General features: G+C 67.7%; 49 protein-coding genes, 3 pseudogenes and 2 riboswitches (2 of these 54 cut by a window edge). Of the genes and pseudogenes, 22 read left to right on the plus strand and 30 right to left on the minus strand.

Annotated features, from left to right (window positions below; all coding sequences use genetic code 11):
* Nucleotides 1-745 carry the 5' portion of a DMT family transporter gene (locus ACQCSY_RS02990; protein ID WP_427133060.1) on the minus strand. Its footprint begins 224 nt before the window's first position, so only the first 745 of its 969 coding nucleotides appear in the window; it begins with the start codon at nt 743-745; the stop codon falls past the left edge of the window.
* A gap of 33 nt (nt 746-778) precedes the next feature.
* On the opposite strand from ACQCSY_RS02990, the gene ACQCSY_RS02995 reads away from it, so the two are divergent.
* Entirely contained in the window at nt 779-1015 is a 237-nt protein-coding gene (locus ACQCSY_RS02995; RefSeq protein ID WP_427133062.1) for an RNA-binding S4 domain-containing protein, read from the plus strand.
* Here the strand turns inward: ACQCSY_RS02995 and ACQCSY_RS03000 are convergent.
* Nucleotides 1012-1668, minus strand: coding sequence for an alpha/beta hydrolase (locus tag ACQCSY_RS03000; RefSeq protein ID WP_427133064.1), 657 nt, complete (start codon nt 1666-1668; stop codon nt 1012-1014). The genes ACQCSY_RS02995 and ACQCSY_RS03000 overlap by 4 nt on opposite strands.
* Nucleotides 1669-1738: 70 nt before the next feature.
* Between ACQCSY_RS03000 and ACQCSY_RS03005 the strand changes: the two genes are divergently transcribed.
* The 3 genes from ACQCSY_RS03005 (at nt 1739) to ACQCSY_RS03015 (ending at nt 4233) form a co-directional block, all read left to right on the plus strand.
* Nucleotides 1739-2614, plus strand: a complete 876-nt coding sequence (locus ACQCSY_RS03005; RefSeq protein ID WP_427133066.1) for an SGNH/GDSL hydrolase family protein — start codon at nt 1739-1741, stop codon at nt 2612-2614.
* 219 nt (nt 2615-2833) lie between these two features.
* Nucleotides 2834-3634: a DNA glycosylase AlkZ-like family protein gene (locus ACQCSY_RS03010; protein WP_427133068.1), complete on the plus strand. Its 801-nt coding sequence runs from the start codon at nt 2834-2836 to the stop codon at nt 3632-3634.
* A gap of 59 nt (nt 3635-3693) precedes the next feature.
* Nucleotides 3694-4233 (plus strand): hypothetical protein, encoded by a 540-nt coding sequence (locus ACQCSY_RS03015; protein ID WP_427133070.1) that lies wholly within the window; start codon nt 3694-3696, stop codon nt 4231-4233.
* Nucleotides 4234-4244: 11 nt separating this feature from the next.
* Here the strand turns inward: ACQCSY_RS03015 and ACQCSY_RS03020 are convergent, their stop codons facing one another.
* A complete protein-coding gene (locus ACQCSY_RS03020; protein WP_427133072.1) occupies nt 4245-5729 on the minus strand; it encodes a CoA-acylating methylmalonate-semialdehyde dehydrogenase in 1485 nt (494 codons plus the stop codon).
* An 83-nt stretch (nt 5730-5812) separates the two neighbouring features.
* A complete protein-coding gene (mmsB, locus tag ACQCSY_RS03025) occupies nt 5813-6715 on the minus strand; it encodes a 3-hydroxyisobutyrate dehydrogenase (RefSeq protein ID WP_427133074.1) in 903 nt (300 codons plus the stop codon).
* 215 nt (nt 6716-6930) lie between these two features.
* Here mmsB and ACQCSY_RS03030 point away from each other — a divergent pair, with 215 nt between their 5' ends.
* A complete protein-coding gene (locus tag ACQCSY_RS03030; RefSeq protein ID WP_427135639.1) occupies nt 6931-7830 on the plus strand; it encodes a LysR family transcriptional regulator in 900 nt (299 codons plus the stop codon).
* Nucleotides 7831-7878: 48 nt separating this feature from the next.
* Here the strand turns inward: ACQCSY_RS03030 and ACQCSY_RS03035 are convergent.
* The 3 genes and pseudogenes from ACQCSY_RS03035 to ACQCSY_RS03045 form a co-directional block, all read right to left on the minus strand.
* Nucleotides 7879-9044, minus strand: a pseudogene (locus ACQCSY_RS03035) (MFS transporter); the annotation flags it as partial.
* 4 nt (nt 9045-9048) lie between these two features.
* Nucleotides 9049-10230, minus strand: a complete 1182-nt coding sequence (metX, locus tag ACQCSY_RS03040; protein WP_427133076.1) for a homoserine O-acetyltransferase MetX — start codon at nt 10228-10230, stop codon at nt 9049-9051.
* Between the two features lie 11 nt (nt 10231-10241).
* Nucleotides 10242-10357: riboswitch (SAM riboswitch) on the minus strand.
* Between the two features lie 117 nt (nt 10358-10474).
* Nucleotides 10475-11369: pseudogene (locus tag ACQCSY_RS03045) on the minus strand (O-acetylhomoserine aminocarboxypropyltransferase/cysteine synthase family protein); the annotation flags it as partial.
* Nucleotide 11370: 1 nt separating this feature from the next.
* Nucleotides 11371-11486, minus strand: a riboswitch (SAM riboswitch).
* 207 nt (nt 11487-11693) lie between these two features.
* Here ACQCSY_RS03045 and ACQCSY_RS03050 point away from each other — a divergent pair.
* Nucleotides 11694-12332: a VOC family protein gene (locus tag ACQCSY_RS03050; protein WP_427133078.1), complete on the plus strand. Its 639-nt coding sequence runs from the start codon at nt 11694-11696 to the stop codon at nt 12330-12332.
* A gap of 178 nt (nt 12333-12510) precedes the next feature.
* On the opposite strand, the gene ACQCSY_RS03055 is transcribed toward ACQCSY_RS03050, so the two are convergent.
* The gene (locus ACQCSY_RS03055; RefSeq protein ID WP_427133080.1) at nt 12511-13278 is read right to left on the minus strand and encodes a CPBP family intramembrane glutamic endopeptidase; all 768 of its coding nucleotides are present in this window, start codon (nt 13276-13278) and stop codon (nt 12511-12513) included.
* An 88-nt stretch (nt 13279-13366) separates the two neighbouring features.
* Between ACQCSY_RS03055 and ACQCSY_RS03060 the strand changes: the two genes are divergently transcribed.
* On the plus strand, nt 13367-14047 hold the full coding sequence (locus ACQCSY_RS03060; protein WP_427133082.1) for a histidine phosphatase family protein: 681 nt from the start codon (nt 13367-13369) through the stop codon (nt 14045-14047).
* Between the two features lie 36 nt (nt 14048-14083).
* On the opposite strand, the gene ACQCSY_RS03065 is transcribed toward ACQCSY_RS03060, so the two are convergent.
* The 4 genes from ACQCSY_RS03065 to tdh form a co-directional block, all read right to left on the minus strand.
* The gene (locus tag ACQCSY_RS03065; protein WP_427133084.1) at nt 14084-15316 is read right to left on the minus strand and encodes an amidohydrolase family protein; all 1233 of its coding nucleotides are present in this window, start codon (nt 15314-15316) and stop codon (nt 14084-14086) included.
* Nucleotides 15317-15327: 11 nt separating this feature from the next.
* On the minus strand, nt 15328-16437 hold the full coding sequence (locus ACQCSY_RS03070) for an NAD(P)/FAD-dependent oxidoreductase (protein ID WP_427133086.1): 1110 nt from the start codon (nt 16435-16437) through the stop codon (nt 15328-15330).
* 2 nt (nt 16438-16439) lie between these two features.
* A complete protein-coding gene (locus ACQCSY_RS03075; RefSeq protein ID WP_427133088.1) occupies nt 16440-17657 on the minus strand; it encodes a glycine C-acetyltransferase in 1218 nt (405 codons plus the stop codon).
* Between the two features lie 85 nt (nt 17658-17742).
* Nucleotides 17743-18789, minus strand: coding sequence for an L-threonine 3-dehydrogenase (tdh, locus tag ACQCSY_RS03080; protein ID WP_427133089.1), 1047 nt, complete (start codon nt 18787-18789; stop codon nt 17743-17745).
* A gap of 145 nt (nt 18790-18934) precedes the next feature.
* Between tdh and ACQCSY_RS03085 the strand changes: the two genes are divergently transcribed.
* Nucleotides 18935-19840, plus strand: coding sequence for a LysR family transcriptional regulator (locus ACQCSY_RS03085; protein ID WP_427133091.1), 906 nt, complete (start codon nt 18935-18937; stop codon nt 19838-19840).
* A 22-nt stretch (nt 19841-19862) separates the two neighbouring features.
* Here the strand turns inward: ACQCSY_RS03085 and gatB are convergent, their stop codons facing one another.
* From gatB to ACQCSY_RS03105, 4 genes are all read right to left on the minus strand, one after another.
* Nucleotides 19863-21368, minus strand: a complete 1506-nt coding sequence (gene gatB / locus ACQCSY_RS03090) for an Asp-tRNA(Asn)/Glu-tRNA(Gln) amidotransferase subunit GatB (protein ID WP_427133093.1) — start codon at nt 21366-21368, stop codon at nt 19863-19865.
* Complete coding sequence (gene gatA, locus ACQCSY_RS03095) at nt 21368-22966, minus strand: Asp-tRNA(Asn)/Glu-tRNA(Gln) amidotransferase subunit GatA (RefSeq protein WP_427133094.1); 1599 nt, start codon at nt 22964-22966, stop codon at nt 21368-21370. Before gatA ends, gatB begins: the two co-directional genes overlap by 1 nt.
* Nucleotides 22967-22970: 4 nt before the next feature.
* Nucleotides 22971-23267 carry an Asp-tRNA(Asn)/Glu-tRNA(Gln) amidotransferase subunit GatC gene (gene gatC, locus ACQCSY_RS03100; RefSeq protein WP_011691167.1) on the minus strand — a complete coding sequence of 99 codons (297 nt, stop codon included), beginning with the start codon at nt 23265-23267 and terminating at the stop codon, nt 22971-22973.
* 139 nt (nt 23268-23406) lie between these two features.
* On the minus strand, nt 23407-24870 hold the full coding sequence (locus tag ACQCSY_RS03105; protein ID WP_427133097.1) for a CitMHS family transporter: 1464 nt from the start codon (nt 24868-24870) through the stop codon (nt 23407-23409).
* A 192-nt stretch (nt 24871-25062) separates the two neighbouring features.
* On the opposite strand from ACQCSY_RS03105, the gene ACQCSY_RS03110 reads away from it, so the two are divergent.
* Both ACQCSY_RS03110 and ACQCSY_RS03115 read left to right on the plus strand, forming a co-directional pair.
* Complete coding sequence (locus tag ACQCSY_RS03110; RefSeq protein ID WP_427133098.1) at nt 25063-26793, plus strand: ATP-binding protein; 1731 nt, start codon at nt 25063-25065, stop codon at nt 26791-26793.
* Nucleotides 26786-27457 (plus strand): response regulator, encoded by a 672-nt coding sequence (locus ACQCSY_RS03115; protein WP_427133100.1) that lies wholly within the window; start codon nt 26786-26788, stop codon nt 27455-27457. The genes ACQCSY_RS03110 and ACQCSY_RS03115 overlap by 8 nt, the downstream gene beginning before the upstream one ends.
* Nucleotides 27458-27473: 16 nt before the next feature.
* Here the strand turns inward: ACQCSY_RS03115 and ACQCSY_RS03120 are convergent, their stop codons facing one another.
* From ACQCSY_RS03120 to ACQCSY_RS03160, 9 genes are all read right to left on the minus strand, one after another.
* Nucleotides 27474-27857 (minus strand): RidA family protein, encoded by a 384-nt coding sequence (locus tag ACQCSY_RS03120; protein ID WP_427133101.1) that lies wholly within the window; start codon nt 27855-27857, stop codon nt 27474-27476.
* A 47-nt stretch (nt 27858-27904) separates the two neighbouring features.
* A complete protein-coding gene (locus ACQCSY_RS03125) occupies nt 27905-28408 on the minus strand; it encodes a GNAT family N-acetyltransferase (RefSeq protein WP_427133103.1) in 504 nt (167 codons plus the stop codon).
* A 102-nt stretch (nt 28409-28510) separates the two neighbouring features.
* The gene (locus ACQCSY_RS03130; protein WP_427133105.1) at nt 28511-29335 is read right to left on the minus strand and encodes an inositol monophosphatase family protein; all 825 of its coding nucleotides are present in this window, start codon (nt 29333-29335) and stop codon (nt 28511-28513) included.
* On the minus strand, nt 29332-31698 hold the full coding sequence (gene ligA / locus ACQCSY_RS03135) for an NAD-dependent DNA ligase LigA (RefSeq protein WP_427133106.1): 2367 nt from the start codon (nt 31696-31698) through the stop codon (nt 29332-29334). The genes ACQCSY_RS03130 and ligA overlap by 4 nt, the downstream gene beginning before the upstream one ends.
* 36 nt (nt 31699-31734) lie before the next feature.
* Nucleotides 31735-32496: a PP2C family protein-serine/threonine phosphatase gene (locus ACQCSY_RS03140; protein ID WP_427133108.1), complete on the minus strand. Its 762-nt coding sequence runs from the start codon at nt 32494-32496 to the stop codon at nt 31735-31737.
* A 107-nt stretch (nt 32497-32603) separates the two neighbouring features.
* Nucleotides 32604-33761: an adenylate/guanylate cyclase domain-containing protein gene (locus ACQCSY_RS03145; RefSeq protein ID WP_427133110.1), complete on the minus strand. Its 1158-nt coding sequence runs from the start codon at nt 33759-33761 to the stop codon at nt 32604-32606.
* Nucleotides 33751-34350: a PH domain-containing protein gene (locus ACQCSY_RS03150; protein WP_427133111.1), complete on the minus strand. Its 600-nt coding sequence runs from the start codon at nt 34348-34350 to the stop codon at nt 33751-33753. Before ACQCSY_RS03150 ends, ACQCSY_RS03145 begins: the two co-directional genes overlap by 11 nt.
* Nucleotides 34343-35275: a biotin--[acetyl-CoA-carboxylase] ligase gene (locus ACQCSY_RS03155; RefSeq protein ID WP_427133113.1), complete on the minus strand. Its 933-nt coding sequence runs from the start codon at nt 35273-35275 to the stop codon at nt 34343-34345. Before ACQCSY_RS03155 ends, ACQCSY_RS03150 begins: the two co-directional genes overlap by 8 nt.
* A gap of 72 nt (nt 35276-35347) precedes the next feature.
* Nucleotides 35348-36238 (minus strand): SDR family oxidoreductase, encoded by an 891-nt coding sequence (locus ACQCSY_RS03160; RefSeq protein ID WP_427133115.1) that lies wholly within the window; start codon nt 36236-36238, stop codon nt 35348-35350.
* A 247-nt stretch (nt 36239-36485) separates the two neighbouring features.
* Here ACQCSY_RS03160 and ACQCSY_RS03165 point away from each other — a divergent pair, with 247 nt between their 5' ends.
* The 5 genes from ACQCSY_RS03165 to ACQCSY_RS03185 all read left to right on the plus strand — a co-directional run bounded on the left by ACQCSY_RS03165 (nt 36486) and on the right by ACQCSY_RS03185 (nt 43479).
* Nucleotides 36486-38069, plus strand: a complete 1584-nt coding sequence (locus tag ACQCSY_RS03165; RefSeq protein WP_427133117.1) for an acyl-CoA carboxylase subunit beta — start codon at nt 36486-36488, stop codon at nt 38067-38069.
* A 5-nt stretch (nt 38070-38074) separates the two neighbouring features.
* Nucleotides 38075-38320: an acyl-CoA carboxylase subunit epsilon gene (locus tag ACQCSY_RS03170; protein ID WP_427135641.1), complete on the plus strand. Its 246-nt coding sequence runs from the start codon at nt 38075-38077 to the stop codon at nt 38318-38320.
* Between the two features lie 83 nt (nt 38321-38403).
* Entirely contained in the window at nt 38404-40119 is a 1716-nt protein-coding gene (locus tag ACQCSY_RS03175; RefSeq protein ID WP_427133119.1) for a DUF885 domain-containing protein, read from the plus strand.
* 363 nt (nt 40120-40482) lie between these two features.
* Nucleotides 40483-41841, plus strand: coding sequence for a glycoside hydrolase family 71 protein (locus ACQCSY_RS03180; RefSeq protein ID WP_427133120.1), 1359 nt, complete (start codon nt 40483-40485; stop codon nt 41839-41841).
* A 183-nt stretch (nt 41842-42024) separates the two neighbouring features.
* Complete coding sequence (locus ACQCSY_RS03185) at nt 42025-43479, plus strand: dicarboxylate/amino acid:cation symporter (protein ID WP_427133122.1); 1455 nt, start codon at nt 42025-42027, stop codon at nt 43477-43479.
* A 111-nt stretch (nt 43480-43590) separates the two neighbouring features.
* On the opposite strand, the gene ACQCSY_RS03190 is transcribed toward ACQCSY_RS03185, so the two are convergent.
* On the minus strand, nt 43591-44142 hold the full coding sequence (locus tag ACQCSY_RS03190; protein ID WP_427133124.1) for a hypothetical protein: 552 nt from the start codon (nt 44140-44142) through the stop codon (nt 43591-43593).
* 206 nt (nt 44143-44348) lie between these two features.
* Here ACQCSY_RS03190 and ACQCSY_RS03195 point away from each other — a divergent pair.
* The 3 genes and pseudogenes from ACQCSY_RS03195 (at nt 44349) to ACQCSY_RS03205 (ending at nt 48191) form a co-directional block, all read left to right on the plus strand.
* Nucleotides 44349-44749, plus strand: a pseudogene (locus tag ACQCSY_RS03195) (YbjQ family protein).
* Nucleotides 44750-44842: 93 nt separating this feature from the next.
* On the plus strand, nt 44843-45601 hold the full coding sequence (locus ACQCSY_RS03200) for a TetR/AcrR family transcriptional regulator (protein WP_427133125.1): 759 nt from the start codon (nt 44843-44845) through the stop codon (nt 45599-45601).
* 1 nt (nt 45602) lies between these two features.
* Nucleotides 45603-48191 carry an MMPL family transporter gene (locus tag ACQCSY_RS03205; protein ID WP_427133127.1) on the plus strand — a complete coding sequence of 863 codons (2589 nt, stop codon included), beginning with the start codon at nt 45603-45605 and terminating at the stop codon, nt 48189-48191.
* On the opposite strand, the gene ACQCSY_RS03210 is transcribed toward ACQCSY_RS03205, so the two are convergent.
* The 3 genes from ACQCSY_RS03210 to ACQCSY_RS03220 are packed head-to-tail and all read right to left on the minus strand — an operon-like array spanning nt 48115 to nt 49954.
* Nucleotides 48115-49068, minus strand: coding sequence for a hypothetical protein (locus ACQCSY_RS03210; protein WP_427133129.1), 954 nt, complete (start codon nt 49066-49068; stop codon nt 48115-48117). The two genes, ACQCSY_RS03205 and ACQCSY_RS03210, sit on opposite strands and share 77 nt — an antisense overlap.
* The gene (locus tag ACQCSY_RS03215) at nt 49065-49790 is read right to left on the minus strand and encodes a cytochrome b N-terminal domain-containing protein (protein WP_427133130.1); all 726 of its coding nucleotides are present in this window, start codon (nt 49788-49790) and stop codon (nt 49065-49067) included. The genes ACQCSY_RS03210 and ACQCSY_RS03215 overlap by 4 nt, the downstream gene beginning before the upstream one ends.
* On the minus strand, nt 49787-49954 hold the full coding sequence (locus ACQCSY_RS03220) for a hypothetical protein (protein WP_427133132.1): 168 nt from the start codon (nt 49952-49954) through the stop codon (nt 49787-49789). Before ACQCSY_RS03220 ends, ACQCSY_RS03215 begins: the two co-directional genes overlap by 4 nt.
* A 131-nt stretch (nt 49955-50085) precedes the next feature.
* Here ACQCSY_RS03220 and ACQCSY_RS03225 point away from each other — a divergent pair, with 131 nt between their 5' ends.
* From ACQCSY_RS03225 to ACQCSY_RS03235, 3 genes are all read left to right on the plus strand, one after another.
* On the plus strand, nt 50086-50754 hold the full coding sequence (locus tag ACQCSY_RS03225) for a Maf family protein (protein WP_427133134.1): 669 nt from the start codon (nt 50086-50088) through the stop codon (nt 50752-50754).
* A gap of 124 nt (nt 50755-50878) precedes the next feature.
* Nucleotides 50879-52720, plus strand: a complete 1842-nt coding sequence (locus ACQCSY_RS03230) for an acetyl/propionyl/methylcrotonyl-CoA carboxylase subunit alpha (protein WP_427133136.1) — start codon at nt 50879-50881, stop codon at nt 52718-52720.
* Between the two features lie 80 nt (nt 52721-52800).
* Nucleotides 52801-53532, plus strand: a complete 732-nt coding sequence (locus tag ACQCSY_RS03235; RefSeq protein ID WP_427133138.1) for a glutamine amidotransferase — start codon at nt 52801-52803, stop codon at nt 53530-53532.
* A 119-nt stretch (nt 53533-53651) separates the two neighbouring features.
* On the opposite strand, the gene ACQCSY_RS03240 is transcribed toward ACQCSY_RS03235, so the two are convergent.
* Nucleotides 53652-55064, minus strand: coding sequence for an MFS transporter (locus tag ACQCSY_RS03240; protein WP_427133139.1), 1413 nt, complete (start codon nt 55062-55064; stop codon nt 53652-53654).
* Between the two features lie 293 nt (nt 55065-55357).
* Between ACQCSY_RS03240 and ACQCSY_RS03245 the strand changes: the two genes are divergently transcribed.
* Nucleotides 55358-56620, plus strand: the 5' portion of a protein-coding gene (locus ACQCSY_RS03245) for an MFS transporter (protein WP_427133141.1). 138 nt of this gene lie beyond the right edge of the window; 1263 of the gene's 1401 nt are visible here — the first part of the coding sequence; its start codon is at nt 55358-55360; its stop codon lies off the right edge, out of view.

The following is a 56620-nucleotide window of genomic DNA, read 5'->3' on the forward strand; positions in this document are numbered from 1 at the left end:
AGCCCATCGGGCCGCCGAGGTAGTACCACCACTGGTCCGGGAGTGCGTTGCCGGCACCCGCGACGGCGAGCTTGACCAGCCAGGGGGTCCACAGTACGGCCGCACCCGCGATGAAATTCACCAGTGTGGCGGCGACGGGAGTGCCGTAGTGGACGGTGGCGGTGCCGTTCATGGCCTGCTGGAAACTCATCAGGAAGCCGGCCAGCACCGGAAGCAGCAGGGGCACCAGCAGTGGCAGGAACCCGGACCCTCCGCCGCCGAATCGCGGCGACACCGCCCAGGCGACGGCGGCGACGGTGAGCACGCTCCCGAGCACCCGGATGCCGGTGATGGGCCTTCTGCCGGCGGGCCCGATTCCTATCCGGTCCACCAGGAGTCCGCTGAGGGTCTGGCCGGTGACGGCCGCGACGGTGAACAGGGCGACGCCGAGCAGGCCCACCGCGAAGGACTGCGCAAAGACGAACAACGCCCCGATGCCGCCCGCCAGGACATAGTACGGCGGGAAAGCGCGGTCCCGGACGGCGGGCAGGATCCGCGCCAGCCCGGCCCGGCCCTTCGGCAGCGCCAGGGAGATGACGATCATCAGGATGAGTCCGGTGCTGAAGCTGACGACGGCGGCGGCGATTCCGTCCGCCAGGGCCGCGCCGAGCGCGCCGTTGATCCTGCCCTGGACGGGGATGAACAGGCCTGCCGCCACCGCCAGCGGCAGGCCGGCAAGGAGCGGAATCCGGGGTGTGTGGGTCATTCATGTCACCTTACGTCAGGCATCATTGCTTGTATGAGCAACCCGGAAATTGAAGAGATCCCCATCCGCGACGACATGATCCGGCTGGGGCAGCTGCTGAAACTCGCCAATCTTGTCGAGGACGGCGTGGAGGCCGCGGAGCTGATCAAGAGCGGGCTGGTGAAGGTCAACGGCGAGATCGATGACCGCCGCGGCCGGCAGCTCCACGACGGCGACACCGTGACCGTCAACGGCCGGACCGTGCGGATCAGTACGCCCGCCGGTTCCTAGTTCTTGCTGTTGAGCACCTCGTGCGCGAGGAACTCCGAGACATGGCCGATTTCCTGCTGGTTGATGCCATGCCACATCCCGGTGTAGAGCACCTTGGTGAGCTTCACGTGCTTGCGCACCCAGCCGATCGTGTAGTCGATCTTGTCGGGGGTGATCACCGGGTCCTGCTGGTCCCGGCCCCAGAACAGCGGCAAAGTGCCGTCCAGTTCGCCGTCGCGGAAGCTGGGATCGCCACCGGCATCGATGACAAACCCTGACAGCCCGACGACGGCGGCGAAGTCCGCCGGACGCTGCCTCAGCAGCGTGGTAGCCATGGCCATGCCCATGGAGAAGCCGAGCAGTGTGACCGACGGGTGGTTGGCCCTGACGGAGTCGATCCAGTCCAGCACATACGCGGCGGCGTCCTTAACGGCGTCGAGCGAGTAGTCGACCGTGCCTGTCAGCGGGAACCAAGTGAAGCCCGGGCCGGAGACGAGGGGGGCACGCACCGAGGCCACCGCGAACTCGCCGGGGAGCATGTCCGCCAGGCTGAGAAGGTCCTGTTCGTTGGCGCCGTAGCCGTGCAGCAGGACCAGGAGCGGCTTGCTGGCCACGGCTTCCTCGGGCGTGGACCACAGGACGACGGGGGCAGGGAAGGCATCAGCGTGAGTCATGGATCCATTCTTACAGTTACCCGGCGGTAACAACTTACGGTGGCGTAGCTTTGCAGGAAGAGTGCAGGATATGAAGGTGAGCGAAACCGAAGCCATGGAGAATTCACCAGACAGCGCCGTAACCCACCCCTGGACCCGCTATGTGGCCCTGGGCGATTCCTTCACGGAAGGAATCGGCGATCCCGAACCGGCCAGCCCGGGCGGGCACCGGGGCTGGGCGGACCGGGTTGCCGAGGAACTGAGCCGCGGCCACAATGACTTCGCCTACGCCAACCTGGCCGTCCGCGGCCGCCTGCTGCAGCAGGTCGTCGACCAGCAGCTGGCACACTGCCTGTCCCTCAAGCCGGACCTGATCACCCTTTCGGCCGGCGGAAACGATCTCATCCGCCCCGGCGGCGACCCCGATGCGCTGGCGGAAAAGCTGGACTCGGTGGTACAGATCCTGAGCCTGGGCGGCGCCACGGTGGTCCTTTTCAACGGCCCCGACACCGGCTCCTCCGTGCTCGGCCGGATCCGCAGCAAGGTGGCCATCTACAACGAGAACCTCCGCACCATCGCGGCCCGCCATGACGCCGTGATTGCGGACATGTGGTCCCTGCGGCAGCTCAATGATCCGCAGATGTGGAATGTGGACCGCCTGCACTTCTCGCCGCTGGGCCACCACACGATCGCCGCCATGGTGCTGGACTCGCTGAACGTCCAGCACACCCTGGAACCGCTCTCCCCCAAGCCCCTGCCGCAGCGCAGCTGGCGGGAGGCCCGTTCCGGCGATCTCGTGTGGGCGAAGGAGTACTTTGTGCCCTGGGTGGTCCGCCGGCTGCGGCACCGCTCCACCGGGGACGGGATCACGGCCAAGCGCCCCCTGCCGGGTCCGGTGTTCGGCCCCGGAGTCCCGCTGGGTTCCGGCGAGGGACCTCCCGGCGCCGAGGAACCCGTGCGGTCCTAGCGGCCCTGGCAGCTCCTGAGGAAATGCTGGACGCCGACGACGTCGTGAGGCTGCGGCTCCGCCGGCAGCAGCTGCGCGAGCCCTTCGCCGCGGGCCCGGAACAGGCGCTGAAGAACCTCCTGGCGGTCCAGCCCCAGGAGTTCCCGTACGGGCGGTGGACGCTGGCCCAGCGCACCGTGGCACCTCGGCCGCCGAGGTTGAACAAGCCGTATCCGACGGATGTACCGCCGGACCGGGATCGACGCAGCCGGGGCCGCGAAAAGCAACCGTGTGCTGGCCCGGGCCGTGGCCGGGGGCGCCCACAGGACCCGGGAGCAACTTGCGGCCGAACTGCTCAAGGCCGGATTCGCCGCCGGCGGCCTTGAGCTTGCCTACCGGATCATGTTCGCCGAAGCCAGCGGCGTGCTGGTCAGCGGTTCCCCCGTGCGCAGCGCCGGCGGGGCGCTGAAGCAGACGTACGCCCTCTTTGACGAGCGCGTACCCCCTGCACCGGCAGGCCTGCTGGACCGTCCGGCGGCGCTGGCCGAGCTGGCCCGCCGCTATTTCACCAGCCGCGGCCCGGCGACCGAAAAGGACTGCGCCGACTGGTCGGGGCTGACGGTGGCGGATGTCCGGTCGGGGCTGCGGCTCGCTCTGGAATCGGACCCCGGATCGCTCGGCTCAGCGAGGATCGACGGCGTCGCCTACTACTTCAGTCGGACGCCGGACACCGCGGGCGGCGGCAGCGGTTCAGGGCGCATTGACCTGATCCAGTGCTACGACGAATACGTCATGGGGTACTCCAGATCGCGGCACTTTCTGGGCGGCGCCGCACCTTTCGCGCCCATGGCCGGCGAACCCGTGCACTTGGTCCTGCGTGATGGCCGGTTGGCCGGGGTATGGCGGCACAGCTTCGTCCGCGGCCGCTGCGAACTCGATATCCGCATAGGTCCCCCGGCTGATCCCGAGGTAGAGAGTGCCATTGACCGTGCCGCGGCGGCGTGCGGCAGCTACCTCGGGATGCCTGCGGTCCGGCTCTGACCGCGGATCCTCTGGGTGGGGTTAAGCTGAAAGGACACTTTCTGAAAGGCGCGGTACCCGTGAACAGTCTGTTCTTTTGGATCATCGTTTTGTCATTCCTGGTCCCGACGGCGTTGCGCCTGTACAAGAAATCCGTCCGCGGCCGCAACCAGGGCATGCCCGGCGGCTTTCCGAACCAGCCGGACGGCCGGTTCCCCGGGCAGTTCCCCGGCGAACTTCCCGGCCGGTTCCCCGGGAAGCCGAACAACCAGCCGCGGGACGGCTACACCCAGCAGGACTACTTCGGCGGCGGCTTCCGGCAGCCCGGCGGCCCGGGCCAGCCGGGCTACCAGAACCCCGTCCCCTACGAGGACAGCCCGGAGTACCTGAACAACCCGTCCCAGTCCGGACAGCAACCGTCCGGACAGCAGCCGACCGGACAGCAACCGGAGTGGCAGCAGCCGGCCGGCGAGCCCTCGGGCCCTTCGGTCCCCACGCCTCCGTCGGCCCCGCAGGGCTTCCGCGCGCGCAAGCTCGCGGAACTGGACCAGCGGTACAGCAACGGCGAGCTCGCCATGGAGGACTACATGGCCCAGCGTGCGGAGATCATGAAGGGCTAGACCCGAAATCCTCAGTCGACCTGCGGGAACCCGAGGTCGATCACCGAGGTCGAGGGGTCCGGCCAGCGCGTCGTGACAACCTTGCCGCGGGTGTAGAAGCGGATGCTCTCCGGGCCGTACATGTGGGTGTCGCCGAAGAGCGAGTTCTTCCAGCCGCCGAAGGAGAAGGTTCCCACCGGCACTGGGATGGGCACGTTGACGCCCACCATGCCGGCCTCGACGTCGAACTCGAACTGGCGCGCCGCGCCGCCGTCGCGGGTGAAGATCGCCACGCCGTTGCCGAATTCGTTGTCGTTGACGAGCTGGACGGCGTCGCTGTAGCTCTCCACACGCACCACCGAGAGCACCGGGCCGAAGATCTCGTCGTCGTAGACCTTCATGCCCGGCTTCACGTGGTCGATCAGGCTGACGCCGAGGAAGAAGCCCTTGGAATCGAACTCCTGCTCCCGGCCGTCCACCACCACGGTGGCGCCTTCGTCGGCGGCGCCGGCCACGTAGGAGGCAACCTTGTCGCGGTGCTCGGCGGTGATGAGCGGGCCCATCTGGGAAGCGGGGTCCGTGCCGGGGCCGATCTTCAGGGTGGCCATCCGCGTGGTGATCGCCTCCACGAGTTGATCCGCGATGTTGCCGACGGCGACGAGGACGCTGACCGCCATGCACCGCTCCCCTGCCGAACCGTAGGCGGCGGAGACGGCGGCGTCGGCGGCCATGTCCAGGTCCGCATCCGGCAGGACCACCATGTGGTTCTTGGCGCCGCCGAGGGCCTGGACGCGCTTGCCGCGGTCGGCGGCACGCTTGTAGATCGACTGGGCGATCGGCGTCGACCCGACAAAACTGACGGCCTTCACGGCGGGGTGTTCCAGCAGCACATCCACGGCCTCCTTGTCGCCATGCACTACGTTGAGCACACCGGCGGGCAGGCCGGCTTCGGCGAAGACCTGCGCGATGAACACGGCGGAGGACGGGTCCTTTTCGCTGGGCTTGAGCAGCACGGTGTTGCCGCAGGCCAGCGCACTGCCGATCATCCAGAGCGGCACCATCGCGGGGAAGTTGAACGGCGTGATGCACGCGACAACGCCCACCGGCTGCCGCACAGAGTGGACGTCGACGCCGCCGGAGACCTGTTCGGAGCGCTCTCCCTTGAGCATGTGGGACAGCCCGGTGGCGAATTCGATGTTCTCCAGGCCGCGGGTGATCTCGCCCTCCGCGTCGGAGAGGACCTTGCCGTGCTCGCTGGTCAGGAGGGCTGCCAGTTCGGGCCTGCGCTGCATCAGCAGTTCGCGGACGCGGAAGAAGATGCCGGTGCGCTTGGCCAGGCTCGTGGCCCGCCAGCCGGGCAGGGCGGCGCGGGCTGCCTCGATGGCCTCCTCGACGCGGTCGGCGGAGGCCAGGGCGACCTCTTTTTCCTGCTCGCCGGTGGCCGGGTTGAAGACCGGGCCGTAGCGCTCGGCGTCGGAAATCAGGGCGCCGTTGATGAAGTGCGGAATGCGTTCCATGGGGTGGGTCTCTTTCGTGTAGTGCGGAAGGGTGGGGGGGGGCGGTGTGCGGCGCCGCTGATCGGCGCCGCTGTTCTGCGGCCTTAGTGGGCGGCGTCCAGGGACCCGTCGACGAGCCTGATGATCATGGAGCAGTCCTTGGCGGACTGGCCGGAGTCGATGAGCCGCTGGAAGAGCTGCTGGACGTGCTCCCCGATTTCCAGCGGGGTGCCGGTGTCGCGGGCGGCACTGATGGCGAGCCCGATGTCCTTGTTGGCCAGCTCGGTGGTGAAGGTCGGCGCGAAGTCGTTGTTCGAGGCGGCGGTGGGGACGACGCCGGGCACCGGGTACCAGGTGCGCAGCGCCCAGCTGTCGCCGGAGGAGACAGAGGCGATGTCCCAGAACACCTGCTTGTCCAGGCCCAGGCGTTCGGCAAGCACGGCGCCCTCGGCGGTGGAGGCCAGGTTGATGAACAGCATGAGGTTGTTGCAGATCTTGGCGGCCTGGCCGGTGGTGGCTCCGCCTGTGGGGATGATGTTGGCCGCCATCGGCCGGATGTATTCGGTGGCGTCGGCCACGGCGCCGGCCTCGCCGCCGACCATGAACGTCAGGGTTGCGGCCTTCGCCCCGCTCATGCCGCCCGAGACGGGGGCGTCGACGAAACGGAAGCCGGCGTCAGCGGCGGCGTCGTGCAGGGCCTGCGCGGACGCGATGTCGATCGTGGAGGAATCCACCAGCAGCGTCCGGGTGTCGGCGTGGGCCAGGACGCCGTCCTCGCCAAGGTACACGGCACGGGCGTGTTCGCCCTTGGGGAGCATGGTGAAGACGACGTCCGCGCCGTCGACGGCTTCGGCGATGCTCCCGGCGGGCTTCACTCCCCCGGCTTCGACGGCGGCCACGGCCTCGGCGTCGAGGTCGAAGCCGCGGACCTCGTGCCCGGCGTTTGCCAGGTTCGTTGACATGGATCCGCCCATGTTCCCCAGTCCGATCCAAGCGATTACTGCCATGGCATAAGCTCCTTTGCTTTGTGTCCGGTGCCCCATCCGGCGCATCCTGCGCTATTCCTGAGGCGCACCTTCCGGCCTGTCCCCGGCCCAGTCTGCCGGACGTTCCGTGTCAACGATCGCACCCTGTTAGAGTGCAATCAAGGAAAAAAACTACAGGTGGCATGTGTAAAAATGCACATACTGCGATACTCGTTGGGAGAGGGGCCATGGTGGACCTGCGGCGGCTTCCGAGCCCCGATGACCTGCTGATCCTGCTGACCGTTGCCCGGCTGGGCCGGTTCAACGCCGTGGCGGAGACGCTCGGCACCACCCACACCACCATCTCCCGCCGGATCCTGGCCCTGGACAAACAGCTCGGCGGACGGACCTTGGAACGCAGCCCGCAGGGCTGGGAACTGACCGAGCTCGGCGGTCAGGCGGTCGCCGCGGCCGAGGCCATCGAAGGGACCCTTGGCGCGCTGTCCAGCAGCATCGCCCGGACCGGGGATGTAATCTCCGGGCTGGTCCGGATCAGCACGCCGGACGGCTTCGGGGCCGAGTTCCTCGCTCCTGCGCTCGTGCGGCTGCAGCAAGAGAATCCGCGGCTTAGCGTCGAGCTGCTCAGCGCCACCCGTAAAGTGAGCCAGAACCGCTCCGGCGTGGACCTCGAGGTGGTGGTGGGCAACCTGGATGTCAGCAATGCCCAGGCCATCTTCCTCAGCAACTACTTCCTGCGGCTCTACGCCAGCCCCCGGTACGCGCAGGAACACGGGCTTCCGGCAACGCTCGACGACGTCCGGCAGCACGGCTTTGTGTCCTACGTGGAATCGGCGCTGCAGGTCGCCGAGCTGGGGCACCGCTCCACCCAGCTGCCCGTGCCGCGGTCAAGCTTCCAGGCCACCAGCGTCTTCGCCCAGCTGGAGGCCGTACGCCGGGGCGCCGGGATCGGCCTGCTGCCCAACTTCCTGGTTGCCGGAAAACCCGGCTTCCTGCCCGTCCTGCCGGATGACTTCCAGCGGCAGCTCCCCATCTGGGCGGTGGCGCGGCCCGAATCGCTGCGCTCGGCGCCGGTCCGGGCCGCGCTCGAGGCGATCCGGACCGAAGTCCACGAGCGCCAGGCCACCCTCGCCGGCTGAACGCGACTACCGCTTGCCGGCTGCTTCTTGCCGGTTACTTCTTGCCTGTTACTGTTTGCCTGCGGCCAGCAGGTCGGCGGTGCCCCGCGCGGCCGCGTCGACGTCGTGGAGCGAGATGCCGCGGGTCTCCTTGAGGAAGAACACCGCAACAGCCGTGACGACACAGGCGGCCAGGAGGTACAGGGCCACCGGGGTGGACGACTTGAACTGGCTCAGCAGTGACGCGGCGATAATCGGCGCCAGTGAACCGGCCACGATCGAGGTCACCTGGTAGCCCAGCGAGACACCCGAGTACCGCATCCGGGTCGGGAACATCTCGGCCATGATGGCAGGCTGGCCGGCATACATGAGCGAGTGGAACAGCAGGCCGATCGTGATGGCAGCCAGGATTGTGAGGTCGTTCTTGGTGTCCATCATCGGGAAGGCGAAGAAGCCCCACGTGCCGCCGAGGATGGCGCCGGCCATGTACACGGGCTTGCCGCCGAAGTTGCCGGAGAGCTTGCCCACCAGCGGCACCGCACAGAAGTGGACGACGTGCGCCACGAGCAGGAGCAGCAGGATTCGTGCGGTGTCGGTCTGGACGATGACCTTGAGGTACGTGATGGAGAAGGTCACCGCGAGGTAGTACAGGATGTTTCCGCGAAGCGCAGGCCCATGGCGGTGAAGACGCCCCGCGGGTAGCGGCGGAACACTTCGGCGACACCGTAGCCCTTCTTCTCGACGGTGACCTCCCTGCGTGCTTCCAGGAAGATGGGGGCGTCACTGACCTTGGTGCGGATGTAGTAGCCGATGATCACGATCACGGCGGAGAGCCAGAAGGCCACACGCCAGCCCCAGCCGAGGAAGTCCGCGGAGGAAAGTGTGGAGGAGAGGGTGAACAGCACGCCGGTGGCGAGCAGGTTGCGCAGGGGAACGGCGGACTGCGGCCAGCTGGCCCAGAATCCGCGGGACTTGCTGGGGCTGTGCTCGGCGACGAGGAGGACGGCGCCGCCCCATTCACCGCCGGCGGCGAAGCCCTGGGCGAAGCGCAGGAAGACCAGCAGGGCCGGGGCCCAGTAGCCGATCTGCGCAAAGCTGGGGAGGCAGCCCATCAGGAAAGTGGAGACGCCCACCAGGATGATGCTGAGCTCGAGGAGCTGCTTGCGGCCGAACCTGTCACCGAAGTGGCCGAACACGACGCCGCCGATCGGGCGGGCCACGAAGCCGACGGCATAGGCGCTAGGCGAAGAAGATCCGGCGCAGCTGGCCGCTGAGCTGGCCGATTTCGGTCAGGAAGCCGTCGTGGCCGATCGGCGCCTCGATCATGTGCAGGGCCGCCCCGCCCGGAAGGGCCTCGGCGAGCTCACGGGACTGGGCCGGGAAATACAGCCGGTCCGAGTCCACCGCCGCGACGAGGAACTCGGCCGTGGCCGGCGCCAGGGACTCCTCGAGGGGTCCGCGTCCGCGGCAGATGTCGTGGCTCATGAGCGCCTCGGTGATGGCGATGTAGCTGTTGGCGTCGAAGCGCCGGACGAGCTTGTTGCCCTGGTGGTCCAGGTAGCTTTCAACCTGGTAGCGTCCGCGCCCGGCGAGCGATCCCGCTTCCAGCGGCGCCTCGGCTTCCTGGGCGTTGCGGCCGAACCGACCGTGCAGTTCGGCGGCGGAGCGGTAGGTGATGTGCGCGATGCGGCGGGCCAGGGCGAGGCCGGCCTCCGGTTCCGGGCCGCCGTAGTAGTCCCCGCCGTTGAAGTTGGGGTCCTGGCGGATGGCCAGGGTCTGGGCCTGCGCGAAGGCAATCTGTTCGGCGGTGCTGCTGGCCCCCACGGAAATCACGGCGCAGCGCTTGACCCGCTCAGGGTAGCTGACGGCCCACTCCAGCGCACGTGCCCCGCCCAGGGAGCCGCCGAGCACGGCATACCAGCTCCCGATGCCCAGGGCGTCGGCCAGCCGGGCTTCGGCCGCGGTGGTGTCCCGCAGGGTGACCAGCGGGAACCTGGAGCCCCACGGCCGTCCGTCGGGGGCCGGCGTCGAGGGGCCGGTGGAGCCGTAGCAGCCGCCCAGGATGTTGATCGAGACGACGAAGTACCTGTCCGTGTCCACGGGGGCGCCGGGTCCCGCGAGCTGCTCCCACCAGCCGGGCTCCTCGCTGGCGCCGCGGGTCACATGGGTGTCTCCGGTCAGGGCGTGTTCGATCAGGACCGCGTTGGAACCGTCCGCATTGAGGGTCCCCCACGTCTCGTAGGCGAGGACGACGTCCGGCAGGTGGAATCCTGATTCGAGGTCGAGGCCGCCGACCCGGAGGTACCGGACGGTCCCGTCGGGTACGGCTTGGGCGGTTCCGATCTCGGAGTTTTCGGGGTCGTCTGAGTCGTTGGAGGTTTTCGTTCCGGGTGCACCGCTGCGGGTGACGGCAATCGTCATGTGAGGACCTAACTTCGCGCTTGCCCGCCGTCAGCTGACCGGCAGGCCAGGTCTTCACCCGGGGCACCCCGCCGCAAAAGGAGGGTTGCCGGCCAGCAAGCCGGGGCTGTCACTGGCACTCATGACCTCCTATGAGTCTACGAACTGAGGCACCGTTGTGGCGAAGATTGTGACGGCTATGTGACTCACGGAGCATGACTCCCGGCGTCGCGGCCGCTGCCGGGACGCCGGGAGGCGGCGGTTCTCAGGCGCCCTTGGCCGCGCGGAATCCGGCGTCGAGGTCCGCGATGATGTCGTCGATGTGCTCCAGGCCCACCGAGAGCCGCACCAGGCCCGGGGTGACGCCGGCGATCTCCTGCTGCTCCGGCGTCAGCTGGCTGTGGGTGGTCGACGCCGGGTGGAACACCAGGGAGCGGACGTCGCCGATGTTCGCCACGCGCGAGTGCAGCTCGGGGGCGTCGACGAAGCGCTTGCCGGCCTCCGCTCCGCCGGCGATGTTGAACGCCACGACGGCGCCGGTCCCCTTGGGCCCGTACTTTGCGGCCCCGCTCGTACCAGGGGCTGGACGGCAGCCCGGCATAGGCGACGGATTCGACGTCGTCCCTGGCCTCGAGCCATTCGGCCACCTTGCTGGCGTTGGCCACGTGGCGTTCGACGCGCAGGCTCAGGGTCTCGATGCCCTGGGCGATGAGGAAGGCGTTGAACGGAGAGACCGCCGAGCCGCGGTCGCGCAGGAGCTGGACCCGGGCCTTGAGGATGAAGGAGAGGCTGGCGCCCAGCGCGCCGTCCTTGCCGAGGTCGCGGGCGTAGACCAGGCCGTTGTAGGTGGGGTCCGGGGTGTTGAAGCCGGGGAACCGCTCCGGGTCCTTGCCGAAGTCGAAATTACCGGAGTCCACGATCACGCCGGCGATCGCGGCGCCATGTCCGCCGAGGTACTTGGTGGCGGAGTGGACCACGATGTCCGCACCCCACTCGATCGGCCGGATCAGGTACGGGGTGGACAGCGTGTTGTCCACGATCAGCGGCACCCCGGCCTCGTGCGCAACCCGGGAGACGCCTTCGATGTGGAGCACGTCCTGGGGGTTGGACACGACCTCGCCGAAGAACAGCTTGGTGTTGGGCTGCACGGCGTCCCGCCAGGCGCCGCGCTTGCCCTCCGGCGGGCGCCGGGCAGCCAGGCCCTCACCCGGGGCACCCCACCGCGATACGAGGGTTGCCGGCCAGCAAGCCCGGGCTGTGTGCTGGCACTCATGACCTGGCCTCAGTGTAGGAACGCCAATCCGGCGCTGGATAGCTTTGTGACGAAAAAGAAGATGGCGGAAGCTGTGTGGGTGCGTCAGGAACCCGAAACCTGCGCAAAGACGGCGGTTGCCCGTGTGCCACAGGCGGCAGCCGGATGACATCCCATCACGGTTAGGGGAACCTAAGCTGAGAGCTCCATCACAAAGTGCCAAGATGAGGTCATGCGCATGGATCACGTCTCTTACGCCTGTGAACACGATGGCTTGGCAGCCACCACCGAACGTATTGCGTCCGCCCTCGGCGTCGAAGCCGTGAAGGGCGGAGTGCACCCCCGATTCGGGACACGCAACATGATTATTCCGCTCGCCGGACACAAGTACCTGGAAGTCGTGGAGGTCCTCAACCACCCGGCCTCGGACAAGGCCCCCTTCGGCCAGGCAGTCCGGGCCCGCTCCGAAGCGGGCGGCGGCTGGATGGGATGGTGCGTCGAGGTTGACGACCTCGCGCCCTTCGAGGACCGGCTCGGCCGCGCCGCCGTCAACGGCAACCGGAAGTTCCCCGACGGCCGAGAGCTGGTCTGGAAACAGATCGGCATCCTCGGACTCATGGCCGACCCCCAGGTCCCCTACATGCTCAAGTGGGAGGGCGATCCGGAGCTTCACCCCTCCAACGCCTACGACAGCAACGTCAAGATGTCCGCGCTGACCATTGCCGGCTCGGCAGAGCGCGTCACGGAATGGCTGGGCGAGCCGGTGGAGAAGCCGCTGGAAGACGTTGCCGTGAACTGGATCGCGCCGCATGGCACGCCGGGCATCCTCTCCGTCACCTTCGAAACAGCATCCGGGGCCGTCACGATCTGACGCCCGGACTGCCCTACACTTCGGCCGCCATCAGCGGGTGCCAATGACGTCACCCATCAGATGGCGGCCGATATCATTTAGGCCCCATCAGTTAAGCCCCGGCTGCTAATGCCGTTCGGTGCCCCACATTCGGGCCAGACGTCCAGGGCCAGACGTCCAGGGCCAGACGTCCGGGGCCTCAGCCCAGGCCGACGGCCTTGCCGAATAGGCTGAATCCGACGAATGCCACGGTGTCCAGCACGGCATGGGCGATCACCAGCGGCATCACTCTCCGGGTCCGGGTGTAGATCAGGGCGAAGACCACGCCCATGACTGCATTGCCGATGAACGGCCCGAAGCCCTGGTACAGGTGGTAGCTGCCGCGCAGCATCGAACTGGCGAAGACCGCCAGTGGCATGCTCCAGCCGAACTTCCCGAGCCTGTCCAGCAGGTAGCCCACCACGATCACTTCCTCCACGATCCCGTGCCGGATCGCGGACAGGATCAGCACCGGCACAGTCCACCAGTAGGAGTCGAGCGCGCTGGGGATGATCGCCGTCGTGATTCCCAACTGCCGCCCGGCGGCGTAGAGGCCCAGGGACGGAATACCGATCAGGGCGGCAAGCCCCAGCCCCTGCAGCAGGTCTTTGCCGGGCCGGGCGAAGTTGAAGCCGAGTTGCCGGAACGCCGAAGCGCCGTGCCCGCCGGCCGGCCGGTGCTCGGTGAGGAAGTAGATCACCAGGACCACCGGGACCAGGGCGAAGACGATGTCCAGCAACTGGTAGGTGAGGTCGAAATATTCGCGGGTGCTCTGCGAACGGTTCAGCGTTGACGTCCCCTGCGCCAGGGGCGCCTTGGTCATCTTGTCCAGCAACTGGACCACGGAGTACACCGCGGACTGCCCCAGCGACAGCCCAAGGACTATCCACACTTCTAGCCGCAGCCGACGGCGGGAGGGAACCAACATGTTCCTATCTTGCCTGCAGTTGCCGGTAGTTGCCTGATCCCGGCCGGCGGCCCGGTTGCCTGCCCGGCCGGGCCTATGCTTGGAGTTTATGAGTGCGCCCGGGAAAATCATCATGATCCGGCACGGCCAGTCCGCCGCCAACGCCGACACCTCGATCTACAACCGGGTGCCTGACTACCGGATCCCGCTGACTCCGCTGGGCCTGGAGCAGGCCAGGGCGGCCGGCGAGGAGGTCCGGCGCCAGCTGGACGGGCGCCAGGTGTGCGTCTACGTCTCCCCGTACCTGCGGGCCTACCAGACCCTCGAGGCGCTGAACCTGGGTCCGCTGATCGAGCGGGTGATCGAGGAGCCGCGGCTGCGGGAGCAGGACTGGGCCAACTTCCAGATCGCCGGCGACATCGAGGACCAGAAAGAGCTCCGCAACGCCTACGGACACTTCTTCTACCGCTTCCGCGAAGGCGAGTCCGGCTCCGATGTGTACGACAGGATTTCCTCTTTCATGGAGACCCTGTACCGGCACTGGTCCAAACCGAGCTATGCCCCGAACGCGCTGTTCGTGACGCACGGACTGACCATGCGGCTGTTCTGCATGCGCTGGTTCCACTGGTCCGTGGAATATTTCGAGTCCCTGAACAACCCGGAGAATGCCGAAGTCAGGACCCTGCTGAGGACCGCCCGCGGCAAGTATGAGCTGGACAAGCCCTTCACCCAGTGGGAGGAGCGCCGCGTGGACGAGACCGTCCTGGACGCCCCGCCCATGTACTTCTAGGGCTCCGTACTTCCAAGGCGCTGTACTTCTCGGCCGCTACCTGACCCGCTGCGCGACGCCCGCCCGCCAGACAGCGTGGGTCAGCGGGATACCGGGCCGGTAGGCCAAGTGGGTGGCGGAGGGCGCGTTGAGCAGGTGCAGGTCCGCGCGGTGTCCGACGGCGATCGAGCCCACCGCGCGTTCGCCGTCGACGTCGTTCCCGGCCTCCCGTCCGAGCGCCAGGGCGCCGCCGTAGGTCGCGGCGCGCACGGCCTCGTGGACGCTGAGGCGCATCTGCAGCACGGCGGTGGTGACGCAGAACGCCATCGAGCTCGTGTAGGAGGTGCCGGGGTTGCAGTTGGAGGCCAGCGCGAGCTGCACGCCGGCGTCGAGCAGTTCCCGGCCGGGCGCCAGCGGCTGGCGGGTGGACAGATCGCACGCCGGCAGGCAGGTGGCCACGGTTCCGCGGGATCCGCCGGCACGTCCACCGCCACCGGAGGCGCCGTCCCAGCCGGACCAGCTCGCCGCCAGGGCATCGATGTCCGCGGCGGAGAGGTAGTTCACGTGGTCCACGCTCGCGGCGCCGAATTCGACCGCGAGCTGCACGCCGGGGCCCTCGCCCAGCTGGTTGCCGTGCACGCGCAGCCCAAGCCCGGCGTCCTTGCAGGCCTGGAGCACGCAGCGGGACTGGTCTTCGTTGAAGGCTCCCCGCTCGCAGAAGACGTCGGCCCAGCGCACGTAGGGGCGCACGGCGGAGAGCATGGGTCCACAGACGAGGTCGGTGTACGCCTCGGAATCCATCCCGGCTGGCACCAGGTGCGCGCCGAGGTAGGTCACCTCGTCCACCACCGTGGACGCGATGCGGGCGCTGCGGGCCTCGTTTTCGACGTCCAGGCCGTAGCCGGTCTTGGTCTCAAGGTAGGTGGTTCCCTGCGAGACGGCCTCGGCGACGCGGCCCATCGCCAGCCGCGTGAGTTCGTAGTCGCTGGTGCTGCGGGTGGCTCCGGTGGTCACGGCGATCCCGCCGGCGCTGTAGCTCTCCCCCGCCATCCGGGCCTCGAACTCGGCGGTCCGGTCCCCGGCGAAGATCAGGTGGGTGTGCGAATCAACCCAGCCGGGCAGGAGGGCCCGCCCGCCGGTGTCCACGGCCTCGTCGGCGGCGGGTGCGTCCGCCGCGGCGCCGATCCAGGATATCCGCTCGCCCTCGATCACCACCGCCGCATCACGGAGGACGCGGTGTTCTGCGTCCTGGGTTAACAGTTCGGCGATGTTGGTGATGAGAGTGCTCATGGATCCATTCTTCAGCGCCGGATGGACCAGCGGGTCGCCGCCAGCGCCTCCGCTGTCCGGGATGCCGGACCCGGGGCTCCGGCTCCCGCGCCCTGACCGGCCAGGATCATGCCGGCGGCGAGCTCGGCGATGCCGGAGGACGTCTGGAAACCGTAGCCGCCCTGGCCGGCGAGCCAGAAGAACCCGGTGGCTTCGGCGTCGAACCCCACCACGGGGACGCCGTCGGCCGCTTCCGTCCGCAGCCCGGTCCAGGCCTTGCGGGCGCTGCGGATGCCGAGTGTGGTGACGGTGTTGAGCCGGGAGATCAGCGCCTCGATGTCGCCGGGGTACGGCTGGGCGTCCTCGGGGCCGCTCGACACGGACTCCGAGGGCGAGATCAGCACCTGCCCGCCGTCGCGCCGGAAGTAGAAGCTGTCATCGGCGGCCGCCACCATGGGGCTGCCCTCCGGAAGGGGGTGGTCGACGTCGACGATCGCCGCCGTGCGGCGGTACGGCTGCAGCTGGACTTTCTCGACGCCGCTGAGGACGGCGAGTTCGTCCGCCCAGGCGCCGGCGGCGTTGACCACGACGCTGGCCTGGAACCCTTCCTGGCCGGCGCCGAGCTCCCAGCCGGAGCCGAGGCGCTGGGCCGAATGGACCCTGGCGCCGGTGATGATGTCCACGCCGCCAGCCTCGGCCCGCCGCCGGTGGTCCTCGAGCAGCACGGGGGCGTTGCAGGCGAACGATCCGGTGTCCAGGCCGGCCGCGGTGAAGGAGTCCGGGACCAGTGCGGGGCACAGCTCCAGCGCTTGGGCGTGGGTGATCCGGTGCATGCGGCCGCTGGCCTTCTCGTGGACGGTGGCGTCGTCGCCGATCAGCATGAAGCTGCGGGGCGAGAGCACAGGCTCCGGCAGTTCGGCATCACGGGCGGCGACGAGCTCCAGGGTCCGGAGCGTGAGCTCCTGGACCACGGGCGGACCGTAGCTGGGGATCAGCTGCCGGGCGGAGCGTGCGGAGGTGTGGTATGCCAACGTCTGCTCGGCCTCCACCAGGGCGACGCTGCATTTTCCGGCCAGGGCCGAGGCAAGGGACAGGCCGGCGATACCGCCGCCCACAATCACGACATCGTAGTTAGCTGACATGGTTACATCCTTGCAGAAGCAACCGCCTCGCGGCTGCGGACGAATGCCTGCACGCAGGCCTCCACGTCCTCGCGGCTGTGCGCGGCGGAGAGCTGGACGCGGATCCGTGCGGCCCCCTTGGGCACTACGGGGTAGCTGAACGCGGTGACGAAGACGCCATGGTGGAGCATCTCGTCGGCGACCCTGGCCGCCATGACGGCGTCGCCGAACATGACGGGAACAATCGCGTGTTCGCCGGGGAGCAGCTCGAAGCCCTCCTCGGACATCCGGTTCCGGAACAGCTCGGCATTGGCGAACAGCTTGCTGCGCAGCTCGCCGGAGTTCTCCACGAGGTCCAGGGCCGTCAGCGTTGCCGCGACGATGGCCGGTGCCAGCGAGTTGGAGAACAGGTACGGGCGGGCCTTCTGCCGCAGCATGGCGATGACTTCACGGCGGCCGGAGACGTAGCCGCCGGAAGCTCCGCCCAGGGCCTTGCCGAAGGTGCCGGTGTAGATGTCCACGCGGTCCGGGACGCCGGCGTGTTCCGGGGTTCCCGCCCCGGTGGCCCCCATGAAGCCCACGGCGTGGGAGTCATCCACCATGACCATGGCGTCGTACTTCTCGGCGAGGTCGCAGATCGCTTCCAGCGGGGCGAGGAAGCCGTCCATCGAGAAGACGCCGTCCGTGACGATGATCTTGCGGCGCGCCGGGTTCTGCTGCGTGGTGGCCTCGACCAGCTTCGCTTCCAGGTCTGCCATGTCCTGGTTGGCGTAGCGGAAGCGCTGGGCCTTGCAGAGCCGGATGCCGTCGATGATGGAGGCGTGGTTCAGCGCGTCGGAGATGACGGCGTCCTCGGGGCCGAAGAGGGACTCGAACACGCCGCCGTTGGCGTCGAAGCAGCTGGAGAACAGGATGGTGTCCTCGGTTCCGAGGAACTTCGAGACGCGGGCCTCCAGCGCCAGGTGCTGGTCCTGGGTGCCGCAGATGAAGCGAACGCTGGCCATGCCGAAGCCGCGCTCGTCCATGGCGGCCTTGGCGGCGGCGATGATCTCCGGGTGGTCCGCTAGGCCCAGGTAGTTGTTGGCGCAGAAGTTCAGGACGTCCGCGCTGGCCTCGCCGATCTGTCCGGCCTTGACGTGGTTGGCCTGGGGCGAATCAATGTGCCGCTCGGTCTTGAACAGTCCGGCGCTGCGGATCTCGTCCAGTTCGTGCTGCAGCTGGTCCTTGATGGCTGAATACATGGGTTGTGCTCCTCAGCTGGGATGAATTCTTGTTCGGGGTGCGGTTCGGGGGTGCGGGTTCGGGGTGCCGGAACGGGAGGCGGGCCTAGAACCCGGTCCAGTCCAGGACCACCTTGCCGCCCACACCGGCGCGGGCAATCTCGAAGCCCTTCTCCCAGTCCGTGGCCGGCAGCGTGTCAGTGACGACCGCCGAGATGTTGGCGTGCAGTACCGGGTTGGAGGACAGCATGGCGCTCATGGCGTACCAGGTCTCGAACATTTCGCGGCCGTAGATGCCCTTCATGGTGAGCATGTGCGTGACCACCTTGCCCCAGTCGATGTCGATGGACTGGCTGGGCAGTCCCAGCATCGCGATCCGGCCGCCGTGGTTCATGTTGTCGATCATCTCAGGCAGCGCCGTCGGGTGTCCGGACATTTCCATGCCGATGTCGAATCCCTCGCGCATGCCCAGTTCGCGCTGGGCCTCCTTGACCCGCATCTTGGAGACGTCGATCGCGAGGTCGACGCCGAGCTTCCGGGCCAGTTCCAGCCGCGGCGCGGAAACATCGGTGATCGCGATCTTCCGGGCGCCGGCGTGGCGGGCGACGGCGATCGCCATCAGCCCGATGGGCCCGGCGCCGGTGATCAGCACATCCTCGCCGACGAGGGGAAAGCTCAGCGCGGTGTGGACGGCGTTGCCGAACGGGTCGAAGATGGCGCCGAGTTCCGGCGTCACGGAGGGGTCCTGGTGGACCCAGACGTTGGTCTCGGGGATCACGACGTACTCGGCGAAGGCGCCGTCGCGCTGGACGCCGACGCTGACCGTGTTGATGCACATCTGCTTGCGGCCGGCGCGGCAGTTGCGGCAGATGCCGCAGACGATGTGGCCCTCACCGGAGACGCGGTCCCCCACCTTGACGTCCAGGACGTCCTCGCCGATCTCCACGACCTCGCCGTAAAACTCGTGGCCGGCGATCAGCGGAGCGTTGATGATGCCCTGCGCCCAGGCGTCCCAGGACTGGATGTGCAGGTCCGTGCCGCAGATGCCGGTGGTCATGACGCGGATCTTGACGTCGCCGGGACCGGTTTCCGGCTCCGGGCGGTCCACGAGCTCAAATCCTGCGTGGGCGCCGGCCTTGTAGAGAGCCTTCATGGCCTTCCTAACTGTGCTTTTTACTCTGCTGTTTGGGACAGGGGTGTGGGACAACTCACCCCATTAGACCGACTGTAAAGCGTTAGCACAACCGGATTTTTCTCAATCGACGAATTAGATTTTGCTTCCGCATAGAATGGTGGCCATGGAAATCCACCAGCTTGAGATGCTCCGGGAACTCGGGGCGCTGGGCAGCGTCAAGGCCGTCGCCGAGACCCTGCTCGTCACGCCCTCGGCGGTCTCGCAGCAGCTGGCCGCCCTGCAGAAGACCGTGGAGGTCCCGCTGACCCGGAAAGAGGGCCGGAACCTGGTGCTCACCGAGGCCGGCCAGGTGCTCGCCGACGCCGGGGCCGCTGTCGTCAGCGCGATGGCGGATGCCAGGACGGCGATCGGCGCGTACCACGGCTCCCCCGTGGCCCCGGTGACGCTCAGCGGCTTCCACAGTGCCGGGCAGGCGCTGTTTGCGCCGCTCGCGAGGCTGCTGGACGCCCCGGGCCAGCCGCGGATCCTGCTCTCCGACGAGGACGTGGCGCAGCAGGACTTCCCGGCCCTGACGGCCCGCTACGACCTCGTGCTGGCGCATCGGATGGACCACAGCCCGCGCTGGCCCGAGGAACGTGTCGCGGTGATTCCGCTAGCGCACGAGCCGCTGGATGTGGCGCTGCCGGCCGGGCACCGGCTGGCCGGCCAGCGTGCGGTGACGGCGGACGACGTCGTTGGCGAACCCTGGGTGACCAGCCACACCGGCTACTCCCCCGCGGACGTGCTCTCCGCCGTCGCGGCGGTCTCCAGCAAGGAACTGAACATCGTCCACCGGATCAACGACTACTCCACCGTGGCCGCGCTGGTGGCGGCGGGAAGCGTGATCGGCCTGCTGCCGCGGCACACGGCACGGCCGGTGCTGAATCCGGACATTGTGCTACGGCCGCTCGAGGGCATCAGCACCCGGCGCCGGATCGACATCCTGGCCCGGCCGGAGAACCTCAAACGAAAATCGGTCATGATGGTCTGCGAAGCACTGCAGACCATCATGACCGAACTTGTGTCATAACCCGTCGGGCTTAGCCCTCGACCTAGCCCTGGACGCCGAGCTTCGCCAGGATCAGCTCCCGGACACGGCCGGCGTCGGCCTGACCGCGGGTGGCCTTCATGACGCCGCCGACGATCGCGCCGATGGCCTGGACTTTGCCGCCGCGGATCTTGTCGGCGACGTCGGGCTGCGCGGCGAGGGCCGCGTCGATAGCTTCCAGCAGGGGGCCGTCGTCGGAGACCACGGCGAGGCCGCGCTTCTCCACGATTTCCGCCGGGGTGCCTTCGCCGGCGAGCACGCCGTCGAGGACCTCGGTGGCCATCTTGTTGTTGATCTTGCCGTCTTCCACCATCTTGTTGAGCTCCACGATGGTTGCCGGTTCGACGCCGAGCTGGCCGGGATCGACGTCGGCGTTCTTGGCGCGGCCGACGATCTCGCCCATCCACCACTTGCGGGCCACCGTGGCGGTGGCGCCGGCGGCGATGGTTTCCTCGATCTCGTCCATGACTCCGGCGTTGACGACGTCGCGGAACTCGAGGTCGGAGTAGCCCCAATCGGCCTGCAGGCGCTTGCGTCGCTCGGCCGGCGGCTCGGGCAGCGTGGCGCGCAGCTCCTCCACCCATTCGCGCGACGCGACGATGGGCACCAGGTCAGGTTCGGGGAAGTAGCGGTAGTCGTCGGCGTCGGACTTCGCCCGGCCCGACGTCGTGGTGCGCGTGTCCTCGTGCCAGTGGCGGGTCTCCTGGATGACCGGCTCGCCGGAATCCAGGACGGCGGCGTGCCGCTGGATTTCGTAGCGGACTGCGTGTTCGACGGCGCGCAGCGAGTTGACGTTCTTCGTCTCGGAACGGATGCCGAAGCGTTCGCGGCCGTGCGGGCGAAGCGAGACGTTGGCGTCGCAGCGGACGTTGCCGCGTTCCATCTTCGCGTCCGAGACACCGAGGTTCTTGACGATCTCACGGACGGCGGCCACGTATGCCTTCGCGAGCTCTGGTGCGCGGTTGCCTGCGCCCTCGATCGGCTTGGTGACGATCTCGACCAGCGGTACACCCGAGCGGTTGTAGTCCACCAGGGAATAGTCCGCGCCCTGGATGCGGCCCGCGGAGCCGCCCATGTGGGTCAGCTTGCCGGCGTCCTCCTCCATGTGCGCGCGTTCGATCTCCACGCGGAAGATCGTGCCGTCGGAGAGCTCGACGTCCAGGTAGCCGTCGTACGCGATGGGCTCGTCGTACTGGGAGGTCTGGAAGTTCTTCGGGGTGTCCGGGTAGAAGTAGTTCTTCCGGGCGAAGCGGCACGTTTCGGCGATCTTGCAGTTGAGCGCCAGGCCGATCTTGATCGAGGACTCGATCGCGGTCCTGTTCACCACCGGCAGCACGCCGGGCATACCCAGGTCCACCTCGTTGACGTTGGTGTTGGGCTCGTCGCCGAAGACGTTCGGCGCGGAGGAGAACATCTTGGTCTTGGTGTTGAGCTCCACGTGGACCTCGAACCCCAGTACGGGATCATACTTCTCCATGGCCTCTTCGAAGCTCAGGGTTGCGTCAGTCATTAGTGTGAACCTCCGTGGCTCGAGCCGGCGCCAGCCGGTGAAGGGCCGGTCAGGGAAGGGCCGGTCAGGGAAGGGCCAGTCAGCGAAGGCGCGCGGTCCAGCAGCGGGCCGCCCCACTGCGCCTCGAGCAGGGATTCGAGGACAGCGCCGACGCGGTACAGCCGGGCATCCTTGCGGGCCGGGGCCAGCAGCTGGACACCGACCGGCAGCCCGTCCTCGTCAGCCAGGCCGCCGGGCAGGGACAGCCCGGGGACGCCTGCCATGTTGGCCGGGATGGTGGCGACGTCGTTGAGGTACATCGCCAGCGGATCGTTGAGCTTCTCGCCGAGCTTGAAGGCCGTGGTGGGGGCCGTCGGGGAGATCAGCACATCGGCCTTCGCGAACGCGGCCTCGAAGTCGCGCTGGATCAGGGTGCGCACCTTCTGGGCCGAGCCGTAGTAGGCGTCGTAGTAGCCGGCGCTCAGGGCGTACGTGCCCAGGATGATGCGGCGCTTGACCTCGTCGCCGAAGCCGGCCGCACGGGTGGCGGCCATGACGCGTTCAATCGTCAGGGGGCCCTCCTTGGGCAGGACCCGCAGGCCGTACCGGACGCCGTCGAACTTGGCGAGGTTGGAGGAGGCCTCGGAAGGCATGATCAGGTAGTAGGCGCCGAGCGCGTACTTGAAGTTCGGGCAGGAGACCTCGACGATCTCGGCGCCGGCACCCTTGAGCAGCTCGAGGGATTCGTTGAAGCGGTTCTCGACGCCGGCCTGGTAGCCCTCACCGTGGAGTTCCTTGATGATGCCGATCTTCATGCCCTCGACGTTGCCCGTCCGGGCCGCGGCCACGAGGTCCTCGAGCGGGTCCCGCAGAGACGTGGAGTCGCGGGGATCGTGCCCGCCGATGACCTGGTGCAGCAGGGCCGAGTCCAGCACCGTGCGGGAGACCGGGCCGATCTGGTCCAGCGAGGAGGCCATGGCGATGGCGCCGTACCGGGAGACCCCGCCGTAGGTGGGCTTGACGCCGACGGTGCCGGTGACGGCGCCGGGCTGGCGGATGGAGCCGCCGGTGTCCGTGCCGAGGGCCAGCGGGGCTTCGAAGGCCGCGACGGCGGCAGCGGAGCCGCCGCCGGAGCCGCCCGGGATGCGGTCCAGGTCCCATGGGTTGCGGGTGGGGCCGAAGGCGGAGTGCTCGGTGGAGGACCCCATCGCGAATTCGTCCAGGTTGGTCTTGCCCAGGATCGGCATCTTGGCGGCGCGGAGGCGCTTGACGACGGTGGCGTCGTACGGGCTGTGCCAGCCTTCGAGGATCTTCGAGCCGGCCGTGGTGGGCTGGCCGATCGTGACGATGAGGTCCTTGACCGCGATCGGCACGCCGGCGAGGGCGTGGAGCTCTTCGGCGGCTGCGCCACCGGCGGCGCGGATGGCGTCCACCTCGGCGGCGACGGCGAGCGCCTCGTCCGTGTTGACGTGCAGGAAGGCGTGGACCTTGCCGTCGACGGCGGCTATGCGGTCCAGGTGCGCCTGGGTGACCTCGACGGCGGAGACTTCGCGGGCAGCCAGCTTGCCGGCCAGCACGGCGGCGGAGGAGCGGATCAGTTCGCTGTTGGTTTCAGTCATGTTCTTAGTCCTCATCCAGGATTGCCGGGACCTTGAAGCGGCCTTCGTATGCGTCGGGGGCGCCGGAGAGGGACTGCTCGGCCGTGAAAGTGTGGCCCACCACGTCTTCGCGGAACACGTTCGTCAGCGGGATCGGATGGGAAGTGGCCGGGACGTCATCGCCGGCGGCTTCACTTACGGACTTCACCGATTCAACGATGACGGCGAGTTCGCCGGCCATCCTGTCCAGCTCTTCAGCACTCATCTCGATGTGCGCGAGACGCGCGAGATGCGCGACGTCGTCGCGGTTGATCGCAGCCATGGATCTCCCCTGCAAGTTCGGATTATTTTCCGTCCCAGTCTACTAACAAGCAACGCGGGGTCACTTACGGCCCATCCGGGCGGCCGGAATGGGCGGTAAGTGACCCCGCGTTGGTTCGTGCGGTGCTCCTCGGTGTGGTTTAGCCGATGCCGATGGCTCCGGTGAGGACTCCTACTCCGAGCATGACGAGGGAGATTACGGCGGTGCGCCAGAGGACCTTCTTGTGGTGGTCGCCCAGGTCCACCTTGGCGAGGGAGACGAGGAGAAGGATGGCGGGGACCAGGGGGCTCTGCAGGTGGAAGGGCTGGCCGGTGATGGAGGCCCGGGCCATTTCGGCGGCGCTGACACCGTAGTGGCCGGCTGTTTCGCTGAGCACCGGGAGCACTCCGAAGTAGAAGGCGTCGTTGCTCATGAAGAAGGTCATCGGGATGCTCAGCAGGCCGGTGATGACGGCCATGAGGGGTCCCATGTCGGACGGGATGATCTGGACCAGCCAGGCGGACATCGCCTTGACCATGCCGGTGCCGTTGAGGACGCCGGTCAGGACAGCGGCGGCCATGACCATGCTGACGACGGCGACGATCGACGGCGCGTGGGCGATGAGCTGGGCGCTCTGGTCCTTGAGCTTGGGGAAGTTCACCAGCAGGGCGATCGCGGAACCCACCATGAAGACGAAGGGCAGCGGCACGAGGTCCGCGACCAGCAGGACCATGATGGCAACCGTGAGGCCCAGGTTGAACCACTGCAGCTTGGGGCGCAGGGTGGCGCGGTTGGGGTCCAGGGCGGTGTCCGCCATGGCGGAATCGCGATCGTCGACGAGTTCTTCGGTGCGCTCCAAGACGGCAACTGAAGAGCCGTCGACGGCGGGGCTGCCGCCGGCGGGGCGGGAACCCTTGCGTCCGAAACCGAAGCGGCCGGTGCCGCCGCCAGCCGGCGCGCCGCCGTCGAACTTCTCGGCCGAACCCTCACCCCAGATTTCCGGGGCGACCGCGCGGAGGCGGTTGCGTTCCTGCAGGCCCAGCAGCCAGGCGAAAACGAATACGACGACAAGTCCGGCGATCAGCGAGGGGATCATCGGGACGAAGACCTCCGAGACGCTGATCTTCAGGGCCGAGGCGGCGCGGGCAGTGGGCCCGCCCCAGGGCAGGATGTTCATGGTGCCGTTGGCCAGCCCGGCCACGCAGGTGAGGACCACGGGGCTCATCTTGAGCCGCAGGTACACCGGCAGCATGGCCGCGGTGGTCAGAATGAACGTGGTGGAGCCGTCCCCGTCGAGGGAAACAGCGGCGGCGAGGATCGCGGTGCCGAGGACCACCTTGGCGGGGTCGTTGCCGAGCTTGCGCAAGATGAAGCGGACCAGCGGGTCGAAGAGCCCGACGTCGATCATCAGGCCGAAGTAGATGATGGCGAACATCAACAGCGCGGCGGTGGACGTCATGGACTTCATGGACTCCAGCACCATGGCGCCGATGCCGAGGCCCGCCCCGGCGAAGAGTCCGAAAATGGTGGGGACGATGATGAGCGCCAGCACTGGCGTCAGCTTCTTCGTCATGATCAGCACCATGAATACCGCGATCATGGCGAATCCAAGTAATACCAGCACGGCCGGCTCCTTTTAAGTGAACGGCACCACTCCGGTGTGATGCGCGCTACCGACGTTATAGTGGCGCCGGTCACGGCCGTGCCTTTGGCTCAATTGATTGGCATACTGCTTATTGGACGCATTTTGCGCATTTTGCTCACGTCGTCTACCCGCCCGTTCGTCCCCCCGTTCATCCACCCAGGCAGGAGCCCGATGAAGCGCCGCACAGCATTGCCGGCCCTGCGCTTTTCCACCCAGACGCTGCTGCTGCAGCTGGGCGTAGTGGCACTCGTGGTGCTCCTCAGCAGCGCCGTCCATGCCTGGCTGACCTACGACCGGCTGGGCCGCGAGGCCGAGAACCAGGCGCTCACGCTGGGCCGGACCGTGGCCTCGGACCCGTCCGTGCGGGCGGAGGTGCAGTCCATCAGCGCCCTCCCCGGCACTCCCCCGGCCGCTGAACTGCTGGCCGGTCCGTTGATGGCCGCCGCCGAGGGAGCCCGGGCCCGCACCGGAGCACTGTTTGTCGTCATCACGGATGAGGACGGGCTGCGGCTGGCGCACCCGGACGCCGAGCGGCTGGGCGAAAAGGTCAGCACCGACCCCTCCGAGGCCCTTGGCGGCAAGGAGGTCACCACCCGCAACACGGGCACGCTGGGTCCGTCTGCCGGCGCCAAAGTCCCGGTGTTCGCCCCGGGCTCGGGCGCCGTGGTGGGCGAGGTCAGCGTGGGCTACTCGATCGAGACGATCGGCCAAGGACTCGCCCGGGACATCATCCCGATCGCACTGACCGCCGCCGGCGCCCTGCTGGCCGGCGTGCTGGCGTCCTTCCTGCTGCGGAGGCGGCTGCAGCGGCTGACGCTCGGGCTGGAACCGGAGGAAATCAGCACCCTGGTCCACGACCAGGTGGCCGTGCTGCAGGGCGTCGACGACGGCGTGATCGGCATTTCGGCGGACGGCAGGATCAGCGTCTTCAACGCCGCGGCCCAGCGGCTGCTGGGTGTTCCCGACCTCGCCGGAACCGCCTGGGACCGGGCGCACGTGCCCGCCCAGCTGAAGGCCCTGACCAGGGCCGACGCGGCGGAGGGCGACGCGGTGGAGCTGGTTGCCGGCGGCCGGGTCCTCGTGGCGAGCGCCCGCAAGGCCCTGCACGGGCGCGATGACCTCGGCTGGGTGGTCATGCTGCGTGACCGGACCGAGCTGCAGCAGCTGACCCGCCAGCTCGACGCGGTGGGCACCATGTCCACCGCCCTCCGGGCCCAGCGCCACGAGTTCGCCAACCAGCTCCACACGATCGCCGGCTTCATGAGCATCGGCCAGCACCAGCAGGCCCGCGACTACGTGGACCGGCTGGCGGCCACCGGCCCGCTGAAGTTCCCCGTGGACCAGGCCGAGCTGCTCCAGGACCCCTACCTGCAGGCGTTCCTGGGGGCCAAGGGCGTCGAGGCGGACGAGCGCGGCGTGACCCTGCGGCTCGGCCCGGAAACGCTGGTGCGCGGCCACGTCACGGAGCCCCAGGAAGTCACCACGGTCCTGGGCAACCTGATCGACAACGCCGTGAACGCCGCCGTCGCGGGCTCCGCGCCCGAGCGCTGGGTCGAGGTGGAGGTGCTGGACGAACCCGGCGAGGGTGAGGGCGGCGGCACGCTGCACATCGTCGTCGCCGATTCCGGCGACGGCCTCGCTCTCGGATCCGATGCGGCAACGGACACCGAGGCGGTGTTCGCGGAAGGATTCACGACGTCGGAACAGCCGGCCCGCGCGGGCGCCGGCCAGGGCCTGGGGCTGGCCCTTTCCCGCCAGCTGGCGCGCCGCCGGGGCGGGGACGTGAGCGTGCTGGAGCCGGGTTCCGCGGGCGGCCCGGGAGCGGTGTTCGTGGCCACGCTGCCCGGGACGACCTCCGGCGGCAACCAGACCGGTTCACTACGGAAGGACAACGATGTCTGAGAATTTCAGGGTGCTGATTGTGGACGACGATTTCCACGTGGCCAAGCTGCATGCGGCCTATGTGGATTCGGTGGCGGGATTCCTGGCGCTGCCGCCTGCCGGCTCGGCCTCGCAGGCGCTGCAGGCCATCCACAGCCTGCGCCCGGACCTGGTCCTGCTGGACGTCTACCTGCCGGATGCCTCGGGGCTGGATCTGCTGCGCCAGCTGGATGTGGACACCATGATTCTCAGCGCGGCCTCGGACACCGCCTCGCTCCGGCTCGCGTTCCGGCGCGGGGCACTGGGGTACCTGCTGAAGCCGTTCACCGCAGAGTCCCTTTCCCAGCAGTTGCGTTCCTACGCCCGCTACCGGCGCATCCTGGCGCAGCCGGGAGCGGCGGACCAGGACACGGTGGAACGGGCCAAGCGCGCCCTCATCCCGGGCGACGTGACAGCATCGGCCAAGCCCCGTTCCGCCACCGAGGCTGCGGTGCTGGAATCCCTGGTGCCCGGCGAGCAGTACTCGGCGGCCGACGTCGCCGTGCGCGTGGGGGTCTCCCGGGCCACCGCCCAGCGGTACCTGTCCGCGCTGGCCGACGACGGTGCCGTCGACATCCAGCTGCGCTACGGCGCCACCGGGCGTCCCGAACACCGCTACGGGCTGCCGGCGAAAGCCGGCGGCTGATGCCCTGACGGAGCTGCTAGCTGGAGCCCTTGTGGGCGACGAGTTCGATCTCGACGAGCATCTTGGGGTCCAGGAACGGCAGCACGTGGACCAGCGAGAGCGTGGGGCGGATGTCGCCGAAAACCTCGCCGTGGGCGCGTCCGGCATCCTCCCACTTGCTGATGTCCGTCAGGTACAGCTTGGACTGCACCACGTCCCCGAAGTCGAAGCCGGCGTCGGCCAGCACGGCGCCCAGCTTTTCCAGGATGTGGCGGGTCTGGGTGTAGAAGTCCTCGCCCACGATTCCGTCCTCGCCGCTGGCGGCGGTCGCGGAGATGTAGAGCGTGTTGTCCACCTGGACTGCCCGGGAGTAGCCGAGCTTCTGTTCCCAGATGGAGCCGGTGCCGAAGGTCTTGCGCATGGTTTGCCTTTCGCAGGTGCCGTGGAGTCGGCACCACTTTAGGTCGGTCAGACGTCCTGCCGGTAAACCAGCAGCTTTATGTCGGTGTCCGGGACCAGCCAGTCGCGCTCGGGAGCCCGCTGGAAACCTGTCTTCCGGTACAGCCCGTGGGCGCTTTCCCAGGTCATGCCGGTGGTGAGCGCCACGGCCTTGATCCCGGGCAGCCGCCTGGCGTGCTCGATGATGGCCTCCACCATGGCCCGGCCGGCACCGCTGCGCTGGACGGCCGGGTCCACCACGAGCATGCGGAATTCCAGTTCGTCGCTGTGCGCGATGTCCGCGTACGGCTCCCCCGCGACGGCGAGGGTCACTGAGCCCAGGATGTTGCCGTCGCGCTCCGCCACCCAGATGGTGGCCTTCGCGGCCCGCTGTGCCACGTCCTGGATCTGCCGCATATAGGGGTGGTCGGCGCTCTGGAAATAGCCCGCGGCCAGGTAGGCGTCCCGGGTGATGCGCGCGATGGCGTCGTAGTCGGCGGGGACGGCGGGGCGAATGAGGATCTGCGAATGCACCTGTCCATGCTACGGGCGGGCGTTGCAGGGCCGCCCCCAAACAGCGTTTTCCGTGACTGAACTATCAGGTGGTTCAGGCGCACGCGGTTCAGCCGCGGCCGCTCAGAGCGGAAACTTGCCGGAGAGCTCCAGCGATCCCGCGCAGGTCCAAGACGCCAGGCGTTCGTCGTCGGAGGGTCCGCCCGCCAGGGGGCTGGTGAGCCGCGGGCGCCGCACCCAGCAGCCGGCCTCTTCGGCGATCAGTGCTCCCGCTGCGAAGTCGTGCTCGTTGAGCCCGCGTTCGCCGTAGGCGTCATGGGTGCCGTCCGCCACGAGGCACAAATCCAGCGCCGCTGAGCCGAGGCGGCGCATATCGGCGAAGCCCTCCATGAGGCCGCCCAGCCCGGACGCCTGTTCCGCCCTGACGTCCGGATCGTAGCTGAAGCCCGTCGCCAGGAGCTGTCCGGTACGTCCGGGGACAGGGCCGAACAGCGGAGTCAGCCGGCCCTTCTCCTCCAGCCAGGCCCCGTGGCCGCGGGAGGCGTAGTATGTCCGGCCCAGCGCCGGGGCGTTGACGACGCCGGCCAGCCAGACGCCGTCGGGGTCCGCCACAGCCACGGAGGTGCCGTAGTAGACGATGTTGCGGATGAAGTTGGTGGTACCGTCCAGGGGGTCGATGGACCAGCGGTAGCCGCTGGGCGCGTCCGGCAGGACGGTGCCGCCTTCCTCGCCCGTGATGATGTCCCGCGGCCTGGCGGCGGTGAGGACGTCCCGGACGGCGGACTCTGCCGCGAGGTCGAAGGCGGTCACCCAGTCCCCCGAATCGCCTTTGTTGCTGACGTCCAGGGCGGCCGCGTTGCGGGTGGCGAGAACCGCCGCGCCAGCCGCAGCCGCCGTTTTGGCCAGTTCCAGCAACGCTGCGGTCGAGTCTGCGGGACCGGCGCTCATTCGGCCGGGGCTTCCTGGTGGTCTTCGCTGTCGACGTCCAACTCCTCAACGCCGGCCTCCCCGGCGTCCGGGCCACTGACTGGGCCGTTGGCCAGTCCGGCGATCGAGCCGGCCTCCCCGGCGTCCGGGCCAGCGACCGGGCCAGTGGCCAGCAGCGCGCGGAAGCCGTCCTCGTCCAGGACCGGAACGCCGAGCTGTTCGGCCTTGTCCAGCTTGGTGCCCGCGTTATCGCCGGCCACCACGTAGCTGGTGTTCTTCGAGACCGAGCCGGCGGCCTTGCCGCCGCGGATCAGGATGGCTTCCTTGGCCTCGTCCCGGCTGAAGCCCTCGAGGCTGCCGGTGACCACGATCGTCAACCCCTCCAGCGTCCGTGGCCTGGACTCGTCCTGCTCGTCCTGCATCCTCACACCGGAGGCCGCCCAGCGGTTGACGATCTCGACGTGCCAGTCCTCGGAGAACCATTCCGTCAGGGCCGCGGCAATGACGGGGCCGACGCCGTCCACGCTGGCCAGCTGTTCCTCGGAGGCCTGGCGGATGGCGTCCATGCTGCCGAAGGCCGTGGCGAGCGCGCGCGAGGCCCGCGGGCCGACGTGCCGGATGGACAGCGCCACGAGCACCCGCCAGAGCGGCTGGGACTTGGCTTTCTCGAGTTCGCGGAACAGCTTCTCGGTGGTGGCCGTCGGCTTGGACGGGGTCTTGGCGGTGGCCTTGCTGAAGAAGTACGGCACGAGTTCAAACTCGCCCGTGGCCACGCCCTTGGAGCGTTTCTCGCGCCGGATCCGGACACCGGCAAGGTCCTCCGCGGTGAGGTCGAAGAGCGTCGCCTCGGTGGTCAGCGGAGGTTTTTCGGGCTCGGCCGGCTTGGTCAGAGCGATGGCGGCTTCCCAGCCTAGGGCCTCGATGTCGAAGGCGCCGCGGCCGGCGAGGTGGAAGACGCGTTCGCGCAGTTGGGCCGGGCAGGAGCGGGAGTTGGGGCAGCGGATGTCCACGTCCCCCTCCTTCGCCGGCGCCAGGGGCGTACCGCAGGCGGGGCATTCGGTGGGCATGACGAAGTCCCGGACGGGCGGGTCCTGCTGCTCGCGGAGGGCCAGGACCGGCCCGACGATCTCCGGGATGACGTCTCCGGCCTTGCGCAGCACCACGATGTCGCCGATCTTCACACCCTTGGCCTTGACGACTTCCTGGTTGTGCAGGGTGGCCATTTCCACCGTGGAGCCTGCCACCTTGACCGGTTCCATCACGCCATACGGGGTGACCCGGCCGGTGCGGCCCACATTGACCGCGATGTCCAGCAGCTTCGTGTGGACTTCCTCGGGCGGGTACTTGTAGGCCACGGCCCAGCGCGGCACCCGGGAGGTGTAGCCGAGGCCCCGCTGGGTGGCGAAGTCGTCCACCTTGACCACGATGCCATCAATCTCGTGCGTGAGGCTGTGCCGCTTGTCGCCGTAGCGGGTGATGAATTCCAGCACGTCCTGCAGCCCGGCCAGGACCTCGAAGTAAGGGCTCGTGGGCAGCCCCCACGCGGCCAGCTGCCGGTAGGTGTCCGACTGGCTGGCTGTTTCCAGTCCCTCACGGGCGCCGATGCCGTGCACGTACATGCGCAGCGGGCGCTTGGCGGTTTCCGCGGGGTCCTTCTGGCGCAGCGAGCCGGCGGCGGCGTTGCGCGGGTTGGCCAGCGGCGCCTTGCCTGCCTCGATCAGGGCCTCGTTGAACTCGGCGAAGGCCTTGGAGGGGATGAAGACCTCTCCCCGGACCTCCATCTCGGCCGGGAAGTTATCACCTGTGAGCTTCTGCGGGATCTCCTTGATGGTGAGGACGTTGTGCGTGATGTCCTCACCGGCTGTGCCGTCGCCGCGGGTGGCGGCGCGGACCAGCACGCCGTTGCGGTAGAGCAGGTTGACGGCCAGGCCGTCGATCTTCAGTTCCGTGAGCCACGACGGCGCCGCGGTCCCGTTGCCAAGCTTGGTGACGCCGGCTTCCGCCTTGGCGATCCACGCCTCCAGCTCTGCGAGCGAGAAGACGTCCTCCAGGCTGTACATGCGCTGCAGATGTTCGACGGCGGCAAACGCCGAAGAGACTTCGCCGCCGACCTCCTGGGTGGGGGAATCGTTGGCCACGAGTTCGGGGTGCATGGCCTCAAGCGTTTCCAGGCGCCGGTAGAGTTCGTCGAACTCGGCGTCGGAGATGATCGGCGCGTCTTCCTGGTAGTACGCGAAGCGGTGCTTGCGCACCTGCTCAACGAGGTCCTCGTACTCTTCGCGCACAGCCTCGGAGGGAACCGGCTCCCGGGCCGGTGCGTCCTCGGTGCCTTGCTGTTTGGTGGCTTGCTGTTCGGTGCCTGTTGCCGTCTTCCCTGTGCTCACAGACCTATCCTGCCCTAGATCGCCGCCATTGTCCGGTCAGGGTACGGAGCTGGCATCCACGACGATGCAGGTGATGTTATCCCGGCCGCCGCTGCGCAGTGCCGACTCGATCAAGGCATCGACGGCGGACTGTGGATCAGCTTCGGTGCTGAGGATGCCGGCAATGTCCTCGTCGCACAGTTCCCCGTTGAGGCCGTCCGAACAGACCAGGATCCGGTCGCCCTCCTCAATGGGCAGGAGCCAGTAGTCGGCCTCGGCCTCGTCTCCCGTGCCGAGGGCGCGGGTCACCACGTGCCGGCGGGGGTGGACTGCAGCCTGGGCCGCGGTGATCTGGCCTGCGTCGACGAGTTCCTGCACTTCGGAATGGTCCACGCTGACCTGGGCGAAGCCGCCCTTGCCCAGCCGGTACGTCCGGGAGTCGCCGATGTTCACGACCAGCCAGTACAGGACCCCCAGCTGCTCCACAACCACGACGCCGGACAGCGTCGTCCCGGCCTGTGACCCGGTGGCCGTGCGGATGTTCTCGTCCGCCTGGTACAGGTACTGCTGCACGACGGCGGCGGTGGCCGTCCGCTCCCCGGTGGCAATCTGCGGCATCTCGGCGAGCGTGCGAACGCAGATGCCGCTGGCGACTTCACCTGCTTCATGGCCGCCCATGCCATCCGCGACGGCGAAGACGGGATCGGAGGAGATGAACGAGTCCTCGTTCATCTCGCGGCGCAGGCCGCGGTCCGTGCCGTAGCCGCAGGTGAGCCGGAGGCTGGGGGTAGCGCCGGCGGCGTCTGGCTGTGAATTCATACCTGTCCTAGGTGAAGGTGCAGTCCCGGGGCTGGACGGTGGATCCGACTATTGCATAGTGTCCGCCACATTGGAACCTGGCGTGCCACGGCTTCCCGGCGGGGACCTCAGTCCAGGACGAGGCCGCGGCCGCTGCCGCGCAGGAGCTGGACGGGGTGGATTTCGCCGAAGCCGCGGACGTCCTCCGCCGGGCGCGGCACCAGGACAAAGCGTTCGTCCTGTTCCAGGGCGGCAGCGGTCATCGAGTCCACCAGCACCGTTCCCGGATCCGCCAGGGCGGTGAGCCGTGCGGCGAGGTTCACCGTCGGCCCGTAGATGTCCCCCAGGCGGGAGAGAATACGGCCCCACACCATGGCGACCCGGGCTTGCGGCAGGATTTCATCCTCCGTAAAGGCCTGGGACAGGGCCAGGGAGATCTCGGCGCCGGCACCCGGCGTCTCCGCGATGTAGAGGACTTCATCGCCGACCGTCTTTACCAGCCGGCCGCCGCCGACGGAGATGATCTCGGCGCACTTGTTTTCGAAGCGCTGCACCAGCTGGGCCAGCGTCTTCTCGTTCATCCGGCGCGAAAGGCTCGTGTAGGAGACCAGGTCCGCGAAGCCGACGGCCCGGGCGAGCGGCAGCGGCGCGTCGTCCTCGTCCCCCTCGCGGCCCTCTTCGCTTGACTGGAGCCCCGCTTCGGCGCGCACGGCCAGCCGCTGGACGCCGGCGTTGAGCTGGCGGCGCCAGGAATAGACCAGCATCTCCTCGAGGGCATCCACGAGGGACGGCAGCTCGCTGACCAGGCGCTTCCGGGCCACGGCATCCGGGACCCCCTGCTGGTGGACCATATCCTCAACGAGCGCTTCGATCTGCCACACCACCATCCGGTCCGTCATCTGGCCGATGGCCCGGGTGACGGAAATGGCGGCTTCTTCGGTCAGCTTGCCGGCCCGCACCAGGTCGACCACGGTGGACAATGCGGCCTGGTCGCGTTCGGTGAAGGCGACGTCTTCATCGCCGAGGTTGGGAAAGCCCAGGGCCCGCCACAGTTTCCTGGCGGACAGGAGCGAGAGTCCGGCACCGGCGGCGACTTCACGACGGCGGAGCTTGCGCTCCCCGCCCAGCAGCCGGGCTTCGAGCGCCTTGGCGGCGAGCCGTTCGGCGGAGATCGTGCCTGTGGGAGGCGCGGCTTCGAAGGTGACGGCCTCGACGACGGCGTCCGGCACCTGGGACGGCTCCTCGGCCACGAGTCCGGTCTCCTGGTGGACGTTCTCAGCGTTCATCTCTTCCACCTTCTCTCGTCTCCCGCTGCCAGGCCTCGCCTGGGTTGTGAATCATGCCGTCGGCCCCGAAAACCCCACCCTGCGGGAGATCATCAATGGCGTCAAGTATGAAGTTTCGGAACGTCGCGGCCTCCGGGACGTCGGGGACCACCGTGCTGGAGGGGTACCCGGTGTCCAAGGATATATTCCCGGACCGTAATACGCGCTGAAGCAGCGACTGCTCGATGACGACATTCCGGACCGCGGCCAACGAAACCTGTTGATCGCGCCGCCTTAACATGCCGTAACGGGCAACTAACCTCTGGTTGGTCAGGGTGTAGCGCGTGGCATGCCACGTCATCACCCGCGGCAGGCAGTAGCCGAGCACCACCCACGCCGCCAGGGCCACGCACACCGCGACAAGCCAGACATTCCAGTCCTTGGTGATCAGAGGGATCAGCTTTGCGGGGCCGCCTTTGACAACCCAGGCGCTGGCATAGGCGGCCAGCGCGGGAACAACAACGAACGTCAGCGCCGGGACAATCAACATCCTGGGCTGGGGCCGGGTCACCACAATCACTTGCTCTCCCGGCAGGAGCGCTTTACGCATATCCGCTTTCGGCGCTGTCTGGCCCGGCGTCGTCTGCCGCGGGTGGAGCCCAGGGGCGCAGGTGCACCACATCACCGGCGGTAACCACGTGCTCGTGGGCCGCGGCGTCGACCACCATGAGGGATCCGTACTCGTCAAGCCGCGAGGCGTGGCCGATGATCTCGTGGTCACCCGGGAGCTGGGCGCGCACCTGTTTGCCGAGCGTGGTCAGCACGGCCTCCACCCGCTTGTGCAGCGAGGGGCCGCCCGCCATCCCGGCGGCGGGGTCGCCGTCGGCGTTGCAGAAGCTGCGGTAGAGCACGGCGAAATGGGACAGATAGCTCTTGAGCAACTCGGTCCGGTCGACCGTGGCGGGATCCTCGAGCAGCACGGACGTGGCAGTGGGTACCGGCAGTTCGGCCTCGGTGAGTGTCACGTTTAGCCCGGTGCCGAGCACCACGGGGGGCGCCGCGCCGTCACCGAGGGGCCCGAGCTGCGCGAGGATGCCGGCGATCTTCCGGCCGCGCACCAGGACGTCGTTGGGCCATTTGAGTTCGGCCGGAATGCCTGCGGTGTCCAGCAGGGCTTGGCGCAGCGCGAGCGCCGCCAGCAGTGACAGCCATGAGTAACTCTGGGTCGGCAGCGGGCGCCCCTCGGCGTTGACCGGCCGGAGCACAACCGAGACGGAGACGGCGCTGCGGGCCGGCGCTTCCCAGCGGCGGTCCAGCCGGCCCCGGGCAGCGCTCTGGTATTCGGCGGCGAGCACGGACAGGTCCGGCCAGGCGCGTGGATCCTCGGTCACGCCGCGGAGGAGATCCGCGTTGGTGGAGCCGGTGGACTCCACCACGGTGAGCTGTGGAATGCCTTTGGCGGACAGGAATGCCGCGTCGCTGAGGGCATTCAGGTCCAAGGGCGGACGGTCCGGGGCTTCCTGCGCGGCTTCCATGCTTGAATCCTACCGAGTTACGGCCCCCGAGGCTCCGGCCCGGGCGGCCGGAAGCCGGGATCCGCAGAAAACTCAGAGGAAAATGTCAGGTACCAGCCGGTCCTCCGGTGCGCCGAGGCTGTACGGGGTGAAGTCCGTGACGCCGGCCGCCGCCAGGACCTGCTCGTCGGTGTAGAAGTTCCCGCTCCAGCTGCCGGACTCCGGGATCGCGTTGCTGGCGGTCAGCACGGCATGGGCGGCATCGGCCATGATCCCGGGGCCGCGGGCACCCTTGACGATCATGCCGCCGCCGGGCATGTTGCGGATGGCGGCGGTGTCGATCAGGGTGCAGGGCCACAGGGAGTTCACGTTGATGCCGTCGACCTTGAGCTCTTCGGCCAGCCCCAGGGTGGTCAGGCTCATGCCGTACTTCGCCATGGTGTAAGCCAGGTGCATCCCGGCCCATTTCGGGTCCAGGTTCAGCGGCGGTGACAGCGTCAGGATCTGCCCGCCGTCGGACTCGCGCAGCGCGGGCAGGGCGAGCTTGGAGAGCAGGAACGTCCCGCGGACGTTGATGTCCTGCATGAGGTCGTAGCGCTTCATGTCCACCGCGTCGGTCTTGGACAGGTCGATGGCGGAGGCGTTGTTAATCACGATGTCGATCCCGCCAAAGCGTTCGACGGCGGCGGCAACCGCGCCGGCGACGTCGTCGTCATTGCGCACATCACCGACCAGCGGCAGTGCCTGGCCGCCGGCCGCTTCGATCTGTTCGGCGGCGGAATAGACGGTGCCTTCCAGCTTGGCGTGCGGCTGGCCGGTCTTGGCCATGAGCACGATGTTTGCGCCGTCCAGGGCCGCCCGCGTGGCGATTGCCAGGCCTATCCCGCGGCTGCCTCCGGAGATGAGGATGGTGCGGCCCTGGAGGGAACCGGCGGCCTGGTACGGTCCTGCGGCGGCGCCCGAAGCATCATGGCTTGAAGTCATGACCACACTCTAGCGGACGAATGTTACTGGTGAGTAACATTAGTCTCCGGGCGGCAGGAGGAGGGAAAATTGTAGGGTTTCTACAGCGGCGCTGGGCAGTTGCGTCACTAGACTTGCCATCGGGGCCCTGCGGAATTTCCGTGAATTTGTGCGGAAGCTACTTAAACCGCCGTGCGGTGCGGGGCCAGCGACTATCAGCCATGACTATCAGCGCCCAAACAAATAGCAACAGAGCCGGAGACACTTGATGAGCCACGATCTGACCACGACTGCGGGAAAGATTGCAGACTTCCGCGACCGCCAGTCCCGTGCTGAGCAGCCCTCCGGCCCGGAAGCGATCGAGAAGCAGCATGCGCGCGGCAAGAACACCGCCCGCGAGCGCATCGACCTCCTGCTCGACGCCGGCTCCTTCGTCGAATTCGACGCCCTGGCGGTGCACCGCTCCACGGCCTTCGGCATGGAGAAGAAGAAGCCCCTCGGCGACGGCCTGGTTTCCGGCTACGGCACCGTCGACGGCCGGCCCGTCGCCGTCTATAGCCAGGATTTCTCCGTCTACGGCGGCTCGTTGAGTCAGGTCAACGGCGAGAAGATCGTCAAGGTCCAGGAATTCGCGTTGCGCAACGGCTGCCCCGTGGTGGGCATCCTCGACGGCGGCGGCGCCCGCATCCAGGAAGGCGTCGCCTCGCTGGCGATGTTCGCGGACATCTTCCGCAACAACGTCCACGCCTCCGGCGTCGTCCCGCAGATCTCCCTCATCATGGGCCCCTCTGCCGGCGGCGCGGCCTACTCCCCCGCTCTGACCGACTATGTGGTCATGGTGGATAAGACCTCGCACATGTTCATCACCGGTCCGGACGTCATCAAGACAGTCACGGGTGAAGACGTGGACATGGAGACCCTCGGCGGCGCGCGCCAGCACAACGCCAACACGGGCACCTCCACGTACCTCGCCTCCGACGAGGCCGACGCGATCGAGTTCGTCCGCGAGCTGCTGGACTTCCTGCCGTCCAACAACCTCGCCGAGGCCCCCGTCCAGGAGCACCAGCAGGAGCTGGAGCTCGACGACGACGACTTCGCCCTCGACGCACTCATCCCGGACTCCGCCAACCAGCCTTACGACATGCGCAAGGTCATCGAGCAGATCGTGGACGACGCCCACTTCCTGGAGATGCAGTCCCTCTACGCCCCGAACGTGATCATCGGCTACGGCCGGGTCGAGGGCCACACCGTGGGGATCGTGGCCAACCAGCCCATGCAGTTCGCCGGCACCCTGGACATCTCCGCCTCGGAGAAGGCCGCCCGCTTTGTGCGGCACTGCGACGCCTTCAACGTCCCCATCATCACGCTGGTGGACGTGCCGGGCTTCCTGCCCGGCAAGGACCAGGAGTTCCAGGGCATCATCCGCCGGGGCGCCAAGCTGCTCTACGCCTACGCCGAGGCCACCGTGCCCAAGCTGACCGTGATCACCCGCAAGGCCTACGGCGGAGCGTACATCGTGATGGGCTCCAAGAAGCTCGGCGCGGACCTCAACCTGGCTTGGCCCACCGCGCAGATCGGCGTCATGGGCGCCCAGGGCGCGGTCAACATCCTGTACCGCCGGGAACTCGCGGCGGTTGCGGCGGACGGCGGCGACGTCGAGGCCAAGCGCGCCGAGGTCATCCGGCAGTACGAGGAAGAGCTGCTCAACCCGTACCAGGCGGCCCAGCTCGGCTACGTTGACGCCGTCATTGCCCCGTCCGAGACCCGCGGGCAGATCATCAAGGGCCTGCGGGCACTGCGGGACAAGCGGGCGGCCCTGCCCGCCAAGAAGCACGGGAACATCCCGCTGTGACGCCCGTGGAACAGCCGGTGGTTGAGCCCGTCGAAACCCCGGTGGTTGAGCCCGAGAACCCGCTGCTCTCCGTCGTCAAGGGCGAGCCGACGCCGGAAGAGCTGGCGGCGCTGACCGCCGTCGTGCTGTCCCTGGGCAGCGCCGAACCTGCAGCGCCGGAAAGGCCCGGGGTCCGGCACTGGGTCCGCCGGCAGCAACTGCGGCTGGCGCCCAAACCGGGACCGGATGCCTGGCGCCGCAGCCTCGGCTGACCGGCGCGTCCCGCTGTAAGCAGGACGGCCGCGAAAGTTCAGTAACCCTTTCATAACCGCCGCGGCCGGGCTAGTCTCGTCGGGTGACTATCGAAACCACCGCCTCAGATAACGCTGCCCCCGCAGCCGCGGCTCCCGTGCGCCCGCAGACGGCCATCGACGCCGTCGCGGATGCCTTCACGGACACGCTCATCCGCCTTAACCCGAGCTTCGCCACAGAGCTCGGCCTGCCTGGCCACGAGACCGAGTACCCGGATTTCTCCCCGGCCGGCCGCGAGGAATTCGCCGCCGCGGCGCGCGGGGCACTTGCCGCGCTGGACGGGCTGGATCCGGCTGACGACGTCGACGCCGTCACGCTGGACGCGATGCGCGAGCGCCTGGGCCTGCAGCTGGAAATCCACGAATCGGGCTGGGACGCGGCCGAACTGAACAACATTGCCTCCCCCGCCCAGGACATCCGTGCGATCTTCGACCTCATGCCGACTGCCACCGCGGAGCACTGGGACCACATCGCGGGACGGGCGCACAATGTCCCGGCGGCGATCGACGGCTACATCGCGTCGCTGCGTTCCGCCCTGCAGCGCGGCTTGGTGGCCGCCGCCCGCCAGGTGTCGATCGTGATTGAACAGACCGCCAAGTACGCCGCGGAGGACGGCTTCTTCGCGAAGCTCGCCGCCGGCGCCAGGACCGCGGACGGGCCGCTGTCCCCCGGGTTGCAGTCCAAGCTCGACGCCGGCACCGCAGCCGCCCGGGTAGCCTACGCCCGGCTGGCAGGCTTCCTCGAATCCGAACTCCTGCCTGGTGCCCCCGCCCAGGATGCCGTGGGCCGCGAGCGTTACGCCCTCGCGTCGCGGTCCTTCCTGGGCGCCACCGTGGATCTGGACGAGACCTACGCCTGGGGCGTGCAGGAACTCGAGCGCATCATCGCCGAACAGGAACGGGTGGCTGCCGAGATCCGGCCCGGCGCCACCATCGAAGAAGCCAAGGAGATCCTCAACAACGATCCCGTCCGCCAGCTCAAGGGCACCGACGCCCTCCGGGCCTGGATGCAGGAGCTTTCCGACAAGGCAGTGGCCGAGCTCGCCGGGCTCCACTTCGACATCCCGGACGTCATGAAGACGCTCGAGTGCAGGATTGCCCCCACCGATGAGGGCGGCATCTACTACACGGGCCCGTCAGAGGACTTCAGCCGGCCCGGCCGCATGTGGTGGTCCGTGCCGGCCGGCGAAGACACCTTCACCACGTGGGCCGAGACCACCACGGTGTTCCACGAAGGCGTTCCCGGGCACCACCTGCAGATCGCCACCGCCACCTACCGGCGCGAGCTGCTGAACAAGTGGCGCCGCAGCGTGTGCTGGACCTCGGGTCATGGGGAAGGCTGGGCGCTCTACGCGGAGAAGCTCATGCAGGAACTGGGCTACCTCAAGGATCCGGGTGACCACATGGGCATGTTGGACATGCAGCGAATGCGCGCCGCCCGCGTGGTATTTGACATCGGCGTGCACCTGGAGCTCGAGGTCCCCGAACGCTGGGGCACCGGCAGCTGGACGTCGGAAAAGGGCTTCGACTTCCTCCGCGCCAACCTGCCCATCAGCGAAGGGCAGCTGAAGTTCGAATTCACCCGTTACCTGGGCTGGCCGGGACAGGCCCCCTCCTACAAGGTGGGCCAGCGGCTCTGGGAACAGATCCGCGCCGAGCTTGAAGCCCGTCCGGGCTTCGACCTCAAGGCGTTCCACACCGGTGCCCTGAACATCGGCTCCGTGGGGCTCGACACCCTCAAGCGCGCGCTGCTGGGGTAGGTCTGACCTCGCCGCATTCCGCGACCGTGCCATATGGACCTGGGCAAAATAGTCGTCTATTCTCTTGGGGACACATGTGGCGGGCGTTGAACGCCGTCGGCGACGGCTGGGGGCCGCGACGCAAATGCCCGGGCGAACGAGCAGCACCCGATATTGGAGCACTCTATGAGGAAAATCGCCTCACGCCTGGGACCATCGTCAAGTGACGTTGCGAAAGCGCGGAACCGAGGGCGAATGCGGGTAGCTGCCTCCGTGGTTGTAACCGCCCTCTTCGGGGCTGCGGCGGCGATTGGCGCCCCCACCCCCTTGAACGCGGCAACAACGTCGGGTATATCGACGGCCACAACAGCGGCATGCAATCCCTTGCCCATTAATCTGCCCGCGCCGGCGAACCGACACACCTCGACGAAAAAGGCGTGGGCCTACTACTTCCCGCCGTTCCCGCTCGCCGTCGACAGCCCCGATCCGAGCCGCGACGTCTACACGCGCTGGCTGAATTCCCATAACTCCGCCAACGGCGCCTATGACCTAAGGGATCGTCCGCTGACTCCTCAGCGTGCGAGCCAGACGACGTGGCGGCAGGCCGATTTCGAGAAGGAGATCCGGCAGGCTGTCGGGGCAGGCCTGGACGGTTTCATCTGGGAATACCACAGCTCGAGCGACCTCCGGTGGCAGCAACTGCCCGCCATGCTGGCCGCCGTCAAGGCGGTGGATCCGGGGTTCAAGATCATGCTCAGCCCGGACTTCAATAGTGCGGCCGGCTCCACTTCGGACAGCGTGTACAACGACGTCATGAAAGTGAAGGACGATCCTTCGATCTACCGGACCGGCGGGAACATCGTGCTGGCGCCGTTCTACCCGGAGCGCAAGACTCCCTCGTGGTGGGACGGGCTCAGGAACCGCCTGGCCTCCTCCGGGGTCAGATCGACCCTCGTTCCGATCTTCCTTTCCTGGGGGGCAGGCACCCAAAAGTCGGAGTGGAACAACTCCGTTTCCGGGTATTCGCAATGGGGAACGCGCACCGCTAGCGGCGTTCCCACGCTCGCCCGTGACAGCGCCGAGGCTCATCGCCGAGGAAAGACGTGGATGCAGCCGGTGGCGTTCGAAGATTCACGGTCCTACGACGGGCGCTTCTGGGAGTCATCCAACAGCTCTACCCTGCGGGATTCCCTGACGTCGGCGATCAACAGCAACGCAGACTCGATTGCGCTCATGACCTGGAACGACTACACCGAGTCCTGGGTGGCACCCTCCAAGCAACGCGGTTATGCGGTGTTGGACATGGCCGCCTACTACATCTCCTGGTTCAAGAACGGGGCAAAGCCTGCGGTTTCCCAGGACGCCCTGTATTGGAACCACCGCTCGCAACCCACGAACGCGCCGTATTCGAAGACACCCATCGGCCGCAACGGCAAACCCACAGCCATGTACGTGCCCAACGGTGACGCGGCGAAAAACGAGGTGGAGCTGGTAGCCGTGCTGAAGGCACCCGGACGCCTTACCATTACGCAGGGAAGCAACGTCAGGACCATGGACGCCTCGGCCGGGATTACGTCTTTCAAGGTCCCGCTCGTGAGCGGCACTACGCCGGCCTTCAAGCTCGCTCGCAGCGGGGCGACGGTGCAGACAGCGACGAGCAACACCCCGGTGCGCTCCTCCGTGGTTTACCAGGACATGATCTACCACGCAGGCGGCGGCGTCGCATCTAACTGCGCGCGCTAGGTCCCTTCAAACGACCGTCGGCCGCAGCGAGACAATCGCCACATCCGCCGCAGGAATAACTTCACAAAGTCCTGGTATTACGCCTGAAACCCGGGGATCCCGCGCCGCGCAAGGAATCATGACGGCGTAACATTTCTCAACATCCGTTCGCAGTGCTATGGCGCCCGGTCCTAGCGTGTTCTGGTGAGCATTCAGACAAGCACCCCCTCCCCCGCAGGAAAGACCGGTTTCCAGCTGCCCAAATGGGCCGGCTCGTTCGGCTTCCAGATCATCGCCGCCCTGATCGTGGGCCTGGGCCTTGGCCTCCTGGCCAAGTACACGGGAAGCACCAAGGCGAACCCCAACGCCCTCGGCACCACGCTGCAGACCATCGGCTCGAGCTACGTCTCGCTGCTGCAGACCGCCGTGGTCCCGCTCATCTTCACCGCCGTCGTCAGCTCCATCTCCAATCTGCGTGAGGTGTCCAACGCCGCGCGGCTGGCCTGGAACACGCTGCTCTGGTTCGCGATCACGTCCCTGATCGCCGTGCTGATCGGCATGGGTCTGGGCGTGCTCCTGCAACCCGGCGCCAACACCGGCATCGCCCAGGACGCCAAGTATGCCGGCAAGTCCGGTGACTGGTGGGCGTTCCTGACAGGTCTGTTCCCCAAGAACTTCCTGGGCCTTGGCGCCAGCACCACCGTGACTGATGGCGTGGCCGCCACGGCGGTGAGCTTCAACGTGCTCCAGATCCTGGTGATCGCAATCGCCGTCGGCATCGCGGCCCTCAAGGTGGGCAAGGCGGCCGAACCGTTCCTGAACCTCAACGCCTCCGCGCTGGCCGTGATCCAGAAGGTGCTCTGGTGGATCATCCGCATCGCCCCGATCGGCACCGTCGGCCTGATCGGCAACGCCGTGGCCGTCTACGGCTGGGACACCATCGGCTCGCTGGGCAAGTTCACGGTGGCCATCTACATCGGCCTGGCCCTCGTCCTGTTCGTCGTCTACCCGGTCCTGATCCGCACCCACGGACTGTCCATCAAGCAGTACTTCTCCGGCGTCTGGCCGGCCGTGCAGCTGGCCTTCGTCTCCCGCTCCTCGATCGGCACCCTGCCGCTGACCCAGCGTGTGGCGGAGCGGAACCTGGGCGTCCCCCGCGCCTACGCCTCCTTCGCGGTGCCGCTCGGCGCCACCACCAAGATGGACGGCTGCGCCGCGATCTACCCGGCCGTCGCTGCGATCTTCGTGGCCCAGTTCTTCGGCATCCAGCTGGACTTCACCCAGTACCTGCTGATCGCGCTCGTCTCCGTGTTGGGCTCCGCCGCGACGGCGGGCACCACGGGCGCCGTCGTGATGCTGACGCTGACGCTCTCCACGCTGGGACTGCCGCTGGCCGGCGTCGGCCTGCTGCTGGCGATTGATCCGATCCTGGACATGGGGCGCACCGCCGTCAACGTGGCCGGGCAGGCCCTCATCCCGACGATCGTGGCCAAGCGCCAGGGCATGCTGGATGAGGCGCTGTACAACGCGCCGCGCAACGGCGATCCCTTCAGTGACGAAGTCGCTGACACAGTCACCGCACCTGCTGCTGACCCGTCCGCTGTTGCGGTTCCTTCGGCGGCCCCGGAATCACGCGAACTGGCCGGCGCGAAGGCCTAGCCTGCTCGGCACACGGCCGAAGCGTTAGCGACGAATTCCCCGGGATCTCCCGGGGAATTCTTCGTTAAGCCGCGTCCGGCAGGGCTAGCGGCAGGGCCGGCCACGACAGGGCTAGCGGCCCCGGCCGATCACGCCCTTCTCGGCGGCCTTGGTGACGGCGTCGGCCTCGGCCTGGGTCAAGGTGCCGTCCTTGACGGCCTGGTCCAGCCGGGGCTTCAACGCTGCGGCGTGGTCCGCCTGCTCGGCCGTGCGGAGTTCCTCCAGGGCCGTGGTGACCTTGGATTCGTCAATGCCGAGCGACTTCGCCAGGGACGCCGCCAGGGCCTTCTCCATCGCGGCGCGGTCCGGCTTCTGCCCCTCAGCAGGCGGCGTGGCCGGCCTGTTGGCTTCGCGGAAGGTCTTCAGGGCGTCCGCTACCTTGGCTTCGTCGACGCCCAGCTTGGCGGCGAGCTCCTTGGCACGCTCGCCGCGCTCGGCACCGCCGTGGCCGTGGCGCCCGCCGTGCATTCCCTGGCCGTCGGCCGAATTGTCTGCCGGGGCGGTGGAGCTGGGGCTGGGGCTCGGCGAGGAGGTGGCGGAGGCTATTCCAGCGACGCCGAGGCCGGCGCCAAGTGCCAGAGCCGCTGCCCCCAGACCGAGGGCTATTCTCTTGGTGCGTGACATGACTTGTCTCCTGGATCTGCCGCGCGGGACGGCGGCTGTTACCTGCTCAGTTTTTCCGGTGAAGTCTGATTCCAGAGCACTTCCAGTGTGCGCCCACAGGTTCACGGATAGCTGTTACCAACCTTTCATCTTCCTGTGAATCTTCCCGTCGATTTTCCCGCCGAGTTTGCCACTGCCGCGGCCCGAAAAGTGGATAGGCTCGGGGCATGCTGATCGTCACCGCGAATGACATCCCCGGCCACCGGATCGACGCCGTCTTCGGCGAAGTCATGGGCCTGACCGTGCGTTCCCGTGACATTGCGGCCCAGATGATGGCCGGGTTCCGTTCCCTGGCCGGCGGGAGCTCCCGGAGATGACCAAGGCCCTGTACGAGAGCCGCCAGCAGGTCATGGCCCGGATGGTCGCCGAGGCGGAGCAGCGCGGGGCCAACGCCATCCTCGCCATGCGCTTCGACACCTCCGAGATCGGGCCCAACTGGACAGAGGTCTGCGCCTACGGCACCGCCGTGTTCGCCATCCCGCTCGCTCAAGACGAACCCGGCGCGACCGGCCAGTCCATCTACCTGACCAGCTCCGGTTCCGGCGCGGCGGACCAGCCAATACCCTGATCCGCGCCAGCGGCCGGAGGCGTTCCCGAAGCGTTCCGCCAACGTCGTCGAAAAAACTTGCCCGGAGTGCAAACATGCACGTAGTGTAAGCACGTGCCCGCCTCAACATCTCCTGCCGCTCCGCCGGCGTCCGCGGCTTCGCCGCGCGAACCCAACACCCCTTCGCGCCGCGAACTCAACAAGGCCGCAACCCGCCAGGCCATCACGGACGCGGCCCTGGACCTGCTCCGCACCCGGGGGCCGGGGAACTTCACCGTCGAGGACATTGCCGACGCCGCCGCGATCTCCCGCCGGACCTTCTTCAACTACTTCAGCAGCACCGAAGCCGCCATCGCCTCGGTGACCTTCGGCTTCCTCGACACCGCGCTCCAGCAGTTCCGGCTGCGCCCGGCCGCCGAACCCATCCTGGAATCGGCCCGGGCCGCCCTGGTTGAACTGGCCGACCCGATGACGGTTGCCCCGATGGCCGAGCTCTACGCCCTGGGCCAGACCAACCCCCAGCTCAGCCGTTCGGAGCTGGAGGCCTGGGACCACTGCACCGAACAGATCATCGACGCCGCCCGGGAGCGCTTCGCCCAGGGAGCCGGCGGCGAGATCGACGAGCTGTACCTGCGCGCCCTGGCGGGCTCCGTCATCTCCTGCGGAAAAGCCGCCATGGACGTGTGGTTCGCCCGGTGCGGCGGCGACCTCAGCCCCGCATCCCTCTCCGCCCTCCGCCAGCTCCTGATCGACGCCATGGGCCTGCTGGGCTCCGGTTTCGCCGCCCCCGCCGCCAGCACGGCAACCTCGGCCGCCGCCCCGGCTCCCCCGGCCACCTACTCCGCCGCCACTCCTCCCCCAGATCGGCACTGACATGGCTCTTTTGCTCTACCGCCTCGGCAAGTTCTCCTACCGGCACCGCTGGCTGGTCATCTCCCTGTGGCTCGCCGTCATGCTGGCCGTCGGGGGCGCCGCAGCCGCCTTCCATGGCACCATGTCCAACAACTTCCAGATCCCGGGAACCGAAACCCAGCAGATGGCGGACAAGCTCAAGAAGGAGCTGCCCCAGTCCGCCGGCGGCTCGGCCGGCATCGTGTTCGAGGCCAAGGACGGCCAGTTCAGCCAGGACGGCAAGGACGCCGTCTCCGCCGTCCTGGCCAAGCTGAAGACCCTCCCCGATGTCCAGGGAACGGTTGACCCGTTCGCCACCCAGGCCCAGCTGGACAAGGCCGCCGCGGACATCACCACGGCCGAGCAGCAGTCCGCCGCCGGCACAGCCCAGCTGAAGACGTCCGCCGAGGAGCTTTCCGCCGGCAAGGCCCAGCTGGCCGACGCCGAGAAGGAGATGGCCGCCGCCGGGCTGTCCCCGGCCGCCATCGATGCCCAGTTGAGTGAGCAGGAGGCCGCCCTCGCCGCAGGCCAGGAAAAGTTCGACGCCGGTACCAAGGAACTCAAGTCCGGGGAGTCAAAGCTCGCCCTCGCCCAGCGCCAGCTCGAGGCTTCCCAGGGCATGCGCTTCGTTTCCGAGGACGGCAAAGCCGCGATCGCGCAGGTCCAGTTCAAGACCTCCATCAATTCCTTGGCCCCCGCGGTCCGACGGCAGGTCCAGGACATTGCCCAGGAAGTCTCCTCCACGGGCGTTACCGCCCTCGCGAGCAAGGAAATCACCGAGGACGTCTCGGAGCTGTTCGGCATCTCCGAGATCCTCGGCATCGCCATCGCCGCCCTGGTTCTGATCTTCATGCTCGGCACCCTGATCGCCGCCGGACTCCCGCTGCTGATGGCCCTCGTCGGGGTGGCCGTGGGCGTGGGCGGCACGTTCGCCCTCACCGGCGTCGTCGACATGAGCTCCATCTCCCCCATGCTGGCGCTGATGCTGGGCCTCGCCGTGGGCATCGACTACTCCCTGTTCATCGTCAACCGGCACCGCGGCCAGCTGCTGGCAGGCATGGACGCCGAGGAATCCGTGGCCCTGGCCACCGGTACCTCCGGCAATGCCGTGCTCTTCGCAGGCCTGACCGTCATCATCGCCCTCGCAGCCCTTGTGATCCCTGGCCTTCCCTTCCTGGCCGTGATGGGCCTGTCAGCGGCCGCAACGGTGGCGGTCGCCGTCGTCGTCGCGCTGACCCTGACCCCGGCGGTGCTCTCCCTGTTGGGCCGCAGACTCATTACCAAGCGCGCCTGGGCCAAGGCGAACAAGCACAACGCCGCCCCCGGACACGAGACCGAGGACCGCGCCAAGGAAGAACGCCGCAACAGCCACGGCTGGGGCGGGCTGGTCACCCGGCACCCCGTCATGGTGCTGCTGGCCGGAGTTCTGCTGCTGGGCGTCGTGGCGCTCCCTGCCAGCCAGCTGAGGCTCGCGCTGCCCGACGGCGGTTCGGAACCTGTCGACTCGCAGGCTTTCAAAGCCTACGACGTCACCGGCCGCAGCTTCGGCGAAGGCATGACCGGCCCGATCGTGGTGGTGGGCGATTTCCCCGGCGGGCTGAGCGCGGCCGAGGCCCAGGCCAAGCAGCTCGACGTCGCCGACATCCTGCGCGGCGTGGACAACGTGACGGCAGCCGTCCCGGTGGCGCTGAGCGAGGACCGCCGCACCGCGGTGTTCCAGGTGATCCCCAAGGAGGGCCCGGCCAGCGCCAGCACGGTCCAGGTGGTGTCGGAGCTGCGCGGCAAGAACGCCGAGATCAAGGACGCCACCGGCGCGCGCATCGGCCTCACCGGCCAGACCGCCGGCAACGTGGACGTCTCCACGAAACTCGGCGACGCCCTGCCCCCGTACCTGGCGATCGTCGTGGGGCTCTCCCTGATCCTGCTGCTGCTCGTGTTCCGCTCCGTCGTGGTGCCGCTGCTGGCCACCGGAGGCTTCCTGCTCTCGCTGGCCGCCGCCTTCGGCGCCGTTGTGGCGGTCTACCAGTGGGGCTGGCTGGGAACCGTATTCGACGTCGCCAACCCCGGCGCCGTGCTCAGCTTCCTGCCCATCATCCTGATCGGCGTGCTGTTCGGCCTGGCCATGGACTACCAGGTCTTCATTGCCTCCGGCATGCGCGAGTCCTATATGCACGGCGAGTCCGCCAAACATGCCGTCCGCTCCGGCTTCAGCCACGCGGCCGCCGTGGTCACCGCCGCCGCCATCATCATGGTCAGCGTGTTCTCCGGCTTCATCTTCTCGCACTTGAATATGGTCCGCCCGCTCGGCTTCGCCATGGCCTTCGGCGTGCTGGTGGACGCGTTCGTGGTGCGCATGACGATCGTCCCGGCCGTGATGTACCTGCTCGGCGAGAAGGCCTGGTGGCTGCCGCGCTGGCTGGACGGCATCCTGCCGGACGTGGACGTTGAAGGCGCGAAGCTCCGCAAGCCGGCACCGGCCGCGGGCGCCGGAAGGCTCAGCGACGGTAGTAGTCTCTCCAGATCAGGCGATGAAGAGGCAATCTCCGCGGCAGCGACCTCAGACCGGGGATGAACGGCAACAGGGTCAGCAATGCGGTCAGCACCAGCATTGTGACTACGACCAGGGCATCGGCATTTGGCGAGGACTTGAACGGTTCCACCTGGTAGAGGAGCGAGAAGAGCCAGAGCCAGGACTGCCCGGGCGTGTCGCCGGTCTCGTTCATTACGCCCCACTGGTCCCCGGTGAGGTGTTGGCTTGCCGCCAGACCCGCGAAATAGCTGCCGTCTCCTAGAAACAGCAGACTGCGGGTGTAGTCCATGTTGTTGTAGAAGTTTCCGCAACCCTGCAGCACGCCGTCCAGATTGCCTTGCCGTGCCATGTCCAGCAACGCGCCGGTCAGCGCAGGAACTGGGCCATAGTCGCCGTCGGCCACCTTGGCAGGGTCGTTGTCGGGGGCGGCGGCGAGGGCGTCGGAATAAGCGACTGTCCAGTCAGAGCGCTGCTGATCCGTAGCGGCAGTCCAGTCGGTAACGGCGGTTGGAGGGGACGGCAGCGTCTCCAGCGGGGCAATCACGAAGTCATTGGCGGTATCGACCGGAAGGCGGACGCCGGAGAGACTTTGGAGATCGACGGGACCGATTTTCTGCGACGCGTCCGGAGTCGAGTTGTACGGCGGCCCGTACCCTGCGGTATCGCTGGTTCCGCCAAGTTCTTTTGCGGCGGTGGCGACGAAATCCGCCGGGGCGGCAGTTGCCCAGCCTTTGAGACTGACGCTGGGCTCATCAGGTGACCCGAAGATGGCGGACACACCGAGCACAAGCAGGCCGACCACGACAACGCCTATGGTCAGTTCCTTGACGAGGTCGTACTCGCGGACGCTGCCCGTCCAGGGCCTGCTGGCAATGTTGTCTGCCTTCCGCCAGGAGGTACTGCTGTTTTTCCCGGTCATCGCGCTGCGTCCCTAGGTTTGGTGGACTCCGGAGGTTTGGTGGACTCCGGGCTGTTGTGCAGCATCTGGGCGTCGCCCTCTCCTGCCTCCAACGGTGGAGCTACACCGTGGACCCGGACCAGCAGGACGTGCAGCACCACCACGGCGCCCACGGCCAGGGGCAGCAACGTGATGTGCCATACGAAGATCTGTCCGAGGTTGGCTACGTTGAACCAGGCGCCTACTCCGACGGCGTTCAGCGCGTCCTTGGCTTCGAAGGCAATCCACTGGGAATCGAAATTCGTCTGGAGCAGATACCCGGTGAAGGCCGCCACGATGGAAACGACGAAGGAGAGCATGCCGGTGATCCAGGTCAGGACCCGGCCCCCGCGCCAGGCCGCCATCCAGAACTTCAGCCACAAGTGCACCACCATGAAGATGAAGAACAGTTCCACACTCCACAAATGGGTGCTGTTGACGAAGCTGCCCAGCGAAGAAACGTGATACCAGTGGGGTCCATTCAGTCCCAGCCCGATTCCGGAAATGATAATCCAGAGCAGCGAAGCGATAGCCCCCATGCCGAATACATAGGCCCAGGACGCCACATAGCTTGGCTGGTCCTCCGGTAACAGCCTGTCCGGAGGAAGCTTCCCAAGCAGCCACCGGCGAGCCCTGCCGGTCCAGGTGTGGGCGTCGCTTTCCTCCGCCGGCAAACCGTGCGCCGGTGTGGCACGGGCAGTCATTTCCGCCGCTTCCCGCCGGGAAAGGGGAGGACCAGGGCCAGGACGAACAGGATGATCATGACCACGATCACAATCAGGTTTCCTGACTGGATTGTGAAGCCGTCCCAGCCAAAATATGTTCCGGCGCCCACTGTGCCAATGCCTGCGACTAGCCATCCGTTCATGGGCTGCTCGATTCTCCGTAGGATCCCGGTTCAAGCCCATCATGACCAAAAATCCGTAGCTAGAGTCTTTCGCCCCGCCCAGCGCCGGTTCGCGGATCCCCAGCCTTCACGTAGTCAATTAGGCTTGAGCGGTGACCCGCCTCATTCTTGCGTCCCAGTCCCCCGCCCGCACCACACTGCTGAGCCACGCCGGCATCAAGCACGAGGTACTCGTCTCCGACGTGGACGAGGATGCGGTCCAAGCCCGCTACGGCGTGACCGACCCGCATGACACGGCCCTCCTGCTGGCCCGCGCCAAGGCCGAGGCCGTCGCCTCGCTGCCCGAGGCCGAGGGCGCCCTGGTGATCGGCTGCGATTCCGTTTTCGAGTTCGACGGCGAGGCGCACGGCAAGCCGTACACGGCCGAGGTCGCCAAGGAACGCATGCTCCGCATGAGCGGCAGCATGGGGGTGCTGCACACCGGACACTGGCTGGTGGACTGCCGGGACACCGATGATTCCGAGCGTGCCGGCTCCGGTGCCACGCTGGGATCCGTCTCTTCCGCGGAGGTGCACTTCATGGAGATGACCGGCGACGAAATCGATACCTACATCGCCACCGGCGAGCCGCTCCAGTGTGCCGGCTCCTTCACGATCGACGGCTACGGCGGGGCCTTCATCCGCAAAGTCGACGGCGACCCCCACACCGTCGTCGGGCTGTCCATTTCCACCCTCCGCGGGCTGCTGGGGCAGGCGAACGTGGGCATCACCGAGCTGTGGACCGGCGGTGCCGCCGATCCGGCGGTACTCCGCGCCGAGTGAGCTATTTCGAAGCCCGTTGTAGCAACCCTACAAAGGCTGGGCCGTTTACGCGCGGAATCCGCAAGTAATATCGGCGGAACCCACAAAACCGCGCTAGGCTCCCTGAAGGAAAGAAGGAGACGCCTTGTCAGGAAATTCGGAGCAGTCCGCAAACACCGTGCCCTCAGTCGCAGCCCCAGGCACCCAGCGCGTGAGCAAGGTGCTGATCGCCAACCGCGGCGAAATCGCCGTGCGCATCATCCGCGCCGCCCGCGATGAGGGCATCGCGTCCGTGGCCGTCTACGCGGACCCGGACCGCGACGCGCTGCACGTCCGGCTGGCCGACGAGGCGTACGCACTCGGCGGCAACACCGCCGCGGAGTCCTACCTGGTGATGGACAAGCTGATCGAGGTGGCCCGCCAGTGCGGCGCCGACGCCATCCACCCCGGCTACGGCTTCCTAGCCGAGAACGCCGAGTTTGCCGCCAAGGTGATCGGCGCCGGCATCACCTGGATCGGCCCCTCCCCCGAGGCGATCTCCGCCCTCGGCGACAAGGTCCGGGCCCGCCACATCGCCGAAAAGGTCGGCGCCCCGCAGGTCCCCGGCACGGCCGACCCGGTGGAATCCGCAGAGGAAATCCTCGAGTTTGTGGACAAGTTCGGCCTCCCCGTGGCCATCAAGGCGGCCTTCGGCGGCGGCGGCCGCGGCATCAAGGTGGCCCGCACCCGCGAGGAAATCCCCGAACTGTTCGAATCCGCCGTGCGCGAGGCCACCGCAGCCTTCGGCCGCGGCGAGTGCTTCATCGAGCGCTTCCTGGACGCCCCCCGCCACGTCGAGACCCAGTGCCTCGCCGACGCCCACGGCAACGTCGTCGTCGTCTCCACCCGCGACTGCTCGCTGCAGCGCCGCAACCAGAAGCTCGTCGAAGAGGCCCCGGCCCCGTTCCTCACCGAGGAGCAGAACCGCCGCCTCTATGAGTCCTCCAAGGCCATCCTCAAGGAGGCCGGCTACCTCGGCGCCGGCACCTGCGAGTTCCTGGTCGGCCAGGACGGCACTATCTCCTTCCTCGAGGTCAACACCCGCCTCCAGGTGGAGCACTGCGTCTCCGAGGAAGTCACCGGGATCGACCTCGTCCGTGAGCAGTTCCGGCTGGCCCGCGGCGAGGAGCTCGGCTACGGGGACCCGGAGGTCCGCGGTCACTCCATCGAATTCCGCATCACCGGCGAGGATCCGGGCCGGAACTTCATGCCCGCCCCCGGCACCATCACCTTGCTCAAGAACCCGACCGGCCCCGGCGTGCGCATCGACTCCGGCGTGGAGCAGGGTGACGTCATCAGCGGCAACTTCGACTCGATGCTCTCCAAGCTGATCGTCACCGGCGCCACCCGCCCCCAGGCGCTGCAGCGTGCCCGCCGGGCGCTCGAGGAGATGGTCGTGGAAGGCATCCCCACCGTCATCCCGTTCGACCTCGCCGTCGTCTCCAACCCCGACTTCGCACCCGCCGAGGGGGCCTTCAAGATCCACACCCGCTGGATCGAGACGGCCTTCGTCAACGACATCCCCGCATGGACGCCCACCGGCACCGAGGCTCAAGGGCCCGACGCCGGCGAACGCCAGCGCGTCGTCGTCGAGGTCGGCGGCAAGCGCCTGGAAGTGGTCCTTCCGGCGTCGCTGGGCTCGGTCAGCGCCCCGGGCGGCAGCAAGCCCGCCAAGGCCAAAAAGCGCTCGCGCAGCGGCGGGGCCGTGGTGGCGGCCAGCGGCAACGCGCTGACCTCCCCCATGCAGGGCACCATCGTGAAGGTGGCCGTCGCCGAGGGCGACGCTGTCGCCGAGGGGGACCTCGTCGTCGTGCTTGAGGCCATGAAGATGGAGCAGCCGCTCACCGCGCACCGCGCCGGAATCGTGATTGGCCTGTCAGCAGCCGCCGGCGAGACCGTTTCCGCCGGCGCCGTGATCGCCATGATCGAGGACGGCGCCGCGGAGTAACCGCGGCCCTGCCGTCGGGCTCTGCTACCAGCCGGGCGCGCCTCTGGCGCCTGCGTGACCGGCCCATGCAGACTGGGGGTGTGAAGCCATTCCTGCTCCTCGCCTCGCGCGCTGAGGACGCCGCCGCCGAGGACGAATACCGCGCCTACCTGCGCTACGGAGGGCTTACGGCGGAGCAGCTGCACCGCATCCGGATGGAAGCCGGTCCGCTCCCCGAGCTGGACCTTACGGAGTATTCCGGCGTGATTGTGGGCGGGAGCCCCTTCACGTCCAGCGATCCCGCGGAGCACAAGAGCGCCGCCCAGCACCGGGTGGAGCGGGAGCTTGCCGCGCTGCTGGACCGGATCGTGGCCGAGGACTTTCCCTTCCTGGGCGCCTGTTACGGGGTCGGGACGCTGGGCCTGCACCAGGGTGCCGTGATCGACAAGACCTACGGTGAAGGGCTCGGCGGTGTGACGATCAGCCTGACACCGGAGGGGATGCAGGATCCCCTGCTGAAGGGGATGCCGGAGCAGTTCATTGCCTTCACCGGCCACAAGGAAGCCTGCACCGTTCTCCCCTCCCACGCGGTGCTCTTGGCCAGCTCCGCCGCCTGCCCCGTGCACATGTTCCGGATCAAGACCAACCTCTACGCGACCCAGTTCCACCCGGAGCTCGACGCGGAAGGGCTGGTCACCAGGATCGACATCTACCGCCATGCCGGATACTTCCCGCCGGAATCGGCCGAACTGCTTATGGAAGACGCCCGGCAGTTCACCGCCACGGAACCGATGAAGATCCTCCGGAACTTCGTGGAACGGTACGCGAGCTGAGCCTGGCCTTTTAACGCGCCGAGGTGAGACGTCGCGCCGTGTTCGATCGACCTATCGATCGAACCATGTGCGCGAAGTCTCACCTCGGCAGACTCAGCTGCGTTTGCCGGGCTGGAGCGTCAGGCCACGTTGTTCTCGTAATCGAGGTCGCGGGTTTCCTTGCTCACGAACAGGGCGATCAGCGTCAGCACGGCCATGGCGGTGAGGTAGACGCCGACCAGCACGGGGCTGCCCTTCGCCGTTTCCCAGAGCCAGACGGCGATGAACGGTGCCACGGCTGCGCCGAGGATGCTGGAGACGTTGTAGCTGATGGCGGACCCGGTGTACCGGACGTTCGTGGGGAACAATTCCGGCAGGAGCGCTCCCATCGGTCCGAAGGTCAGGCCCATCAGCGAGAAGCCGATAATCAGCAGCGCCATGGTGCCCATGAAGCCGCCGCTGAAGAGCGGGACAAACAGCAGGCCGAAGGCGAAGATGCCCCCGGTGACAACAAGCAGCATCTTGCGGCGGCCGTACTTCTCGGCCAGCGGGCCGGAGACCAGGGTGAAGATGCCGAAGAACACGACGCCGGCGATCAGCATCCAGAGGAAGTCGTTGCGGGTGTAGCCCAGGCCCGGGACGAACGCGGCCGCCGCGGCGTCGGTCATCGGCTTGCCGGCCTTGGCGGCCGCGGCCTTGGCGGCGTCGAGGCTGGCGGCACGGGTGCCATAGGTCAGCGTGAACGTGGTCATCAGGTAGAACAGCACGTAGGTGGCGAGCATGATGAAGGTGCCCAGGATGAGCTGACGCCAGCTGGTCTTGAAGACCCGGCCCACGGGCAGCTTGGCCACCTCTTTGGATTCGATCACCTTGGTGAAGGCGGGCGTTTCGATCAGCTTCAGGCGGACGTAGAGACCGATGATCACCATGACGGCGCTGAGCAGGAACGGCACACGCCAGCCCCAGGCTTCGAATGCGGCCGGTGTCAGGGTGTAGCTGAACACCAGGAAGATCACATTGGCGATGATGAAGCCGATCGGCGCACCCAGCTGCGGGAATGTGCCGTAGACGGCGCGCTTGTTGGCCGGGGCGTTCTCGGTGGCCAGCAGGGCTGCGCCGCTCCATTCGCCGCCGAGGGCGAGGCCCTGGGCGAAGCGCATGACCACCAGCAGTGCCGGCGCCCAGAAGGTCCAGCCCGGGACGCCCGCCGTCGGCAGGCAGCCGATGAGGAAGGTGGCAACACCCATGGTCAGCAGCGAGGCCACGAGGGTGCCCTTGCGGCCGAACTTGTCACCGAAGTGGCCGAAGACCACGGAGCCCAGCGGGCGGGCGACGAACGCGACGCCGAAGACGGCGAAGGAGCTCAGCAGCTGGGTGGTCTCGTTCTGTCCGGGGAAGAACAGCTTGGGGAAGACGAGCACGGCCGCCGTGGCGTACACGTAGAAGTCATAGAACTCAACGGTGGTGCCGATCAGGCTGGCGACAATCACGCGGCCGCGCGAGTTCACCTGCCTGACGGACCCATGCCCCGTGGAGGTGGCAGTGGATGACATGTAGTAACGCTTTCATGAAGACCGGACGGATATTCCTGAAGAGCCCGATGCCCCGGGCCGTCCGGCTAGGGATTCGTATGCTTTTATCTTAGTTCCGTCAGTCCATCGACTGGACAAAAGGTCCACTATTTGGACATCTGGATTCGTCTCACGTGATGGTTGTCACAGCGATCCTAACGCCGTCACAAGAGGGCCGATAGGCAAACGTCACAGCACGTTAACAAAGGGCGACGGTCCCTGAAACGCGGCTTCCCTACCTTGGAAGGACAACATCCCCCAAGGAGGTCTCCTAAGTGACTGCTGAACCAACCGCAGATGTCCGCGACACCCGCGCCGCCGACACCCTTACCCTCGATCACCGGCCCGGCCGCTGGATCGCCAACTGGGATGCAGAGAACAAGGAGCAGTGGGAATCCCAGGGCCGCTCCATCGCCCGGCGCAACCTGAACTGGTCCATCTTCGCCGAGTTCCTGGGCTTCGTCGTCTGGCAGCTCTGGTCCATCGTGGTGGTCCAGCTTCCCGGTGCCGGCTTCAAGTTCTCCACGAACGAGATCTTCTGGCTGATCTCCATGCCCAGCCTCGTTGGTGCTACCCTCCGCATCCCCTACACCTTCATGGTCCCCCGCTTCGGCGGCCGGAACTGGACCATCGTTTCGGCCCTGCTGCTGCTGATCCCGTCCGTGGGACTGGCCCTGTGCGTCGCCAACCCGGCCACACCGTTCGGCGTCATGCTGCTGGTGGCGGCCCTCGCGGGCTTCGGCGGCGGCAACTTCGCCAGCTCCATGGCCAACATCACCTTCTTCTACCCGGCGCGGGAAAAGGGCTGGGCCCTGGGCCTGAACGCCGCCGGCGGAAACCTCGGTGCCGCCGTCGCACAGCTGGCCGTTCCCATCGCCGTCACCCTGCTGGCCGCCGGCACGGTAAACCTGCCTGTCGCCGGGCTCATGTGGATCCCGCTGATCCTGCTGGCAGCATTCGGTGCCTACAAATACATGGACAACCTCACCAGCGCCAAGGGCGATGTGGCCGGTTCCCTCGCCGCGCTGAAGGAACCGCACCTGTGGATCATGGCGCTGCTGTACATCGGCACCTTCGGCTCGTTCATCGGCTTCGCCGGCGTCTTCCCCAAGCTCATCAAGGACTACTTCCCGGCGTTCTCCTCGATCGGCGTCGGCACCGTGGCACTGTCCCTGGCCTTCCTCGGCCCGCTGGTCGGTTCCCTGGCCCGCCCCTACGGCGGACGCATGGCGGACCGGATGGGCGGAGCCCGCATGACCGTCACCGCCTTCGCCTCCATGGCCGTCATCACCCTGACCATGATCTGGACCCTGCCGCTGAAGAACTTCTGGCTCTTCCTGGTCCTGTTCCTGCTCCTCTTCACGGCCAGCGGCTTCGGAAACGGCGCCACGTACCGGATGATCCCGGTCATCTTCGCCACCTCCAGCCGGGCCGCACGCTCCGGCGCCGGCACGGTGGCCACGCAGCGCTTGGCGTCCTCGGCCCTTGGCCTGATCTCGGCCATCGGCGCCTACGGCGGGTTCGTCATCCCGCAGGTG

The organism is Pseudarthrobacter sp. S9 (assembly GCF_050156545.1).
GTDB lineage: Bacteria > Actinomycetota > Actinomycetes > Actinomycetales > Micrococcaceae > Arthrobacter.

Coding starts and splice junctions, on each gene's coding strand:
- ACQCSY_RS02995 (WP_427133062.1), top strand. CDS start 779: ATGAGCAACCCGGAAATTGAAGAGATCCCCATCCGCGACGACATGATC.
- ACQCSY_RS03000 (WP_427133064.1), bottom strand. CDS start 1,668: ATGACTCACGCTGATGCCTTCCCTGCCCCCGTCGTCCTGTGGTCCACG.
- ACQCSY_RS03005 (WP_427133066.1), top strand. CDS start 1,739: ATGAAGGTGAGCGAAACCGAAGCCATGGAGAATTCACCAGACAGCGCC.
- ACQCSY_RS03010 (WP_427133068.1), top strand. CDS start 2,834: ATGTACCGCCGGACCGGGATCGACGCAGCCGGGGCCGCGAAAAGCAAC.
- ACQCSY_RS03020 (WP_427133072.1), bottom strand. CDS start 5,729: ATGGAACGCATTCCGCACTTCATCAACGGCGCCCTGATTTCCGACGCC.
- mmsB (WP_427133074.1), bottom strand. CDS start 6,715: ATGGCAGTAATCGCTTGGATCGGACTGGGGAACATGGGCGGATCCATG.
- metX (WP_427133076.1), bottom strand. CDS start 10,230: ATGACGATTGCCGTCACCCGCAGCGGTGCACCCGGAACGAAAACCTCC.
- ACQCSY_RS03050 (WP_427133078.1), top strand. CDS start 11,694: ATGCGCATGGATCACGTCTCTTACGCCTGTGAACACGATGGCTTGGCA.
- ACQCSY_RS03055 (WP_427133080.1), bottom strand. CDS start 13,278: ATGTTGGTTCCCTCCCGCCGTCGGCTGCGGCTAGAAGTGTGGATAGTC.
- ACQCSY_RS03060 (WP_427133082.1), top strand. CDS start 13,367: ATGAGTGCGCCCGGGAAAATCATCATGATCCGGCACGGCCAGTCCGCC.
- ACQCSY_RS03065 (WP_427133084.1), bottom strand. CDS start 15,316: ATGAGCACTCTCATCACCAACATCGCCGAACTGTTAACCCAGGACGCA.
- ACQCSY_RS03070 (WP_427133086.1), bottom strand. CDS start 16,437: ATGTCAGCTAACTACGATGTCGTGATTGTGGGCGGCGGTATCGCCGGC.
- ACQCSY_RS03075 (WP_427133088.1), bottom strand. CDS start 17,657: ATGTATTCAGCCATCAAGGACCAGCTGCAGCACGAACTGGACGAGATC.
- tdh (WP_427133089.1), bottom strand. CDS start 18,789: ATGAAGGCTCTCTACAAGGCCGGCGCCCACGCAGGATTTGAGCTCGTG.
- ACQCSY_RS03085 (WP_427133091.1), top strand. CDS start 18,935: ATGGAAATCCACCAGCTTGAGATGCTCCGGGAACTCGGGGCGCTGGGC.
- gatB (WP_427133093.1), bottom strand. CDS start 21,368: ATGACTGACGCAACCCTGAGCTTCGAAGAGGCCATGGAGAAGTATGAT.
- gatA (WP_427133094.1), bottom strand. CDS start 22,966: ATGACTGAAACCAACAGCGAACTGATCCGCTCCTCCGCCGCCGTGCTG.
- gatC (WP_011691167.1), bottom strand. CDS start 23,267: ATGGCTGCGATCAACCGCGACGACGTCGCGCATCTCGCGCGTCTCGCG.
- ACQCSY_RS03110 (WP_427133098.1), top strand. CDS start 25,063: ATGAAGCGCCGCACAGCATTGCCGGCCCTGCGCTTTTCCACCCAGACG.
- ACQCSY_RS03115 (WP_427133100.1), top strand. CDS start 26,786: ATGTCTGAGAATTTCAGGGTGCTGATTGTGGACGACGATTTCCACGTG.
- ACQCSY_RS03120 (WP_427133101.1), bottom strand. CDS start 27,857: ATGCGCAAGACCTTCGGCACCGGCTCCATCTGGGAACAGAAGCTCGGC.
- ACQCSY_RS03130 (WP_427133105.1), bottom strand. CDS start 29,335: ATGAGCGCCGGTCCCGCAGACTCGACCGCAGCGTTGCTGGAACTGGCC.
- ACQCSY_RS03140 (WP_427133108.1), bottom strand. CDS start 32,496: ATGAATTCACAGCCAGACGCCGCCGGCGCTACCCCCAGCCTCCGGCTC.
- ACQCSY_RS03145 (WP_427133110.1), bottom strand. CDS start 33,761: ATGAACGCTGAGAACGTCCACCAGGAGACCGGACTCGTGGCCGAGGAG.
- ACQCSY_RS03150 (WP_427133111.1), bottom strand. CDS start 34,350: ATGCGTAAAGCGCTCCTGCCGGGAGAGCAAGTGATTGTGGTGACCCGG.
- ACQCSY_RS03155 (WP_427133113.1), bottom strand. CDS start 35,275: ATGGAAGCCGCGCAGGAAGCCCCGGACCGTCCGCCCTTGGACCTGAAT.
- ACQCSY_RS03160 (WP_427133115.1), bottom strand. CDS start 36,238: ATGACTTCAAGCCATGATGCTTCGGGCGCCGCCGCAGGACCGTACCAG.
- ACQCSY_RS03165 (WP_427133117.1), top strand. CDS start 36,486: ATGAGCCACGATCTGACCACGACTGCGGGAAAGATTGCAGACTTCCGC.
- ACQCSY_RS03190 (WP_427133124.1), bottom strand. CDS start 44,142: ATGTCACGCACCAAGAGAATAGCCCTCGGTCTGGGGGCAGCGGCTCTG.
- ACQCSY_RS03205 (WP_427133127.1), top strand. CDS start 45,603: ATGGCTCTTTTGCTCTACCGCCTCGGCAAGTTCTCCTACCGGCACCGC.
- ACQCSY_RS03210 (WP_427133129.1), bottom strand. CDS start 49,068: ATGACCGGGAAAAACAGCAGTACCTCCTGGCGGAAGGCAGACAACATT.
- ACQCSY_RS03215 (WP_427133130.1), bottom strand. CDS start 49,790: ATGACTGCCCGTGCCACACCGGCGCACGGTTTGCCGGCGGAGGAAAGC.
- ACQCSY_RS03220 (WP_427133132.1), bottom strand. CDS start 49,954: ATGAACGGATGGCTAGTCGCAGGCATTGGCACAGTGGGCGCCGGAACA.
- ACQCSY_RS03240 (WP_427133139.1), bottom strand. CDS start 55,064: ATGTCATCCACTGCCACCTCCACGGGGCATGGGTCCGTCAGGCAGGTG.